Annotated in this window: 53 protein-coding genes, 5 tRNA genes and 2 pseudogenes (1 of these 60 only partly in view); 41 read left to right on the top strand and 19 right to left on the bottom strand. The window is 35.4% G+C overall.

Annotated elements, in window-relative coordinates:
* Positions 1-53: 53 nt before the first annotated feature.
* From C6H18_RS01740 to C6H18_RS01715, 6 genes are read left to right on the top strand one after another with little or no spacing between them, the layout of a single operon-like run.
* Positions 54-881, top strand: coding sequence for a substrate-binding domain-containing protein (locus tag C6H18_RS01740; RefSeq protein WP_104721386.1), 828 nt, complete (start codon positions 54-56; stop codon positions 879-881).
* Positions 878-1,720, top strand: a complete 843-nt coding sequence (gene pstC, locus C6H18_RS01735; RefSeq protein WP_199770099.1) for a phosphate ABC transporter permease subunit PstC — start codon at positions 878-880, stop codon at positions 1,718-1,720. Before C6H18_RS01740 ends, pstC begins: the two co-directional genes overlap by 4 nt.
* Positions 1,717-2,541 carry a phosphate ABC transporter permease PstA gene (pstA, locus tag C6H18_RS01730; protein WP_104721385.1) on the top strand — a complete coding sequence of 275 codons (825 nt, stop codon included), beginning with the start codon at positions 1,717-1,719 and terminating at the stop codon, positions 2,539-2,541. Before pstC ends, pstA begins: the two co-directional genes overlap by 4 nt.
* Positions 2,542-2,543: 2 nt before the next feature.
* Positions 2,544-3,299 (top strand): phosphate ABC transporter ATP-binding protein PstB, encoded by a 756-nt coding sequence (gene pstB / locus C6H18_RS01725; protein WP_104721384.1) that lies wholly within the window; start codon positions 2,544-2,546, stop codon positions 3,297-3,299.
* A gap of 33 nt (positions 3,300-3,332) precedes the next feature.
* Complete coding sequence (locus C6H18_RS01720) at positions 3,333-3,998, top strand: response regulator transcription factor (protein ID WP_104721383.1); 666 nt, start codon at positions 3,333-3,335, stop codon at positions 3,996-3,998.
* 1 nt (position 3,999) lies between these two features.
* On the top strand, positions 4,000-5,679 hold the full coding sequence (locus C6H18_RS01715) for an ATP-binding protein (protein WP_233704027.1): 1,680 nt from the start codon (positions 4,000-4,002) through the stop codon (positions 5,677-5,679).
* A gap of 253 nt (positions 5,680-5,932) precedes the next feature.
* Here C6H18_RS01715 and C6H18_RS09690 read toward each other — a convergent pair whose 3' ends face one another.
* The 12 genes from C6H18_RS09690 to C6H18_RS01665 all read right to left on the bottom strand — a co-directional run bounded on the left by C6H18_RS09690 (position 5,933) and on the right by C6H18_RS01665 (position 16,043).
* Positions 5,933-6,064, bottom strand: coding sequence for a hypothetical protein (locus C6H18_RS09690; protein ID WP_267891861.1), 132 nt, complete (start codon positions 6,062-6,064; stop codon positions 5,933-5,935).
* A gap of 70 nt (positions 6,065-6,134) precedes the next feature.
* On the bottom strand, positions 6,135-6,266 hold the full coding sequence (locus C6H18_RS09685; protein WP_267891860.1) for a hypothetical protein: 132 nt from the start codon (positions 6,264-6,266) through the stop codon (positions 6,135-6,137).
* A 194-nt stretch (positions 6,267-6,460) separates the two neighbouring features.
* The gene (locus tag C6H18_RS01710) at positions 6,461-7,162 is read right to left on the bottom strand and encodes a hypothetical protein (RefSeq protein WP_233704026.1); all 702 of its coding nucleotides are present in this window, start codon (positions 7,160-7,162) and stop codon (positions 6,461-6,463) included.
* Positions 7,159-7,584: a Panacea domain-containing protein gene (locus tag C6H18_RS01705; protein ID WP_104721381.1), complete on the bottom strand. Its 426-nt coding sequence runs from the start codon at positions 7,582-7,584 to the stop codon at positions 7,159-7,161. The genes C6H18_RS01710 and C6H18_RS01705 overlap by 4 nt, the downstream gene beginning before the upstream one ends.
* 54 nt (positions 7,585-7,638) lie before the next feature.
* Positions 7,639-7,854 (bottom strand): hypothetical protein, encoded by a 216-nt coding sequence (locus tag C6H18_RS01700; RefSeq protein WP_104721380.1) that lies wholly within the window; start codon positions 7,852-7,854, stop codon positions 7,639-7,641.
* A gap of 56 nt (positions 7,855-7,910) precedes the next feature.
* Positions 7,911-8,180, bottom strand: a complete 270-nt coding sequence (locus C6H18_RS01695) for a type II toxin-antitoxin system YafQ family toxin (protein WP_104721379.1) — start codon at positions 8,178-8,180, stop codon at positions 7,911-7,913.
* The gene (locus C6H18_RS01690) at positions 8,180-8,374 is read right to left on the bottom strand and encodes a hypothetical protein (protein ID WP_104721378.1); all 195 of its coding nucleotides are present in this window, start codon (positions 8,372-8,374) and stop codon (positions 8,180-8,182) included. Before C6H18_RS01690 ends, C6H18_RS01695 begins: the two co-directional genes overlap by 1 nt.
* A gap of 45 nt (positions 8,375-8,419) precedes the next feature.
* Positions 8,420-12,274: a type IIG restriction enzyme/methyltransferase gene (locus C6H18_RS01685; RefSeq protein WP_456152197.1), complete on the bottom strand. Its 3,855-nt coding sequence runs from the start codon at positions 12,272-12,274 to the stop codon at positions 8,420-8,422.
* A complete protein-coding gene (locus C6H18_RS01680; protein ID WP_104721376.1) occupies positions 12,244-12,561 on the bottom strand; it encodes a DUF7149 domain-containing protein in 318 nt (105 codons plus the stop codon). Before C6H18_RS01680 ends, C6H18_RS01685 begins: the two co-directional genes overlap by 31 nt.
* A 223-nt stretch (positions 12,562-12,784) precedes the next feature.
* Positions 12,785-13,924, bottom strand: a complete 1,140-nt coding sequence (locus C6H18_RS01675) for a glycosyltransferase family protein (protein WP_104721375.1) — start codon at positions 13,922-13,924, stop codon at positions 12,785-12,787.
* 2 nt (positions 13,925-13,926) lie between these two features.
* Positions 13,927-14,964 (bottom strand): glycosyltransferase, encoded by a 1,038-nt coding sequence (locus tag C6H18_RS01670; protein ID WP_104721374.1) that lies wholly within the window; start codon positions 14,962-14,964, stop codon positions 13,927-13,929.
* Between the two features lie 14 nt (positions 14,965-14,978).
* The gene (locus C6H18_RS01665; RefSeq protein ID WP_104721373.1) at positions 14,979-16,043 is read right to left on the bottom strand and encodes a glycosyltransferase; all 1,065 of its coding nucleotides are present in this window, start codon (positions 16,041-16,043) and stop codon (positions 14,979-14,981) included.
* Positions 16,044-16,155: 112 nt separating this feature from the next.
* Here C6H18_RS01665 and rfbA point away from each other — a divergent pair.
* From rfbA to C6H18_RS01610, 12 genes and pseudogenes are all read left to right on the top strand, one after another.
* Positions 16,156-17,036: pseudogene (rfbA, locus tag C6H18_RS01660) on the top strand (glucose-1-phosphate thymidylyltransferase RfbA).
* Positions 17,033-18,043 carry a dTDP-glucose 4,6-dehydratase gene (gene rfbB / locus C6H18_RS01655; RefSeq protein WP_104721372.1) on the top strand — a complete coding sequence of 337 codons (1,011 nt, stop codon included), beginning with the start codon at positions 17,033-17,035 and terminating at the stop codon, positions 18,041-18,043. The pseudogene rfbA and the gene rfbB overlap by 4 nt, the downstream one beginning before the upstream one ends.
* 155 nt (positions 18,044-18,198) lie before the next feature.
* Positions 18,199-18,615: a sugar 3,4-ketoisomerase gene (locus tag C6H18_RS01650; RefSeq protein ID WP_104721371.1), complete on the top strand. Its 417-nt coding sequence runs from the start codon at positions 18,199-18,201 to the stop codon at positions 18,613-18,615.
* Positions 18,612-19,079 (top strand): acyltransferase, encoded by a 468-nt coding sequence (locus C6H18_RS01645; RefSeq protein ID WP_104721397.1) that lies wholly within the window; start codon positions 18,612-18,614, stop codon positions 19,077-19,079. The genes C6H18_RS01650 and C6H18_RS01645 overlap by 4 nt, the downstream gene beginning before the upstream one ends.
* A 117-nt stretch (positions 19,080-19,196) precedes the next feature.
* Entirely contained in the window at positions 19,197-19,730 is a 534-nt protein-coding gene (locus C6H18_RS01640; protein ID WP_104721370.1) for a GNAT family N-acetyltransferase, read from the top strand.
* 278 nt (positions 19,731-20,008) lie between these two features.
* Entirely contained in the window at positions 20,009-20,401 is a 393-nt protein-coding gene (locus C6H18_RS01635) for a protein-export chaperone SecB (RefSeq protein ID WP_104721369.1), read from the top strand.
* A 43-nt stretch (positions 20,402-20,444) separates the two neighbouring features.
* The gene (locus tag C6H18_RS01630; RefSeq protein WP_104721368.1) at positions 20,445-21,518 is read left to right on the top strand and encodes a glycosyltransferase family 2 protein; all 1,074 of its coding nucleotides are present in this window, start codon (positions 20,445-20,447) and stop codon (positions 21,516-21,518) included.
* Positions 21,519-21,521: 3 nt separating this feature from the next.
* Positions 21,522-21,869, top strand: a complete 348-nt coding sequence (locus C6H18_RS09585; RefSeq protein WP_233704025.1) for a hypothetical protein — start codon at positions 21,522-21,524, stop codon at positions 21,867-21,869.
* Entirely contained in the window at positions 21,862-22,383 is a 522-nt protein-coding gene (locus C6H18_RS09580; protein WP_233704024.1) for an alpha-1,2-fucosyltransferase, read from the top strand. The genes C6H18_RS09585 and C6H18_RS09580 overlap by 8 nt, the downstream gene beginning before the upstream one ends.
* Before the next feature lie 12 nt (positions 22,384-22,395).
* On the top strand, positions 22,396-23,487 hold the full coding sequence (locus C6H18_RS01620; protein WP_104721367.1) for a DegT/DnrJ/EryC1/StrS family aminotransferase: 1,092 nt from the start codon (positions 22,396-22,398) through the stop codon (positions 23,485-23,487).
* A 24-nt stretch (positions 23,488-23,511) separates the two neighbouring features.
* Complete coding sequence (locus C6H18_RS01615) at positions 23,512-24,381, top strand: alpha-1,2-fucosyltransferase (protein WP_104721366.1); 870 nt, start codon at positions 23,512-23,514, stop codon at positions 24,379-24,381.
* Positions 24,378-25,268: a GT-D fold domain-containing glycosyltransferase gene (locus C6H18_RS01610; RefSeq protein ID WP_104721365.1), complete on the top strand. Its 891-nt coding sequence runs from the start codon at positions 24,378-24,380 to the stop codon at positions 25,266-25,268. Before C6H18_RS01615 ends, C6H18_RS01610 begins: the two co-directional genes overlap by 4 nt.
* A 1-nt stretch (position 25,269) precedes the next feature.
* Here C6H18_RS01610 and C6H18_RS01605 read toward each other — a convergent pair whose 3' ends face one another.
* The 5 genes from C6H18_RS01605 to C6H18_RS01585 all read right to left on the bottom strand — a co-directional run bounded on the left by C6H18_RS01605 (position 25,270) and on the right by C6H18_RS01585 (position 31,079).
* Positions 25,270-26,319 (bottom strand): glycosyltransferase family 9 protein, encoded by a 1,050-nt coding sequence (locus C6H18_RS01605; protein ID WP_104721364.1) that lies wholly within the window; start codon positions 26,317-26,319, stop codon positions 25,270-25,272.
* A complete protein-coding gene (gene rny / locus C6H18_RS01600; protein ID WP_104721363.1) occupies positions 26,319-27,893 on the bottom strand; it encodes a ribonuclease Y in 1,575 nt (524 codons plus the stop codon). The genes C6H18_RS01605 and rny overlap by 1 nt, the downstream gene beginning before the upstream one ends.
* On the bottom strand, positions 27,802-28,485 hold the full coding sequence (locus tag C6H18_RS01595) for a 5-formyltetrahydrofolate cyclo-ligase (RefSeq protein ID WP_104721362.1): 684 nt from the start codon (positions 28,483-28,485) through the stop codon (positions 27,802-27,804). The genes rny and C6H18_RS01595 overlap by 92 nt, the downstream gene beginning before the upstream one ends.
* An 84-nt stretch (positions 28,486-28,569) precedes the next feature.
* A complete protein-coding gene (locus tag C6H18_RS01590; RefSeq protein WP_104721361.1) occupies positions 28,570-29,154 on the bottom strand; it encodes a hypothetical protein in 585 nt (194 codons plus the stop codon).
* Entirely contained in the window at positions 29,154-31,079 is a 1,926-nt protein-coding gene (locus C6H18_RS01585) for a TonB-dependent receptor (RefSeq protein ID WP_104721360.1), read from the bottom strand. The genes C6H18_RS01590 and C6H18_RS01585 overlap by 1 nt, the downstream gene beginning before the upstream one ends.
* 124 nt (positions 31,080-31,203) lie before the next feature.
* Between C6H18_RS01585 and C6H18_RS01580 the strand changes: the two genes are divergently transcribed.
* From C6H18_RS01580 to fusA, 17 genes are all read left to right on the top strand, one after another.
* A tRNA-Thr gene (locus C6H18_RS01580) sits at positions 31,204-31,279 on the top strand.
* 33 nt (positions 31,280-31,312) lie between these two features.
* Positions 31,313-31,397 (top strand) — tRNA-Tyr (locus C6H18_RS01575).
* 7 nt (positions 31,398-31,404) lie between these two features.
* A tRNA-Gly gene (locus tag C6H18_RS01570) sits at positions 31,405-31,481 on the top strand.
* 73 nt (positions 31,482-31,554) lie between these two features.
* Positions 31,555-31,629 (top strand) — tRNA-Thr (locus C6H18_RS01565).
* A 114-nt stretch (positions 31,630-31,743) separates the two neighbouring features.
* Complete coding sequence (tuf, locus tag C6H18_RS01560; protein WP_104721359.1) at positions 31,744-32,943, top strand: elongation factor Tu; 1,200 nt, start codon at positions 31,744-31,746, stop codon at positions 32,941-32,943.
* 8 nt (positions 32,944-32,951) lie between these two features.
* Positions 32,952-33,122 carry a 50S ribosomal protein L33 gene (rpmG, locus tag C6H18_RS01555; RefSeq protein ID WP_104721358.1) on the top strand — a complete coding sequence of 57 codons (171 nt, stop codon included), beginning with the start codon at positions 32,952-32,954 and terminating at the stop codon, positions 33,120-33,122.
* 24 nt (positions 33,123-33,146) lie between these two features.
* Positions 33,147-33,222 (top strand) — tRNA-Trp (locus C6H18_RS01550).
* A 28-nt stretch (positions 33,223-33,250) separates the two neighbouring features.
* Positions 33,251-33,430 carry a preprotein translocase subunit SecE gene (gene secE / locus C6H18_RS01545; RefSeq protein WP_104721357.1) on the top strand — a complete coding sequence of 60 codons (180 nt, stop codon included), beginning with the start codon at positions 33,251-33,253 and terminating at the stop codon, positions 33,428-33,430.
* Between the two features lie 20 nt (positions 33,431-33,450).
* The gene (gene nusG / locus C6H18_RS01540; protein ID WP_199770102.1) at positions 33,451-33,975 is read left to right on the top strand and encodes a transcription termination/antitermination protein NusG; all 525 of its coding nucleotides are present in this window, start codon (positions 33,451-33,453) and stop codon (positions 33,973-33,975) included.
* Between the two features lie 22 nt (positions 33,976-33,997).
* Positions 33,998-34,423 carry a 50S ribosomal protein L11 gene (rplK, locus tag C6H18_RS01535; RefSeq protein WP_104721355.1) on the top strand — a complete coding sequence of 142 codons (426 nt, stop codon included), beginning with the start codon at positions 33,998-34,000 and terminating at the stop codon, positions 34,421-34,423.
* Between the two features lie 23 nt (positions 34,424-34,446).
* A complete protein-coding gene (rplA, locus tag C6H18_RS01530; RefSeq protein ID WP_104721354.1) occupies positions 34,447-35,151 on the top strand; it encodes a 50S ribosomal protein L1 in 705 nt (234 codons plus the stop codon).
* Positions 35,152-35,243: 92 nt separating this feature from the next.
* Positions 35,244-35,726 (top strand): 50S ribosomal protein L10, encoded by a 483-nt coding sequence (gene rplJ, locus C6H18_RS01525; RefSeq protein ID WP_104721353.1) that lies wholly within the window; start codon positions 35,244-35,246, stop codon positions 35,724-35,726.
* A 21-nt stretch (positions 35,727-35,747) separates the two neighbouring features.
* The gene (gene rplL, locus C6H18_RS01520) at positions 35,748-36,122 is read left to right on the top strand and encodes a 50S ribosomal protein L7/L12 (protein ID WP_104721352.1); all 375 of its coding nucleotides are present in this window, start codon (positions 35,748-35,750) and stop codon (positions 36,120-36,122) included.
* A gap of 69 nt (positions 36,123-36,191) precedes the next feature.
* A complete protein-coding gene (locus tag C6H18_RS01515; protein ID WP_199770098.1) occupies positions 36,192-44,843 on the top strand; it encodes a DNA-directed RNA polymerase subunit beta/beta' in 8,652 nt (2,883 codons plus the stop codon).
* 93 nt (positions 44,844-44,936) lie between these two features.
* Complete coding sequence (rpsL, locus tag C6H18_RS01510) at positions 44,937-45,323, top strand: 30S ribosomal protein S12 (RefSeq protein ID WP_034552244.1); 387 nt, start codon at positions 44,937-44,939, stop codon at positions 45,321-45,323.
* 12 nt (positions 45,324-45,335) lie between these two features.
* The gene (gene rpsG, locus C6H18_RS01505; protein WP_104721351.1) at positions 45,336-45,803 is read left to right on the top strand and encodes a 30S ribosomal protein S7; all 468 of its coding nucleotides are present in this window, start codon (positions 45,336-45,338) and stop codon (positions 45,801-45,803) included.
* Between the two features lie 88 nt (positions 45,804-45,891).
* A complete protein-coding gene (fusA, locus tag C6H18_RS01500) occupies positions 45,892-47,973 on the top strand; it encodes an elongation factor G (protein WP_104721350.1) in 2,082 nt (693 codons plus the stop codon).
* Positions 47,974-48,024: 51 nt separating this feature from the next.
* On the opposite strand, the pseudogene C6H18_RS01495 reads toward fusA, so the two are convergent.
* Positions 48,025-49,194 (bottom strand): annotated as a pseudogene (locus tag C6H18_RS01495) (class I SAM-dependent methyltransferase).
* A gap of 209 nt (positions 49,195-49,403) precedes the next feature.
* Between C6H18_RS01495 and rmuC the strand changes: the two are divergent.
* Positions 49,404-50,756 carry a DNA recombination protein RmuC gene (rmuC, locus tag C6H18_RS01490; protein WP_104721349.1) on the top strand — a complete coding sequence of 451 codons (1,353 nt, stop codon included), beginning with the start codon at positions 49,404-49,406 and terminating at the stop codon, positions 50,754-50,756.
* A gap of 4 nt (positions 50,757-50,760) precedes the next feature.
* On the opposite strand, the gene C6H18_RS01485 is transcribed toward rmuC, so the two are convergent.
* Entirely contained in the window at positions 50,761-51,141 is a 381-nt protein-coding gene (locus C6H18_RS01485) for a histidine triad nucleotide-binding protein (RefSeq protein WP_104721348.1), read from the bottom strand.
* A 132-nt stretch (positions 51,142-51,273) separates the two neighbouring features.
* On the opposite strand from C6H18_RS01485, the gene pheS reads away from it, so the two are divergent.
* The 5 genes in view from pheS to C6H18_RS01460 are tightly spaced (at most 60 nt apart) and all read left to right on the top strand, a layout consistent with a single transcriptional unit that may run on beyond the window.
* The gene (gene pheS, locus C6H18_RS01480; RefSeq protein WP_104721347.1) at positions 51,274-52,269 is read left to right on the top strand and encodes a phenylalanine--tRNA ligase subunit alpha; all 996 of its coding nucleotides are present in this window, start codon (positions 51,274-51,276) and stop codon (positions 52,267-52,269) included.
* Positions 52,266-54,629 (top strand): phenylalanine--tRNA ligase subunit beta, encoded by a 2,364-nt coding sequence (gene pheT, locus C6H18_RS01475; RefSeq protein ID WP_104721346.1) that lies wholly within the window; start codon positions 52,266-52,268, stop codon positions 54,627-54,629. Before pheS ends, pheT begins: the two co-directional genes overlap by 4 nt.
* The gene (gene aroA, locus C6H18_RS01470; protein WP_104721345.1) at positions 54,626-55,936 is read left to right on the top strand and encodes a 3-phosphoshikimate 1-carboxyvinyltransferase; all 1,311 of its coding nucleotides are present in this window, start codon (positions 54,626-54,628) and stop codon (positions 55,934-55,936) included. The genes pheT and aroA overlap by 4 nt, the downstream gene beginning before the upstream one ends.
* The gene (locus C6H18_RS01465; protein ID WP_104721344.1) at positions 55,926-56,753 is read left to right on the top strand and encodes a 4-hydroxy-3-methylbut-2-enyl diphosphate reductase; all 828 of its coding nucleotides are present in this window, start codon (positions 55,926-55,928) and stop codon (positions 56,751-56,753) included. Before aroA ends, C6H18_RS01465 begins: the two co-directional genes overlap by 11 nt.
* Positions 56,754-56,813: 60 nt before the next feature.
* Positions 56,814-57,671: the 5' portion of a 30S ribosomal protein S1 gene (locus tag C6H18_RS01460; RefSeq protein WP_233704023.1), read on the top strand. 813 nt of this gene lie beyond the right edge of the window; 858 of the gene's 1,671 nt are visible here — the first part of the coding sequence; the start codon lies at positions 56,814-56,816; the stop codon falls past the right edge of the window.

The raw sequence follows: 57,671 nt of genomic DNA, 5'->3' as shown, positions 1-57,671 counted from the left end.
TTTACATTCTCTTTTTATACTTTTGCTATTACTTTAAATCAAGGAGCAATCTTATGAAAAAAACAATCTTAAGTCTATGGATACTAGCTTGTCTATCCCTTAATGTCTTTGCAGAAAATATTTATCCTATTTCAAGGGAAATGGGTTCAGGAACTAGAGGGGCTTTTGTAGATATTTTTGGAATCCACAAAACTATTAATAACAAAAAAATTGATGCTATTTCCTCGAAGATAGAGATTACAAATTCCACCGGCATAATGCTAACAAGTGTTGCAAACTCTAAAAACGCTATTGGTTATATCTCTTTAGGGGCGTTAAATAATACTATCAAACCTCTCAAGATTGATGGGATAACCCCAAGTGTCAAAAATATCACCAACAAAAGCTATACTATTTCACGACCTTTTAATGTCGTTACAAAAAGCACAAATCCTTTAATCGAGGATTTTTTAGCTTATAGCTTATCTAATGAAGCAAAGCCTATTATAGAAAAAGCGGGTTATATTTCCTTAGCCAAAAGGAGCTTTAAAAGCAAAAATCCCAGTGGAAAGTTAATCATTGCCGGTTCAAGCTCGGTTACTCCCCTTATGGAGAAGCTCAAAGAAGCTTATGTCAAAATTAATCCAAAGGCAAATATAGAAATCTCCCAATCTGATTCCACCATAGGAGTAAATTCTGTGGTAGAAGGAATTGCTGATATAGGAATGGTATCAAGAGAGGTTAAAGAGAGTGAATTAAAAAGGGGTGTAAAGCCTCAAGTATTAGCCATTGATGGATTAGCCGTTATTGTCAATCAACAAAACTCTATTACTAATCTCACCAAAGAGCAGGTAAGAAAAATATTTTTAGGTGAAATTACGACTTGGGAACAAGTGCGATGATAAAAGAAAGAATCGCACAGGGAATATTTGCCATTTTTGGCTGTATTTCTATACTCTGTGTGATAATGATTTGTGTATTTTTGTTTGGAAATGCTATCCCTACACTCTTTCAGATAGGATTTTTAGAGTTTATTTTCGGCTTTGATTGGTATCCCACAGAAGATATTTTTGGAATATTCCCTATGATTATTGGGAGTATTTATGTGAGTGCTTTAGCGATTTTGCTTGGTGTTCCTATTGGGGTTTTAAGTGCGATTTATCTATCTGCTTTTGCCTCTAAGAAAATAAAGTTTTTTGCAATGCCTGCTATTGAATTATTAGGTGCTATCCCCTCTGTTGTTTATGGATTCTTTGGGCTTGTGATAATAGTGCCTTGGATAAGTGAGACTTTTAATGGGGTTTCGGGTAAAAGCGTCTTAGCTGCTGCCTTAATTTTAAGCATTATGATTTTACCCACGATTATCCTAATCTCTAAATCCGCTCTTGATAGCGTTCCAAAGTCTTATTGTGAAGGTGCTTTAGCCTTAGGGGCAACTAGAGAGAGAAGCGTATTTTTTGTCAGCCTCTTAGCGGCTAGAAGCGGTATTTTATCCTCTATTATTTTGGGGGTTGGGAGGGCTATTGGAGAGGCAATGGCGGTAATTATGGTAGCGGGTAATCAAGTGCAAATCCCGCATAGTCTTGTTGATGGAGTGCGAACCCTCACGACAAATATTGCCCTTGAAATGGGATATGCGACAGATTTACATAGAGAGGCTTTAATTGTTAATGCTGTTGTCTTATTTGTCTTTATACTTCTTATTAATACAAGTCTTAATCTCGTCAAAGAAAAACAATGAAAACAAAAATTGATACATTATCCTTTTGTCTCTCTTTGGTTACCAAGCTTGCGTTATTAACCACTTTGGGTATTTTTGGAATCTTAATAGGATTTATCTTTTATAAAGGAGTGTTGCATCTCTCTCCTAGTCTCTTTGAATGGGAGTATAACTCCCAAAATATCTCTATGCTACCTGCAATTATTAACACCTTAAATATGGTGGCATTTTCTATACTTTTAACAACGTCTATTGGGATTTTTGGTGCCATTTTTCTTAATGAATACAATAGCAAGAAAAATAAACTCCTTTATGTTATAAAAATTGCTTCGGATACCCTCTTAGGGATTCCTAGTATTGTTTATGGTTTGTTTGGTTATTTGGCTTTTGTGATTTATTTTGGCTTGAAAATAAGTTTTTTATCGGGAGCTTTAACATTAAGCCTTATGATTTTACCCCTAATCCTAAGAAGCTCCCAAGAAGCGCTAAAATCTACCCCCATAGAATTTAGAGAGGCAAGTTTTGCACTTGGTGCTGGAAAGTTACGAACCATTTTTGCGATTATTCTCCCTGCTAGTATCCCAACTATTTTAGCAGGGATTATTTTAAGCATAGGGAGGATAGTAGGAGAGAGTGCGGCTTTGCTTTATACTTCAGGGGGTGTGGCAAAGATAGCGGGATTAACAGAATCTGGACGAACGCTTAGTGTGCATATGTATATTATCTCTAGTGAGGGGCAATTTGTTAATGAAGCTTATGCTACGGCTATGGTGTTAATAGTAATGGTATTTGTTATAAACTCCCTAGCAAATTGCATCGCTAAAAGATTAACGAAAGGATAAAAATGCAAAAAATCTGTTTTAATATTAAAAAAATGAATCTTTATTATGGTTCTTTTTTAGCCCTAAAAGACATTAATATGGAGATTTATAAAGACAAGGTTACAGCCTTTATAGGTCCTAGTGGTTGTGGTAAATCTACTTTTATTAAAACCCTTAATCGTATGAATGATTTGGTGGAGGAGTTTAAGGTTAAAGGAAAAATATTTTTTGAAAATAAAGATATTTATAAAGATATTCCTATTAATACACTGCGTAAAAAAGTCGGAATGGTTTTTCAAAAGCCCAATCCCTTTCCTATGAGTATTTATGATAATATCGCCTTTGGTCCTAAAACACACGGGATTAAGAAAAAGACAAAACTTGATGAAATCATCGAATCCTCTTTAGTGGATGTGGGTTTATGGGGAGATTTAAAAGATCGCTTAAAAACCAATGCCCTAAGTCTTAGTGGTGGGCAACAACAAAGACTATGTATTGCAAGGGCAATCGCTACTAATCCCGAAGTGCTTCTAATGGATGAGCCAACAAGTGCGTTAGATCCTATTTCTACTGCAAAAATTGAAAAATTGATTTTGAGTTTAAAGAAAGAATATACGATTGTTATCGTAACCCATAATATGCAACAGGCTTTAAGAATCTCCGATAAAACAGCATTTTTCTTGCTAGGGGAGATGATAGAATATGAGGATACGGAAAAAATATTTCATAAAGCCAAAAAACAAAAAACCCGTGAGTATATTGAAGGAAGATTTGGCTGATATGCTAAAATTCTTTTAAAAACAAGGAATCCTTTGGTTTATGTTTTAGAAGATGAAAAAGCCATTTTAGAGATTGTGCTTTATGCCCTAAAGTCTCAAAATATTGAAGCAAAAGGTTTTAGTGATTTTTTGCAATTACAAGAAGCTTTAAAACAAGCACTCCCAGAGATTCTAGTTTTAGATTGTTTATTGCCCGGAATGGATGGCTTTGAAATCCTCCAAAAAATAAAAACTAATCCTAATACTAAAGAAATCTCGGTTTTAATGCTAACAGCCTTAGATGATGAAATCCATAAAGTCAAGGGCTTGGATTATGGGGCTGATGATTATATTACCAAGCCTTTTGGAGTGATGGAGTTTTTAGCAAGGATTCGTGCGATTTTGCGACGAAAAAATAGTAACCAAGAAGAGATTGTTTTTAATAATCTTAACTACTCTATCACTAAGCATCAACTAAAAATCGATAATAAGCCTATTAGCCTGACTTTAAAAGAGTTTGAACTCTTAGGGTTGTTTTTAAAAAACCAAGAAAGGGCTTTTAGCAGGGAGGAGATTTTAGAGATTTTATGGGGATATAATTATGGCACAGAGAGCAGAACATTAGATATTCATATCAAAACATTGCGTCAAAAATTAGGAGATTTGGGTAATCATATTAAAACCATACGCGGTATTGGCTATAAATTTTCTAAAGATTAATATGCAAAGAAGAATCTTTTTTTCTATTTTTATGGGGAGTTTAAGTCTTTTATTCCTTGCTAATGTCTTTTTAATCTTTAGCTTAGAATCCTTTTTTCAAAAAGAGTCCTTGCTTGATTTAAAAAACCAATCCAAACCTTTAATCGAGCAATTACCACAGGATTTAACAAAGATAGAATTACTCCTTAAATCCCTTAAAGATTCCCATTATCGTATAAGCGTTATAGATACAAGGGGAAATGTTTTGTATGATAGCTTAAAACAGGATTTAGAAAATCACATTAAGCGAGAAGAAGTCCAAAATGCCCTCCTTAATGGAGAATCTACAAGTATCCGCTATTCTGATACTTTAGGGGCTAAAACACTCTATTATGCAGTTTTTTTAAAAGAGAGGGAGCTTATCCTTAGAATCGCCAAAGAGCAAAAATATATTAAAGCCCTAGTTTTTAAGCTCTTGCCTTATTTTTTCTTAGAATTTTTCTTAGCCTTGCTCCTTTGTTTTCTTCTAGCTAGAGTCCTAACAAAGGCTATTTTAAAACCCATTTTAAAGGTTGATTTAGAGCATTTAAAAAAAGATTCTCTTTATTTTGAGCTTCATAGCTTCGTTAAAAAAATCAAATCCCAAAACAAAGTTATCAAAACCCAGTTAAAGCATCTCCGCCAAAAGCAACAAGAAATGCTTTTATTAGCAGAGAATATGAGTGATGGCTTAATTTTGCTTAACCAACACGGGGATATTCTATCCACTAATAAAAGCGTGCAAAAGTATTTTAAAAACCTGAATTCTCACACTATCATTTATGCGCTTGAGGAATCCCATTTTTTGAAAACCTTGCTAAACCTTCTTAAGGATTTTAAAAAACATAAAAAGCAGACAAGCAAAACCTTGCAAATGCAGCTTTCAAGCTTCGAATGCGAGGTAATTTTTACGCCTATTTTTGTCAAGCATAAATGTAAGGGAATGGTTATTATTATAAGGGATATTACGCAAACCAAACTCGCACAAAACTTAAGAAAAGAATTTAGTGCCAATGTAACGCACGAACTAAAAACTCCTCTAACTTCCATACTTGCCAGCTCTGAAATGCTAAAAAATAATCTTGTAAAAAAGGAGGATATACCAAATTTTATCGACAAGATACTAGCAGAATCCACGAGATTATTAGCAATGATTGATGAAATTTTAAAGCTCTCATTCTTTGATGAGGGAGGAGGAGAAACTCTACAAAAACAAAAGATTGCTTTACATAGCAGTATTTTAAAAGTTGCAGAGCGGTTAAAACTCATTGCTGCACAATATGAAGTTGAAATCATTTTGGATTTGCAGGAGTGCCATATTTTAGGGGAGAAAAGCTTAATAGAAAATCTTATTTTTAATTTGATGGATAATGCCATTAAATATAACATTAAAGGCGGGTTTGTCAAAGTTTCTTTGCAAGATTTGGGGGAGAAAATAAGACTTAGCATACAAGATAGTGGGATTGGTATCCCCCAACACTTACACCAAAGAATCTTTGAGCGGTTTTTTTGCGTGGATAAAAGTCGCAGTAAGAAATTAGGAGGCACAGGGCTTGGATTATCTATCGTCCAATCTGCTCTCTCCTATCATCAAGCAAGTTTAGAAGTAAAAAGTGAGGTGGGAAAGGGAAGCGAATTTATTATAATATTTAGCAAAACTTAAAGAAAATAAAGCGATAGAACCCCTCTTTTAAAAAGGCTTATCTAAGAATCTTTATATTGCTAGAAGGAGTATGGATTATTTTGCTATGTGCGTTTGGGGTTGCATATCTCTTTTTGGTTATTGTTCCTTAGTGTTATATTGAAGCTTTGCAAAAGCTAAAGTGTCTATTTGAATTGATATTATGAGATTCTTTAGTTTTACTTTGGTGAATGATGGATATCTTTTTACAATTAAGGAGATTTTCTATCTTGCTCTATCCACCAAATAGCTCACTATGGCTACCTATACGGATACAAAGCAAAAGCAAAACCTCTTTGTCTTTTTGGGATAATTTTTTATATTGCTTTTCAAATTTGCTAGAAGTTTCTAGCTGATATTTAGGCATTCATAGCCTTTTGAAATTCTGCAATATCCTTGTATCGCTTCGTTTTGCCCTCTTTGCCCTCTTTTTCAAATTATTCAATTGCTTGGGCAATCTCTTCGTTGCTATTTTCTTCTGCTATAGTGATTTTTGCTTTGCCAAGTCTAGCTACTTCTTGAAAAAGTGGCAAAAACTCTTTGCTTGCATTTTCAATAACCAAAGTCATATTTACTCCTTATGTAGTATCTCCAACATTATGCACAAACGAACTTCAAGATTCTACAAGTCTTATTTCCTCACTCGTGAGATTATAGAGTTGATAGATTAAAGAAATTAATTTGGGCTTCTAGGTGGGTTGTGTCTGTCGTGGAATCTTTGGCTTTAAGGGCGAGGATTTATGTGTAACAGAAAATAATTACTCTATATTTCTCCCGCAAAACCAACCGCAATTAATATTATGGTAATTATGTTAAACCAATAAATAGGTTTTTTGAGCCAAGCTTCTTGGTCATCCTTAACTAGAGCTATTTTTGATAAAAAGTTAAACAATAAATACAAAATATTTCCAAAAAATAAAGCTATAAAAGCTATGACAAAAAGCAAACGATAGATGCTTGCTTTGTCGATATTTGATAAAACCGAAGTTGAAAATACCAATCCTCCAACAAATGCCAAAACAATAGAGGCAAAAATCCCCAAAATCGTTATATATTGAATTTGTTGCTTGTTTAAATTTTGCTTTAATGCTTTATAGTTTCTATCTAGTTCATTAGAAACATCTTTAATCTCATTTATTTTATTATCAGAATCTTGCAGTCTAATGCACTCTAAATTTATATGGTCATAAAGTTTTTCTAATCCAAGTTTAATATTTGTAGATTGTTCTTCTTTGCCAAACTCCTCATTAATGAGTCTAAAGTTTTGTGTAAATGTCATAGAGGTTTGTTCTACATCTTTTGAATTTATAATAATAGTAGTGATTTCTGAATATTTATGCCTATATTCTTCTGTGTAAATTTCCTTAAGTTTCTCGATAATTTCATCTTTTATTTTATTTAAGCTTTGGTTTTCACATAGTTGCCTAACAATATTGTTTAGCTCCTTATCTTTGGCATCTATCAAGATTTTGCTTCCTCTTTTATTAATTCTTTGCTAATTATCTCTTTTTTATCCTCTTTAAAGCTTCTATCCCAAGCACCATCTTTTTTATGGCTCTTTTCAACTAGATTCCAATAAGATTCTTTGTTGCATTTTTCAATAGATTGATTAATAATTCCTAATTGCTCTTTTGTTAATTTTTTTGAGAGGGTTTCCTTTTCTGGTTTATCAATAGAATTAGCACCATAATTGCGATATTCAACATAGACTTCTCTTGCGACAGGTCCATATTTCCAAGCTTCAAAATCATCAGAAATTAAAGGTTCATCAAATTCTTTAATATAGTCAAGCTCTGTAAAATATAAAGTTTTTTGTAACTCCAAATTACTTAAATCTTTATCAGATACTTTAAGAATATATTTTGCTAACTCTAAAGCACTTACCATATTTCAATCCTTTACATAAAGCTCATGCGATTATACAATTATATTTGTTTAGTTTTATTTATTTTCAACAATTTTTATCTCCTCATTCGTGAGATTATAGAGCTGATAGACTAAAGAATCAATTTGGGATTCTAAGGTGTTTGTATCGGGTATTTTGTCATATTGAGCTTGCAAAGCAAGCGAAATATCTCTATTTGTTTTTCTTTGAGATTCTTCGGGCACAAAGCCCTCAGTTTGACAAGCCTCTTTGATTGCAAGAATCTCATTCATTCAAAGCAGTGATTCTATCTATGATTTTTTGGCTTGATTTGGTAAGTGGTAAGAAATTATCCAAACAATTCGCTATGGCTACCCACAGAAACACAAGTTAGAATCAAAAGGTTTTCTTGCTTTTGATAAACCAGCAACAAATCAGGCTTAATATGGCATTCTCTAAAGTCTTTAAATTCACCCTTAAGCTTGTGGTCTTGATATTTTTTCTCTAAAGGTTCATCATTGGCTAATTTTTGGACGATACTATCAACTAGTATCTGATTATCTATTGAAAGCTTCTTGTATTGCTTTTTATATCCCTTAAGAATCCTAATCTCATACATTAAGATTCCATTGTTTTTTTGTATTCTTCAAAGTCTTGGCAAACCTCATATTCTCCATTTTTGATTTCTTTAAGGGCTTGTTTCATCAAACATTCTTTTTCTTTTTTAACCTTAACTTTGGCATTATCAAGTTTCGCCATAGACTTGATAGCCTTTTGCAATTCCTTGCTTGCATTTTCAATCACCAAAGTCATCTTTACTCCTTGTGTAGTATCTTCAATATTATACACAAACGAACTTCAAGATTCTACAAGTCTTATCTCCTCATTCGTGAGATTATAGAGCTGATAGACTAAAGAATCAATTTGGGATTCTAAGGTGCTTGTGTTGGGTATTTTGTCATGTTGAGGCTTTGCAAAAGCCGAAACATCTCTTTTAGAGCCCCTTGATTCTTTGCCTAGAGATTCTTCACCTGCTAATGCAGGTTCAGAATGACAATCAGAATCTTGTTTGTCATGTTGAGCTTTCATAGAAAGCGAAACATCTCTTTGACAAGATTCCTTGATTGTGAGAATCTCATCAACTAAAGCAATAATTCTATCTACGATTTTTTGGTTTGATTTGGTAATTTCTATAAGGGGGATATTAAGCAAAGGCTCTTTGTCAATTTGATAATGATTGCCTTGCATTTTGCCCTTATGTCTCAACCAAAAAGCTATAAGTTTTGAATTAAACAAGCCTGTTAGAAATTTGAGATTAATCCTATCAGTTTTGATAATAAAAAATGTAGAAGTTACATAACAATCAAAATCTACATAAGTAAAAATTGGTTTATTAGGACATTTTCTTAATGATACAATACTTGGAGTTTTGTTAAAAAAATGTTCTTGTTTTGCTCTATGTAAGCCATAGGGCTTATTATCGGAAGTGATAACATCTCTAAATTTGTCCAAATGCTTTTTTAAATTGGGATATTTATCCATAGAATTGGGATTTTTAAAACTTGAATCGGTATAAATAACCCATTCACTATTGTTTGGATTAGCATAGAATCTAAAAAGTTCATTACTTGTATAAAGTGGTTTTATAAGTTTTAACTCGTCTTTAGTTAAATGTAAACTCTCGAGTTCTTTTGTCGAAATTTGAAAAATTCCTGCCCCAATTTCATAGTTTACTAGCCCCATTTTCTTTTTAACTTTATCGGTTAGTCCTATGCCAATTTGTGCTTCATTATCTTTTAAAAACATTTTTCCATTTTGCAAAATTTTATTCAGCACTTCCTCTTGTTGAGAATCTGCAAAAGTCAAAGATTTATCAAGCATTTGGCTTGGTGTAATGCTAGGCTCTAAATAGATATTATCCTTAAAAGATTCTCTTTTCAAAATTGCGTCCCTATGTTTATCTGTGGGTTTTTTAGAATCTATCCTTGCGTAGTGGATTTGATAATTTTGAGGGATAGAATCTAGCTTTTGAAATTCCATAATCATTGTTTGGATACTTGCAGAATCAAAACACATATACGAGCCAAAATCTACAAGATTTAAGATTTGTGATTCTTTTAAAATCACATTTCTAAGGTTTTTCGCCCCTGCATTGGTTGTCCAATTATTCGTAGCGATAAAAGTTACAATGCCTTGATTTTTAACAATGTCAAATCCTCGCCCTACAAAATGATACCAAATATCCATTTTGCCCTGATAGGTTCTTAAGTGTCTCGTGCCATCAAAAAGTTTCTTATTATCTGGCTCTTTAATATATGGCGGATTGCCAATCACCAAATCAAAGCCTAGAAAATCTCCATTGTTATCAAGCACTTCAGGGAATGCAAATCGCCATTCAAAGGCGTTTTTGTATTCTGCACCGCTTAGGGCAAGGGTTAGCTTTTTGCGCAAAGCTTGGATTTTGCCATAGGATTGCAATGCCCTCTCTTGCTCTTCCTCGCTCAATGTTGGAGTGCCAAAGAGATTGAATTGCAAAGAGCCTAAGCCCTCAAGCAAGGCTTTATCATCAAGCAAATAATCGTTAAATTGTTTGATATGCGATTCTATCGCTTTTTCTAGCTCTCTTTTGGTCTTTGGGTCTTTGAGGGTTAGGGTAAAAGTCTGCTTGATAGCTTCAATTTGTGCTTCAATCTCTGCTTTGGAGATTTTCATCAAGTTTTGGTCAGCATTTTTATAGTCAAAAACAAGCTTTTTGTATTGCTGTATTTGAAAATTAATATTTGGAATGGCTTTTAGCGAGTCATCAAGGCTAAAGCGAGAGATGAGGCTATTCCCACATTTGATATTAATATCAATATTAGGCAGTGTCTCTAGCCTTTTGTTTGGAATGTCTTTATAATAGCTGTATTTAAGCAGCTCAATCCAGAGGCGAAGTTTTGTAATCTCACACGAGTTTGGGTTAATATCCACACCAAAGAGGCAGGATTCGATGAGCTTGCGTTTGGCAAAGAATAATGCCCTTTGAATCTTGTGGGATTCGATGTTTTCGTGTGCGGGCAGGGTATAGGTAAAAAGTGCATTGTGAGAATCTCTAATCACGATTTCATCTCGTAAAATCTCTAGGGTGATGTCTTTAATCCTTTGATAGGTTTCATCACACAAAATGCCAAGTTTGAACTTTAGCAAAATCAGCTCATTAAGTGCCGAAACAAGGAAATGCCCACTGCCCACAGCAGGGTCGCAGATATGGATAGAATCAAAAACCTCATTTGCCTTTTTGTAGCCTTCTTGGTTGTCTGTGAGTTTGTCGATTTTGTTTTTGAGTTCCTCGAGATTGTGGCAATCCCAATTTTGCGATTCATTAAACTTTTGTAGCACAACTCTTTCTAGGCTCTGCTTACACATATAGCGCGTGATAAAGCTTGGGGTATAAAAGCTGCCCTCTTTATAGCCATTGAGCTTTTCAAAAACAAGCCCAAGAACTGCGGAGTTAATGAGTTTGTCGAAGTTTATTTTTGTATGGTTTTCTATGTCTCCTGCGGTGGTCGTGAAGTCGTAGGTATGCAAAAACGCAAAGAGATATTCTAAAAGCGGCAAGGTGGAATCTTTAGCTTTATCATTTAATTGCAAGGATTGGCAAAAGTTTTTGTCTTTATAGAGAATGGAATCAGCATAGAGCATTAGGGGCTTGGATTGAAGGAGCTTTATCTCTTTGCCCTCCCTCTCAAGGGGTGTTTTCTCAAAAAGGCTAGAGTTGAGATAGGGGATAGATTCTAGGGCTTTGGGGAGATTTTTATCTCTACTCTCCTCTATCTTTGCTAGGATATCAAAAAAGAGGGTATTTAGGGCTTGAAAGTCTTTGAGAGCTTCTAAACCTAAAAAGGGCTTTTGAATATGATTGAAGCTTAGAAGCATAGATTCTAAAAGGCGCAAAAACAATAATCGATTATTCCAAGTGGTGAGCAAAGAAAAGAGAATCTCAAAGTCTTTGTCTCTATTTAGCCCAAATGCGGAACATATAGAATCAAGAAATGTATTTTGCGTCTGGCTAGGGAGAATGAGGATTTTGCCACCCTGTGAGATTTCTTCTAGCCCCAAAATATGGAGCAATTCATTATAAAAGTCTTGGTTTAGGGTGTTTGCGTCAAGATAGGTTTTGCGTTTGAGTAATACTTGGGGGCTTAAGATTTGGTAAAGGAGAGGGAGAATGGTTTGTTTGTCGTATTGAGCATTTGTAGAAATCTCTCTTTTGTTAGGTGGTATCTTGTCATGTTGAGGCAAAGCCGAAACATCTCTTTTGGATTGTTGAGATTCTTCGCTTCGTTCAGAATGACAAGAGGGGGAGTTAGTTTGACAATCCTCAAGGCGAAAATGCGTATATTTTAGCTCCATATCAAGACTAGGCAAGAGATTCTTAACTTCCTCATAGAATCTCTTCGTGCTTGCGTCATTGCCCTCTTTGTTTTCACAATTTTTAAAGGCTTTTAAGATAAGCTTGTCTTTGGCAAAAGCTACATATTCACTTGCATCAACGCAATAGAAATCTTGTGTATTGGTAAGGATAATAAAAGAAATATTATTGTTTTTGTGGGTAAGAAATTCGCGCAAAAAATAGAGAATTGATTCATAAAAGGCTTTGGATTCTAGGCTTATATTTTCTCTTGCCTCTTTAGCGTTTTCATCTAGGGTATTTGCCCCCCCCCCCCTATAAATTCACTCTTATTGCTTAAGCTCTTGACTTCAAAAAGCACTTTTGGAGCGGAATCTTCATAGATTGCCAAATCGATTCTGTCTTTGGTATTGCAGTTGTATTCAAAAGCTTGGATTAAAAAATCTCGCAAAAGATTCTTTTGATATTCCTCTGATTCGTTCTTATAAGCACTAATATTTTTTAAATAGATTTCTAAATGTTGTTGAAACTTTTGAAGTATGTCTTGCGCGGGAGAGATAATGCTATGGCTTTGTATAAAATCCTGCAATGGTATATGGGTATAGCGCATCTCTCTCCTTTGATGAGCATATTCTATTCAGTAAAGGCTTTTAAGCCCCTTAATACAAGACATCTCTTTGGTAATTTACTTTGATTGCTAGAATCTCATTACTCAAGGTAATGATTTTATCTATAATTTTTGGCTTGATTTGGTAAGCCATAGCAAATTATCCAAACAATTCACTATGGCTACCTATACGGATACAAAGCAAATAGTAGTCATTAATGCCAAATTATTTCTCTTCTAAAAGGCTTTGTAAAAACTCATAAAGTTTTTGAGTGAGTTTGGAGTAATCCATATTCTCTAAGGCTCTTTGAAAAACTGCTTGTTTCATATTTTCTAAGGTTTCAGGTGGTGTGTTTAGGATAGTTTCTATCGTGCTTTTTATGCTTTCTTTATCAAAGTCGCTAAAAAACGCACAAGTGCTATCAAAGAGCCTTAAATATTCTGGCAAATCATTAATAAGCGGGATTAGTCCCGAACCTGCGTATTCCATTGTTTTAAAAGGGGAGCTAACACTATAAAGGGGTGTATTTGGGATAAGCCCTAAACCTATGTCATAGTGGGGGAGGGTTTTTAGCATTTCAAGCAGTGGCAAGGGGGGATGAAAGGAGATTCTTTTATCTTGTGCGACAAGCGATTGTATCTTTTGCACGGCTTCATTATTGCTTGCGGTGAAAATATCTAAAATAAAATCCCCTTTAGCCTCAAGGAATCCCAAGAGGATTTCTTGAAGTTGTCTATTTTTGTCGATCGTTCCTGTGTAGATGAATTTAAGCGGAGTGTTGCAGTGGTGTAAATTCTTATTAATTGCTTCTTGGTCGAGGTTTTCGAAGTCTATTCCGCCCGGGAGGGTAAAGATAGGGATAGAGAGATTAGGCTGAAAAAGACTTGCGAGATTAGGAGTCATTGTGATATAGGCTTTGCATTGCTTAAGGATTCTTTGGTGGAGAAAAAACTTGATTTTGTATTCTATACTTTTGCGAAAGATCGCTTTTTTTTCTAGCCTTGCTTCATAGATTCTACGATAATCGTGCGGAAAAGTCTCCCAAAAAATCACTTTATTATGGGCTTTTAAGATTTGTTTAGCCACAGGATAGAAGTTGCGTATGATGATGAAGTCATAGGCTTTAAGGTTTATGTTTAGTTGCTCTAAAGCTCTTAGGAGGTTTCTGTGCTTTGTGCTATAAGGCAAGATGTATATAGGGCAAAAAGGGGTATTTTCTTGGAAGGCATTAGAGTCTTTGTGAAAATACACCATTTCTATTTTTGCTCGCGCCATTTTCGAAAAATTTTTTTCGAAAATGGCGCGAATTTGGTTGTGACAACCAAATTCGCGCCATTGTTTATCAGTGATACATAAAATATTCATCATTACCCTTTAGAATAGGATTTTTGAAAGAGAGATTTTACAAAATATTTTAGCCTTTTGGGGAGTGTATAAAGTCTAGGGAAGTAAATACAGAGCCATCTGCGCCTCTCTAGCAAAAAGCGATATGGCTTTAGATCCCCCCTTGTAAAATCAAGATTGTTATAGCCAAGTTTTTTAAGAAGTCCTAAAGCCTCCATTAACGACCACTTGGCAAGTCTTTCTAAAAACTCCTTATACTCCCCTTGATAAGAATCCTTTAAAGAGCAAAGATACTTTGTAATAAAAAAATAGCTATTAGCGTGTTTTCTTAGATTTTGTGGGCTTTTATCTCTTGTAACAGAATTAGGAGATAGCCTATAATGGATAAGTAAGGCTGAACTAGTGTATAAGAGTTTTGCCTTTAAAAGACATTCTAGGACGAAGGGAACATCTTCAAATAGTATTTTAGGGATAAAGCGGATATTTGTTTGGAATAAAAAGTTACAAGAATAAACATTTCCCCAAGCTCTTACGGGGATATAATTGGTATTATAGAGTTTTTTGATGAAATCTTGAGAGCTAAAGAGTTGGTTTTCTAAATCCTCCCCTACAAGGCGATAAGCTACCGCTTCTTTTTTGTCTATAAGCAATCTACCATAAAGAATCATATCTAATGCCACCCCTTTAGCTTTCATATTTTGTAGGATTTTTACAGAGGATTGAAGCATATTTCTTTCCCACCAATCATCACTATCTAAAAAGCAGATGTAAGAGTGTTCTCTCTCTCTCTCTTTAATTGCTTCCCACTTTGATTTGATAATCTCTAGCCCACTATTTCTAGCTCTTGATAATCCTTGATTTTCTTGAGAGATGAGAGTAAATCTTTGGTCTTTGCTTACATATTCTTGAGCGATTTTTTCACTATTATCACTGCTACCATCATTAATTAAAATTGCTTCAAAGTTCGTGTAAGTTTGCTCTAAGATGGAATCTAGGCATTGATGCAAGTAGGATTCTACATTGTAAATAGGGATAATGATGAAAAATTTAATGGCACACATAGTATTCTACCTTGTCATTTGAGTATTTGTTTCCATAAGGGATAAATGCTTTCTTTGGTGAATTTCTTTAACACAATTTCTCTCGCCCCCCCCCCTAGAGTTTTTCGCAAAAAGTCATTCTCCATAAGTGATTGGAGCTTGTTTGCAAAACCCTCTAAATCATCATCTGCAACCAAAAATCCGCTATTTTCTTGGATAATCTCACTTGGACCATTTGGCACATCAAAGGCTACGGAGGGAAGTGCGTAAGAACCTGATTCTAAAAGCACCATAGAAAAGGATTCATAGTAGCTACTTAGGGCATAGATACTAGCTTTTAGGTATTCTTTGTCGATCTCTTTGGTGAAGGGCTTTAAGAGGATAGAATCTTCTAATCCCAAAGTATGGATTTTTTGGTAAATGGTTTCTTTTAATTCCCCATCCCCTACAATATGGAGTTTCCATTCTTTTAAAGAGGGGTTTTTAGCCAAAATCGCCCAAATGTCTATAAGACGCAAAAATCCCTTTTCCTCTGAAAGTCTCCCTACGGATAAAACGACTTTTTGTAAGGGGTTGGTTGTAGTTTTTGGGTAATCATTTAAGAAGTTGGGGATAACTTTGGTGTTTTTGTGGAGTTTTGAAAAAAGATGGATTTGTTTAGAGCTTAGAATCACTAAAACATCAAAGAGGCGGATTCTAGGTGGGAATAAAGGGGTTTTGCGGAGGTATTTTTTAAACCCTGTTTCGAAATTGCCGTGATAGAAGCGGATATAAGTGGTGTTTTTGGCTTTGAAAAAGGGGAATAAAAGCTGATGAACGATTACGAAGTTTTGGGTATCTTTAGGGAGGAGTTTATTGAAGCGATAAGAGAATTTGAGCTTGTCTAAAAAGCTTTTGGTGGAGAAATCGGGATAAAGTTTGCTAAAGTGGATGAGGGAGACTTCTTTTGGCATTTCAAATGTTGGGGATTCTTGTGTTGTGTTGCAGCTAACAATGGTGATTTTATATTCTTTAGAGAATAGATAACATAAATTTGCTACGACGCGATTAATCCCGCCGACACTTGAAATATTTTTAACCACCATAAAGATATTTTTCATCTGAAGTAAGCCTTTTTGTGTCTTGAAATTTTGGTTTTGCCATTGTATTAAATTTCTTTTTAGAATCCTTTTAAGCTATAATTCATTTTCATATAAGCTTATAGGAGTATTTATGAAAGGTATCATTCTAGCTGGTGGAAGTGGGACTAGGTTGTATCCTACTACTTTAATGGTTTCTAAACAGCTTTTGCCAATTTATGATAAGCCTATGATTTATTATCCGCTCTCTGTGCTTATGTTAGCGGGTATCAGAGAGGTTTTGCTTATCTCCACTCCTAAAGATATGCCAAGATTTCAAGAGATTTTTGATAATGGGGCATTTTTGGGTATGGATATACGCTATTGTGTGCAGCCCTCTCCTGATGGATTGGCTCAAGGGTTGATTTTGGCAGAGGATTTTGCAGAGGGTGAGAATCTTGCCTTGATTTTAGGGGATAATATTTTTTATGGGCAAGGATTTTCTCCTATGCTTTTAAAGGCAAAGCAAGAGGCACAAAAGGGTATAGCAACGATTTTTTCTTATCGTGTCAAAGACCCTAGAAGTTTCGGTGTAGCGGAGATAGATCCTAGAGGGGGGGGGTATTTAGTTTAGAAGAAAAGCCTAGCAATCCTAAGAGTAATTTTGCAGTTACAGGATTATATTTTTATGACAATAAAGCCATAGAGATAGCCAAATCACTCAAACCTAGCCCACGAGGGGAGCTAGAGATTACCGATGTCAATATTGCTTATTTGGAGGCAAAAAAGCTTAAATCCCAAATTTTAGGCAGAGGCTTTGCGTGGCTTGATACCGGCACACACGATAGCTTACTAGAGGCAGGAGAGTTTGTTAGGACGATTGAACTGCGACAAGGCTATAAGATTGCGTGTTTAGAAGAGATAGCCTATCATAATGGCTGGATAGACCAAAGGCAACTTTTAAAAAGAGCAGAAGTTTTAAGCAAAAGTGGTTATGGGCAGTATCTCCGCCAACTTTTGGAGGAGAGAGAATGAAGAATCTCCTTATCACAGGTGGAGCAGGGTTTATTGGGAGTAATTTTATCCTTTATTTTTTGCATAAATACCCGCATTATCGTCTTATTAATGTGGATTCTTTAGCCTATGCGGGTAATTTAGAGAATTTGCAAGGCACAGAAAATATCCCCAATTATGAATTTAGGCAGGGTGATATTTGCGATAAGGAGTTTATTAAAGAGATTTTTGCTCGTGAGAGGATTGATGCCCTCATTCACTTTGCCGCCCAATCCCATGTGGATAATTCTATAAAAAATCCAAATGCCTTTGTAGAGACAAATGTTAATGGCACTTTTAATTTGCTCCATAATGCGTATTTGAGTTGGTTTGATGCTCCCAATAAACCCAAAAAAGATAAAACGCATTGTATCTTTCATCACATTAGCACTGATGAGGTTTTTGGATCTTTAGAGGAGGGTGGATATTTTAGCGAAACTACCCCTTATGCACCAAACTCCCCTTATTCTGCCTCTAAGGCTTGTAGTGATATGCTAGTGCGAAGTTATTATCATACCTATGGATTAAAAACTTTTATTACAAACTGCTCTAATAACTATGGACCCAAACAACACGATGAGAAACTTATCCCCACCATTATCCGCAATGCCTTAGAGGGTAAGGAGATTCCCATTTATGGAGATGGGAAAAATATTCGTGATTGGCTTTATGTAGAAGATCATTGCAGGGCGATTGATAAGGTGTTTCATTCCTCTTATTTTGGGGAGAGCTTTAATATCGGTGGGAATAATGAACAAAGCAATATAGAACTTGCGTATCTTATTTGTGCAATGCTAGATATAAAATGTCCTAAAGACAGAAGCTACAAAGAGCAAATTACCTTTGTGCAAGATAGAGCAGGACACGATAGACGCTATGCGGTAGATTCTTCAAAAATAGAGAGGATGTTGGGCTGGAAGGGAGAGGAGAGCTTCGAATCTGGATTAGAAAAAACCATTAAATGGTATATCCAAAAATACAGAGCTTAAAGAAAATGCTATGAAAATCCCACAACTATCAAAACCAAGTCTTATCAATGCTGGGAATCCCACAAGATTGATAAGGATAATCTCTAAAAACCAAAAAGGATAATAATGAAGTATAAGTTAATAGATTTTGATTTTTTTGATGATAGAGATTCTGTATGAATTATGCTTTACTACCTTTGCGGATTTTTAGTGATGAGAGGGGAAAGTTGGGTGTATTAGAATCCTATAAGGATATGCCCTTTGCGATTAAAAGAATGTATTATATTTTTGATACTTCGCCCTCTTTAAATAGAGGAGGACACGCCCATAGGGAGTTAGAACAAATTGTTTTGTGCCTATGTGGGGATTGTGAGTTTGTGCTTGATAATGGGAGTTTAAAGGAGAGTGTTAAGCTGAATTCCCCTGAAGTTGGGCTGTATATTGGCAAGAATATGTGGAGGGAGATGAGGAATTTTTCTTATGATTGTAGGTTGGTAGTCTTAGCTAGTGATTATTATGATGAGAATGAATATATAAGGGATTATGCAGAGTTTATAGAATCCATTAAGGAGGTTCAATGCAAGAAGCAATGATACACCCTCTTTGTGATGTGCAAAGCAAAAATATAGGTAAAGGCACGAAAATATGGCAATTTTGCGTGGTATTACCCAATGCTGTGATTGGGGAGAATTGCAATATTTGTTCGCATTGTTTTATCGAAAATGAGGTGCAAATTGGCAATAATGTAACAATAAAATGCGGGGTGCAAGTGTGGGATGGAATCATAATTGAGGATAATGTCTTTATTGGTGCAAATGTAAGTTTTACTAATGATAAATACCCTCGCTCTAAAGTCTATCCAACTACTTTTGCAAAAACACTTATCAAAAAGGGTGCAAGTATCGGGGCAGGAGCGGTGATACTGCCGGGTATTACTATTGGTGAGGGCGCACTCATTGGAGCAGGGGCTGTTGTGAGTAAAGATGTTCCTGCTTTTACTCAACTTATCTCCAAAAGCAAGACTATCCTCACCCCTGTGGGGGGGGGGGGTAAATAATCCCCTTTTTGGATTAATACCTAGCCTTTATAGAAATGTTAAAATCAGCAATGCTCTAAAACCTTTAAAAGAAAAACCCCTTAATTTTAATGTTGCTACAACTAGAGGGGTGGCATAATGAATGCCTATGCCTTTCCGCTTATGGGCAAACATATTGCTTTGCGTCTAGTAACTTTAAACGATGCGGCATTTATTTGTTCTTTGCGTAAAGGTGAAAAAGCAAAATTCTTAACCCAAACTGCAGGTGGAATCTTAACCCAAGAACAATGGATAGCCACATATAAAAAGCGGGAAGCCTTAGGGGAGGAGTTTTATTTTATTATTCAATCTTTAGAGGGTGAAGCCTTTGGCACTATTAGAATCTACGATTTTACAGAAAATAGCTTTTGTTGGGGGAGCTGGATTATAAAAGATTCTGCACCAAGCTATGTGGCAATAGAATCCGCACTTTGTGTTTATGAGTTTGCTTTTAATACCTTAGGCTTTAAGCAAAGTCATTTTGATGTGCGTAAAAGCAATGTAAAAGTTGTAGCATTTCATCAACGATGTAAGGCAAAGATTGTGAGAGAGGATTGTGTGAATTATTATTTTAATTTTTCTAAAGAAGATTTTGCATTAATGCAACGACATTATGCTAAATATTGCCATTGACACCTTAGAGCAAGTACAACAAATACCCAAGTGCTTTGAAAGCATAGGCATAATAATAGTTTTAAGGTATTATGGTGTATTATTTGGTCTGGAGATTTGGGCTATGAATGGGATTGTCAAGACAGGCGCAAGGTAAGGTGTTTGAATTTAAACTCTCTAAAGCAAGGCTTAGAGAAGACAAAAGAGTTAAATAGCTTAAAAACTATCAAATGGATATTTGGATTTACAAAAATCATATGTTGATAGCTAATAAATAAAACAAAGTAATGGAGGAACAAATGCAACCTAATGGTTTTCAAATTAAAATAATTCAGTTTAAAAAGCTTGATTTTGAGTGGATAGAAGAATTAAGAGAGGGAATTGAAATTGATTGTGTTTCTAATACTGGTGCAGTTGCTAAAAAGAGCGCCCAAAACGAATATACTATCCAATTAAATGCAAAATTATCTTTTAAGCAAGAGGATGCAGAGATATTTTATATCCAATTAGTAATGGTTGGCACTGTTGAGGTAGGTAGTGCCTTTAAGGAAACTTTATTAAATAATGCAGTGGTTATAATGCAGTTTTATTTACAACCCGTAGTGGATCAAATGATAACAACAGCAAAGCTTCCACAATTAGATTTGCCTTTTATAGATTTTGGAGAGTTTGAAGTAAAAGTTGAAAAATAAAGTGCAGATTGTTATTTTGCGGGTTTAAAAGGGAATGGTTGAAATGTCTCCTAGAATCTCTATTTTATCTCCATCTTTTAACCACGAGAAGTTTGTTGGGTATTTTATAGAATCTGTTTTAAATCAAACTTTTGAAGATTTTGAGCTTATTATTGTCGATGATTGCTCTACGGATAGGAATGTAGAGGAGATAAGGAAGTTTCAAGACCCTCGAATAAAGCTCATTATACACCCCTTTAACCAAGGTATTAATGCCGCACTTAATACGGCTTTTAAAGCTAGTAGCGGAGAACTTTTGGTTTTTTGTGCGAGTGATGATATATTGTATCCTAATGCTTTAGAGGTGATATATCACCAAATCAATCGCCAAGATATTCTTGTGCTTTATACACAATTACAAGTTATTGATGAAAACAACCATTTAACCAACAAAACCATTTTTCCTAAAAAAGATTCACGGCATAGGCTTTTGCATTATTTATTTATGGAGGGAAATTGTCTTACTTCCCCGGGAATGTGTGTGAAAGCAAGAGCCTTTGAATCTCTTTATCCTCTCAATGTAGCAATGTGTAATCAGCAGGATTGCCAAATGCACATTTTGCTACTTCTTCAAGGAGAGGTAGGTTTTGTGGAGACTCCTTTGGTGCAATACCGACGAATGAGTCCTAAGGCTAAAGAGAAAAATATTAGTGTTAAAGATAAGCTAACACTTAAGAGGGTGGATTTGGAGATAGCGTTTGTAATGGATACTTTTCTAACTTGTAAAGACATAGCATTACTCCAAGAGGTTTTTAAAGGAGAGATTCAAAGGTTAGGGTTGGAGCCAAGAAAGGAGACTTTGGAGTTTTTCTTAGGGTTTATGGCATTGCAATCCCCTCATTTTGTTAGAAAAGTGTGGGGGTATCACATAATTATGCGGTTTTTAAATGATTCAGGCTTAGAGACACTAAAGAGCCATTATAATTTCACTTTTAAGGATTATTTATCCCTTGTGTTATATGTGGGAGGGGATAAAAACTTTGGCAAATACCAAAAATACAAGAAGTATTTTAATATAAGCTTGATTGTTTTGGGGTTATCTTTGGTGCTTAATGTGTTATGGATATTTAGGGGGTAGGGGTTGAGTGATAATCTCGTTATTATCCGTGTTGATGGAGGAATATCCAGTCAAATAAGCTTTGTCGCACTTGGAGAGGCGTTTGAGCTTAGGGGTTATGAAGTCCAATATGATTTGAGTTGGTTTGAAGAGCAAGGAGTAGGGTTTTATAATCCTAGCAATGGCTATGATAAAGTCTATGATGTGAGTTTTGATATACCTAAGGTTTTTCCTACACTTCCTCTTAAAATAGCGCAAAAAACAGAGGCAAGAGATTATAAGAAACTCTATTTTGTTGATAGTGAGGATATTATTACTTTTGCCCCACCTTTATATGTAGGCGGATATTTGGGGAGGCATTTTGATGTTTAAGAATCTTTTTATCCAACACTTTAAGCCAAAAGAAAGTATGCAAACCAATACCCCTTTTGCTAGAGTAAAAGAAGAAATACTCTCTTGTGTGGCTTGTGGTGTGCATGTGCGTAGAGGAGATTTATCGCAGTTTCATAATGTCTATGGCGAACCTACCACTTTAGAGTATTTTACTAGGGCAATTTCTCTTATAGAAAGTTTAGATTCTGCAAGTGTGTTTTATATCTTTAGTGATGATGTTGCGTGGGTCAAGGAGCATTTTACCCCACTTTTCAAAAACAAAAAGTATAAAATCTGTGATGTCAATACTCCAAGTGAGGGTTATTTAGATTTATATTTACTTAGTCTTTGTAAGAGTATTATTAGTTCTCAAGGCTCTTTAGGAGTATTTGCTAAACTTTTATCAAGGTATAATCCACTTTGGATTTCTCCTAAAATAAGGGAGAGATTATTTTATCAAAAACAAATTCCGATTATGGCTTTATTATCGCCTAAGAAGCAAATTGTTAGCTAAGGGAGTGATTAAGTGATAGCATTTTTGGATTTAAAAAAGATTAATCATCGCTTTAATGGAGAGTTTCAAGAGGCTATAAAAGAGGTGCTAAAAAGTGGTTGGTATATTTTAGGTGAGCAGGGTAAAGCTTTTGAGAGGGAGTTTAGTGCATATTGTGGTGTGAAATATAGTCTAGGTTGTGCGAATGGATTAGATGCTCTAAATCTTGCTATTAGGGCATTGGGTTTTGGTGTTGGGGATGAGATTATCGTCCCTGCAAATACCTATATTGCTTCTATTTTGGCAATTACTCATAATGGTTGCACGCCTGTGTTTGTAGAGCCAAACTTGCAAACTTATAATATTGATGTAGAGAGGGTAGAATCTGCTATTACTTCCTGCACAAAGGCGATTATGGTCGTGCATCTTTATGGACAGGTAGTAGAAATGCAGCCTATATGGGATTTAGCGCAAAAATATAATTTAAAGATTATTGAAGATTGCGCCCAGGCACACGGAGCAATGTATCAAGGCAGGAAAGTAGGGGCATTGGGCGATATAGGTGGATTTTCTTTTTATCCGGGTAAGAATCTAGGCGCATTAGGCGATGGTGGTTGTGTGGTGGGTAATGATGAGGCTTTAATGCAAAAAATCCGAGCATTGGGGAATTATGGCTCTTTTATCAAATATGAAAATCTTTATGTGGGATTAAATTCTAGGCTTGATGAGTTACAAGCAGCTTTTTTAAATATTAAGCTTAAAACTCTTGATGAGGATAATAACCGACGCAGAGAGATTGCAAGATATTATAGGGAGAAGATAAACAATGCGTGTATTATCCTGCCTAAATGTGTGAGTGAAGAGGGGCATGTATGGCATTTGTTTGTCGTGCGGTGTGAGAGGAGGGATAGGCTACAAAAGTATTTAAAAGACAAGGGGATAGAAACCCTTATCCATTATCCTATCCCGCCTCATAAGCAACAAGCCTACAAGCAGTATAGTGCTTTAAGTTTGCCTATTACGGAGAAGATTCATAATGAAGTCCTATCACTCCCTATAAGCCCTGTGATGAGTGATGAAGAAGTGGAAGTAGTGGTAGAAGCTATCAATGGCTTTAGAGGATGAATGTTAAGACTTAAGGAGAAGTAGATGCAATATAAAATCGTAGAATTTACCGGGGGATTGGGTAATCAGATGTTTCAATATGCCTTTGCTAAGAGTTTGGAACATCATTTGCAAATGCCTATTTTGCTTGATAAAACTTGGTTTGAAAAAGAAGGGTATTCTATACCCTTTAGCTTGGATATTTTCAACATTGATTTGCCCTATGCCACACAAGAGCAGATTCAAAAAGCTCGGGCTATTGAAGGTAAGCCAAAGTTAATCCGCAGTATTTTAAAAAGGGTTGGGTTTCCTCGGGTTACCTATGTAGAGACTTTTGCTTATAAAGAGGAATACCTTAAGCCAAATTCTTTTGCGTATTTTAGGGGATATTTTCAAAACCCAAAATACTTTCAATCCTGTGCTTCTAAGATTAAAGCTTTATTTGCCCCTCCTCCCATTAAAAGTGCAATAAATAAGCATAAACTCCAACAGATTTTACAATCGCCTAATAGTGTTTTTATCCATATTCGAAGAGGGGATTATGTCCAGCTTTCTTGGCAGTTAGATATAGAATATTTTAAAAAGGCAGTAGATGTTATTGCGCATAAAATAGAGAATCCGCAGTTTTTTCTTTTTTGTGCTGATAGAGAGTTTGCCCATAATCTTGATTTGGGCTATCCCTTTGTGGATATGACTTCAGAAAATATAACAAGGGATAATCATTTTGAAGATTTAATCCTTATGATGCATTGCCAAAATGGCATAATATCAAATAGCACTTATTCTTGGTGGGCAGCTTATCTTATCAATAATCCACAAAAGATTGTCATCGCCCCAACGCCTTGGTTGTTTGGTAATGATGAGATTGTCTGCGAGGATTGGATAAAGATAAAGGTCGCAGGAATTAAGCGATGAAATATTCTTTAAAGACTTTTATTAACAACATAAAGTATCTTGCAAGGTATAATCTAAAAGAAATGGATAAGAAGTTAAATACTCTTCCAGATTGGAGTGACTTTGCAGAACTATTACGCGATGAGATTAAAAATGATTTTGATGCCATTAAGCCACCAAATATTAAGAATAGTTTTGAGACTTTGGAGATTTTGCTACAAACCCAAAAGAGCTTTATCCGCTTTGGTGATGGCGAATATATTTTAATGAATGGAGGAAGCATAGGTTTCCAAAAATATGATGCCAATCTTGCTAGGGCGTTAGAAACAATCATTACTTCAGAGGATGAGAATCTTCTAATAGGTTTGGGTTATAATTATTTTCGTATGCCCCCAGATAATGCTCGCAGCCCGTGGTTTAAATATACTTGGGTAATGAAAAATTACCCTATTATTAAAAAATACCTTATTCCTAATAAAGAATATGGTGCAACAGAACTAAGTCAAATCTATGCAGGATATAAAGATTATGATTTCAAAGCGCATTATGCAGGATTAAAAAAGCTTTTTGCTGATAAGAAAATTCTTTTGGTGTGCGGTGATAAGGTTTTGGCAAATGTGCAATACAATCTTTTTGAAGAAGCTCAAGAGATTGCTACTATTTATGGTGCGACAAAACACGCTTATGAGAGCATTGGGGTGCTTAAAGAAGAGATTCTTAAATTCCCTAAAGATTGGGTGCTTGTTTTTGCATTAGGACCTGCGGGTAAAGTTTTGGGTTATGAGATGTTTAAACTTGGCTATCGTGTGCTTGATATTGGGCATAGTATTAAAGATTATGACGCCTATAAGCGTAAGCTAAGAATGGATAGAGAAGAAATATCCAAGTTTTTTGCTCCAGATGAATGATTTAAGGGCTATGGTTTAGACTCTTCCAAACTTCAAAGACTTGGTGGGGAGTGATTGGGGATTGTTGCTCAATCTCCTTATGGATTGCTCTATCTTGTAGGATTCCACTAAGTTTTGGTTGCGCTCCTCCTAAGAATAAAGCAATGCTTGGAATCTCCAATGCTCCACATAGGTGCATAGGTCCTGTATCTCCTGTGATGAAGCAATCAAGGCTTTTAAGGAAATAGGGTAGCTCATCAAGCGGGTATAATCCGCAAACATTATGGATTCTTAAATGGTAGTTTGGGGGAAGGAAAGCGTAGATTTTTTGGCAATATTTCTTTTCTGTTTGTGTGCCACTTAGGAATATCTCTAAATTGTCTTGAAAGTCTAGTAGCATAATTGCAAGCTTGGCAAAATTTTCTATCCCCCATTCTCTAGTAACTTTGCTTGTCCGCATTTGGAATCCTATTCTCTGCCCCCCCCCCTCTACTTTTTTGGCTACAAAGTTATGGTATTTGCAAGGGAGTTTCATTTGGATATGGTCGTATTTCTCTAAGCTAACAAAGGAGAGGGTTTCTAATCTCTTTATAATGAAATGCGCAGGAGAGTGGGTTAATTTAGTAGAGAGTAGATTCTCCATTTCATTGTTTCTTGAAGTTTTTAGAATATATTTTGCTCCGCTTAAAAGGGCTGTTGGTATATCCTGTGGTCCATTACTATGAAACATCAAAATTAAATCGGGTTTTAAAGAACGCATTTTTAAGATATTGCTAATAAAGCCTTTATAGCCTTTGTCGTAAAGTAAAAAATTATCGATATATTCATAATCTCTAAAGAGGGGATAGATTTTTTTAGCAATAAAGAGGGTGATTTTTGCTTGTGGGAATGCTTTTTTGGTTTGTATAATAGCAGGTGTGCTCATTAAGGTATCCCCCAAAGCAGTGTTAGAAAAGAGAATGATGTTTTGTATGCCTTCAAGTTTGGTGGGTTCTGATAATTTGGTAAGAGGAAATTTTTGTAAATAGAATCTCACAAAAAGATTGATAAAGAAAGTATAGAGTCCTTTCATTATTGTCCTGCTATGGCACAGGCTCTAGTTTCTCGGATAACATTGACTTTAACTTCTCCGGGGTATTGCACTTGCGTTTCTATCTCTTTGGCGATTTCTTTAGCTAGTAGATAAGATTCTTCATCATTAATGTCTTCAGACTTTACAATTACGCGCATTTCTCGCCCTGTATTGATAGCATAGGCGTGTAATACTCCCATTTTAGAAAGTGCGATTTGTTCCATTTCACTTACTCGACGCAAATAACTTTCTAATACTTCGCGTCTAGCTCCCGGACGCGCAGCAGAGATGGTATCAGCAGCACACACTGCAAACACTTCAATGCTCTTAGCTTCTTCATTCCCGTGATGTGCAAGGATGGCGTTTAAAACAACAGAGGGTTCGTTATAACGTTTAGCAATCTCTGCTCCTAATTCTACATGTGTGCCTTTGTATTCGTGGGTTCTTGCTTTGCCTATATCGTGCAAAAGTCCAGCGCGTGTGGCAAGGAGGCAATCTCCTCCAAGCTCTCCGGCGATAATTCCTGCTAGATTAGCAACTTCTAAAGAATGTGCAAGAGCATTTTGTCCATAACTTGCTCGATAGCGCAAACGACCAATGAGTTTTTTAATCTCTGTATGGATTCCGCTTAATCCCAAATCTAAAGTAACCCTTTCCCCCTCTTCTAGCACACTATCTTCAAATTCTTTAAAGCATTTTTGGTAAATTTCTTCAATCCTTGCAGGTTGAATCCTGCCATCTTCAATAAGGTTTTGTATCGCCTTTGCTGCGATACTTCTTCGGTAGAGATTATGGGAGCTAATGGTAATAATGCCCGGTGAATCATCAATAATAATATCCACTCCACAAACCATTTCTAACGCCTTAATATTGCGTCCTTCTTTGCCAATAATTTTGGCTTTGAAATCATCACTTGGTAAAGCGATGGTTTGGATAAGTCTCTCTGCAGCAAATTCTCCTGCAAAGCGAGTGGTTGCTTGGGCTAAAATATAGTTGGCTTTTGTCTTAGCTTCTTTTTTCGCCTCTTCTTCATATTTTCGTATGAGTTTGGCGGCATCTGCCTTAGCCTCTTCTTTGATTTTTTCAAAAAGTAATTCTTTGGCTTCTTCTTTAGAGATGTGAGTTATGGAGCAGAGCAATCGTGTAAGTTCTTGAAGCATAGCTTGATATTTGCTTTTTAGAATCTTTAACGCTTCTTGTTCTTCATAGAAGATATTTCTATCTTGATGGAGTAACTTTTTTTCTTGCTCTAATTTATAATATTCTCTCTCTAATTTTTGATTCTCTTTGACTTTGGTTTTTTCAAGTTCTAAAAGATTGTTTTCGTGTTCTTTGATGATTCTTACGCTCTCTCTTTCAAATCTCTGCTGGGCTTTTAATTCTATTTCTTTTGCTTTTATTTTGGATTCTGCTAAAAGCTTGTTGGCTTCATATTCTATGGCTTTTGCTTTTGCTTGGTATTGCTCTAAAAGCATTTTAGAATTAGTTTGTAAAAGTTTTCGTGAAAAGAGGTAGCTTCCGCCTCCAGCAACAAGTGCTGATACTGCGGAGCTTACAAAAACCCAAGTTATCATATCTGTCCTTAGGGCATAAAGCGACAAAGGGTGTGATGAGAGAATCTCCCTTAATGTCGTGGTATTGTGTAATATCTAAAGAGGAATAAAAAATCCCACGACAAACAAAGAGAATCTTTGGTATCTTTTTTTGTGTGCTAAAGAATCTGTCATACATACCTTTGCCAAAGCCTATGCGTTTAAATTGATTATCTATTCCAATCACAGGGATTATGGCTATGTCTATAAGGTTTATTTTTCTATACGAGTTGCTTGGCTGCAAAACCCCAAATTTTTCTCTGTGCAATGGAAGTCTGAATTTTACAATTTTAAAGCTGATATCCCCCATAAAAGGTAAAAACATTTCTATATTTTTTTGTTTTCTTAGGATTTTTAAGATTTTTGTGCAATTAAATTCTATTGCTAAGGGATAATAAAACAGAATTTTAAGGGGTCTTTTGGTTTGGCTTTTTAAGGTTTGAATCTCTTGATTTAAGATTTTTAAGAGATTATTTTGTAGTTTGGCATCTAAGAATATTTTGTTTTGAGCTTTAGAGAGTTTTTGTAAGTTTGTTTTGCAGTATTTTCGAAATTCTGATTTTTGGGATTCCATAGCTTACCTTAGATAAAGGATTTTGGGGTTTTAAGAATGCTATTATAATTTTGCCAAAAAACCAATAAAGGGAGGGATAAATCCTCAAGTTTTAATGGACTTATCCCTTAGGGCGAAACATAAAGTTATAAAAACACCTATTTGTAGTAAAAACAACAAAAAATGTATATTATAAACCTGTGCTTGTTTGTTTTCTATATCTAAAGATTCTAAGATACTATAAAAGATAAAGGCAACAATCAATCCTGATAAATAGCCTATTTGCTTATATTTATCAAAAGAAGAGAGGAGTGCCTTTTGTGAAAAAATAAGTGTTTCACTGCGCACAAGATAATCTCCAAAAATAAAGCTAATTTGGTAGATTCCATAGATAAATAAAGCTCCATAAAAGGTATGTGGGAAGAGCAGAAAGGCTAAGATATAGCAAAAGGGTAGGACTTCAATAAAAAGAAGAATCCTTTTATAAGGCTTTATGCTAATGAGCTTAACATAAAAAAATGTCAAAAGCCACGCTCCAATGCTTAAACTAATGCCACCTACTGAATAGACTTTAGGGGGAATTAACGCATAGATAGTAAAAATAGTTCCTAAAGCAGTCCCTGCAAAGAGGGAGTTTAAAAATTTGTAGGCAAGATAGGCTTTGGGTGAAAAGTTTTGTTGTGTTTGCATTAAAATTGATATTTCACTCCTGCACCAAAAGTTGTCTCAAATTCATAGGGGTAGTAACTATTCCTAACCTTAATGGCGTTTTTATGTTGCGTGAGATTTTTAGCAAAAGCATAGAGCTTAAAATCCTTTAATTCATAAGTGATACTAGTATCAAGGCTTTGATAGTTTGGCATTTTTTCTAAAGTATTACTAAAGTCATTGTAGTCATTGGCTCTTGAGGCATATTTATAAGAGATTCCAAGATTAAGGTTTGGGATCAAAAAATAATTTGCGCTTATATTAAAAATATGTTTAGAGACACCCGGAATAGTTTTGCCTTTATAGTTATAACCTTCATTATTTCGCATAGTAGCATCTACATAGGCATAGGCTAAGGTGCTAGAAAGATTTTCTCTAAAGTGGGTTGTGAATTTTAGCTCCCCGCCTATTCTTTGAGTTTTGCTAAGGCTTTTGTTTTGGAAGGTTTGGGGTTCGTAATAGGCTTCATCTTTCCCTAAGGTATAAAAAATATTTCCGCTAAATTCATAGATTTCAAAACGGGTTTTAGAACCTATTTGGAGAGTATCAAAAGTCGCTGTATGGATAAGGGTATTAAGGTTTCCATTAATGTCGAACATAAAATCTACATTTGGCACTACAAAGCTTCTGGAATAAGAGGCAAAAAGAGAGGTTTGAGGGTTTAAAGTATAGTTTAATCCAAGCTCCCCGCCTACTAAGTTATTGCTTGTCTTTGCGGTATTTTTTGAAGAGACTCTTTGTGTGTTGATTCCTGTATTTAATGTGAGATTTTGTAAATATTTTTCTCCATAAAGATATATAAGAGATTCTTCAACTTCAGCTAATGCAGAATTACTTCTGCGTTGATTGGTTTTTAAATCCGTTCCAAATTCTGTAAAATAAGAGCTATTTTTGTATTGGGTGTTAAAGTTTGCGTATAGTCCTTTGCCTTTATATATACTAGAAAAGTTAATATATTCGCTTTTATTAGAAGTCCCTCCAATATTAATATCTGTTACAAATCCATTCTTTGCAAAATAGGTTAAACCTGTATTAAAATGTGCATCCCAACGCCTTTGGTGCGTGAATCCATTCCCTGCTTGTCGGGGGTCTGTGCTAAAATTCTCTTTGCTTAAGGGATTAGCGTATTTAATGGAATACTTAGAGTAGTTACTTTGAGCTTTAAGCAATAAAGAGTTATCAGCATAATAAGCAAGTGAGAAACCACCATTTTTGTTATAACTGCCATCTTTTTCTTCAGAGTTTGACATAATATCCCTTGAACCCTTTGTGTGATAGTATTGTCCAAATGCTCCAATATTCAAAGTATTGCTTGTGTAATGTGAGGAGAATTGTGAATTTAGAGTATCATAACTTGCATAACTTAGGTGCAGAATATTTTTTGCTTTGGTTGTGATTTTTAAGATTCCGCTAACCGCACCATTTCCATATTTTGTAGTGCCTTTTCCCCGAATGATTTCTATTTTAGAGATAGAATCAAGTGGAATTGCAGAGAGGGAAACCATAGATGAATCAATATTGTTGTATCTTATCCCATCAACAATAATAGCAAGATTTTTATGTCCATTGATACCAAATCCTCTTAAATCAATACTTTGAGTATAGGAGTTACCATAACTTGTCTTAATATGTAAAAGAGAATGAGATTTTAAAAAATCATAAATATTTTGAGCATTGGATTGTCGGATAGTTTCTTCATCAAAGGTTTCTTTAAAATCTTGGTTGTCTATGAGACTATGATTATGAAGAATAGAAAGCTTTAAAGACTTTGCATCTAAAGAGGAGGCTTTATCTTCCAAAGTTGTATTTTGACTTTGTGCTAAAAGTGCGCTATTAAGTGCCAAAATTGCTGCAAGAGAAAAATATTTTCTTCGGAAACCTCTAGGTTGTAAATGACGTTTTTTCATAAGTTTGCTCCTAAAATTTAATAAATTATTTCTTTAAAATTTTCAAAGAAACCCTGTATTTTACTACATTTTAAAAAGTATTGACAAGCAAGTTTAAAAGTAGTAGAATTACAATTTTTCATTCGCTGGTGTAGCTCAGTTGGTAGAGCAGCTGCCTTGTAAGCAGCAGGCCGGGGGTTCGAGTCCCTTTACCAGCTCCATTTATTTTTCAGTGTTTGACCAGTTTAATCTGTGGTGAGATACTCAAGTGGCCAACGAGGGCAGACTGTAAATCTGCTGGTTCTACCTTCCGTGGTTCGAATCCACGTCTCACCACCATAGCCTTGCGGGAGTAGCTCAGTTGGCTAGAGCATCAGCCTTCCAAGCTGAGGGTCGCGGGTTCGAGCCCCGTTTCCCGCTCCATATCTGGGAGCTGATTCTGCTTGAAATCATTCTAATCAGCATAACACTATATATAAAAATAGATTTTGATAATGCCCATATAGCTCAGTGGCAGAGCACTTCCTTGGTAAGGAAGAGGTCGGCGGTTCAATCCCGCTTATGGGCTCCAGTTTTTCAAAAGTTGTGATAGAATTGTAGAAAATGTTACGATTCTTTAATGTTAAAATTGGTAAAAGTAGTGTAAAATGAGAACTATTTAAACTTAAAATTTTAGGAGAAACCTATGGCAAAAGAGAAATATGTCAAGAATAAACCCCATGTAAATATTGGAACCATTGGGCATGTTGATCATGGTAAAACAACTTTAAGTGCTGCAATTTCTGCTGTTCTATCCACAAAGGGTCTTGCAGAGATGAAAGACTATGATAATATCGACAATGCCCCAGAAGAGAAAGAGCGCGGTATTACTATTGCGACTTCACATATTGAGTATGAAACCGAAAAAAGACATTATGCGCATGTGGATTGTCCCGGACACGCTGATTATGTAAAAAATATGATCACAGGTGCTGCACAAATGGATGGAGCGATTTTGGTTGTTTCTGCTGCAGATGGTCCTATGCCACAAACCAGAGAGCATATTCTATTGTCTCGACAAGTTGGTGTTCCTTATATCGTTGTTTTTATGAATAAGCAAGATATGGTAGATGATCAAGAATTGCTAGAATTGGTTGAAATGGAGATTAGAGAGCTATTATCAAGCTATGAATTCCCCGGTGATGATACTCCAATTATCGCAGGTTCTGCTCTTAAAGCTTTAGAAGAGGCAAAATCAGGCACTTTAGGTGAGTGGAGCGAGAAAGTTATGAAACTTATGGATGCTGTTGATGAGTATATTCCTACTCCTGCGCGTGAAACTGACAAGACTTTCTTAATGCCCATTGAAGATGTTTTTTCAATCGCTGGTCGTGGAACTGTTGTTACAGGAAGAATCGAAAGAGGGGTTGTAAAAGTCGGTGATGAAATTGAAATTGTAGGTATTCGTCCAACCCAAAAGACTACCGTAACAGGTGTTGAAATGTTTAGAAAAGAGCTTGATGCTGGTGAAGCTGGAGATAATGTTGGAGTTCTTTTAAGAGGAACCAAAAAAGAAGAAGTAGAAAGAGGTATGGTTCTTTGTAAGCCTGCTTCCATCACTCCGCATAAAAAATTTGAAGGTGAAATTTATGTTCTTTCAAAAGATGAAGGTGGAAGACATACTCCATTCTTCAATGGATACCGCCCACAATTTTATGTCCGAACTACAGATATTACAGGTTCTATTACATTGCCAAGTGGTGTTGAGATGGTAATGCCCGGTGATAATATTAAAATCACTGTAGAGCTTATTAACCCTATTGCGTTAGAAGAGGGAACTCGCTTTGCAATCCGTGAAGGTGGTAGAACAGTTGGTGCTGGTGTTGTTACAAAGATTATTGAATAGGTTAGATAATGGCTAAAGGTAATCGTGTAAAAATTGGACTTAAGTGTTCTGAGTGTGGAGACATTAATTATAGCACCATAAAAAATGCAAAAACACAGACGGAAAAACTGGAGCTAAAGAAATTCTGCCCGAGATTGAATAAACATACAATCCATAAAGAAATAAAGCTCAAAAGTTAGAGAGGGATTCTCTAGCTTTGTTATAGGTCAGTAGCTCCAATGGTAGAGCGTCGGTCTCCAAAACCGAATGTTGGGGGTTCGAGTCCCTCCTGGCCTGCCATTTTGGAATAAAGAGAGACAGCAAGACTATGAAAAAACTAATTACTTATTATAGAGTGTCTAAAGAGGAATTATCTAAGGTAATTTTTCCTACAAAAGAGCAGGTAAGAAATGCTTTTATCTCTGTTTTAGTCGTTGTTACGATAGTTTCTTTGTTCTTAGCATTGGTAGATTTCATTCTTGGTAGTGTTGTTTCTAGTATTTTATAAATTAGGATTGATTAATGGCATTGTATTGGTATGCGATTCAAACATATTTTGGTAGCGAACAAGCTGTGAAACGTGGGATTGAAAATCTTGTGAAAGAACATCATCTTCAAGAAAGATTAACAGATATTGTTGTGCCAACAGAAGACATTATAGAAGTTAAAAATAATAAAAAAAAGATTAGTGAGCGCAGTCTTTATCCGGGATATGTTTTCATACGCGTAGATCTTGATACAGCTTTATGGCATACTATTCAATCATTACCTAAAGTCAGCCGTTTTATTGGAGAAGCAAAAAAACCAACACCATTGAGTGAGGCAGATATTAGTCATATTATTGAAAAAGTAAAAAATCGTGCAGCACCTAAACCAAAGATTATTTTCGAATCAGGTGAAGTCGTAAGGATTATTGAAGGTCCTTTTGCAAATTTTACAGGAATTGTAGAAGAATATGATATGGAGCATAGAAAATTAAAATTAAATGTTTCAATTTTTGGTCGAAGCACTCCTATTGAAATACTTTATTCGCAAGTGGAAAAAATTGTTTAATCATTAAAGACAAGGATAAGTTATGGCAAAAAAAATTATTGGTGAGCTTAAGCTTCAAATTCCTGCTGGAAAAGCTAATCCATCACCTCCTGTTGGTCCAGCATTAGGACAGAGAGGCGTTAATATTATGGAATTTTGTAAAGCATTTAATGAAAAGACAAAGGATATGGGAGATTTTAATATCCCTGTCATTATTACAGTTTATCAAGACAAAAGTTTTACATTTATTACCAAAAAACCTCCAGTTACGGATTTGATTAAAAAAGTAGCAGGTATTCAAAAAGGTTCTGATAATCCTTTGAAAAATAAGGTGGGTAAATTAACAAAAGCTCAAATTCTAGAGATTGCTAAAACAAAAATGGATGATTTAAATGCTACTTCCCAAGAGGCAGCTATTAAGATTATCGAAGGAAGTGCTAGAAGTATGGGTATTGAAGTTGTAGATTAAAAAGACGCGTTGGAGTATAAAAAATGGCGAAAAAATTAACAAAAAGAATGCAAAATTTACTTAATAAAGTAGATTGTAAAAAGATATACGATATTACAACCGCTTCTGCAAAAGTGAAAGATTTAGTATCGGCTAAGTTTGATGAAACCGTTGAGATTGCATTAAGTTTGGGTGTAGATCCTAGACACGCTGACCAAATGATTCGCGGTGCTGTTGTTTTGCCAAATGGAACAGGCAAAAGTGTTCGTGTTGCAGTATTTGCAAAAGGAGCAAAAGCAGATGAAGCAAAAAGTGCGGGTGCGGATGTCGTAGGAGATGAAGATTTAGCAGAACAAATTAAAGGTGGAGATTTAAACTTTGATATGGTGATTGCAACTCCTGATATGATGGCTCTAGTGGGAAAGGTAGGTAGGATTTTAGGACCAAAAGGTTTAATGCCAAACCCAAAAACCGGAACCGTTACTATGGATATTAGCAAAGCTGTTAGTAATGCAAAAAGTGGTCAAGTTAATTATCGAGTTGATAAAAAAGGTATTATTCACGCACCTGTTGGAAAAGCAAGTTTTGATTCTAAGAAAATAGAAGAAAATATTGTTGCATTAGTTAAAAGCATCAATAAGCAAAAACCCGCTACCGCCAAAGGTAAATATATAAAAAGTGCCGCTTTATCATTAACAATGAGTCCATCACTTATTTTGGATTCTCAAGAGTTAATGGATATGAAATAATTTATTCTTGTTTTTATCTTAGACTAATGACCATAGGGGCTTTAGCTTAAAATTTACCCTATATAAGTCTTTCGTCTGAAAGGAGGTTGAAAGTGACAAAAGCAGAAAAAACTACCCTTATTGAAAAATTAAGTGCAGATTTTAAAGCTTCCAATGCAATTGCTATTTGTGATTATAAAGGTTTGAGCGTGAAAGAGCTTGAAACTTTAAGAGCAAGTGCTAGAGAATCTCAAGCAAAAGTGCAAGTTATTAAAAATACTTTGGCAGCTATTGCGTTAAAAAATGCTGAAATTGAAGGTTTAGAGCTTAAAGAAAATAATATTTTTATTTGGAGTGAAGACCAAATTTCCCTTGCAAAAATAATTTGTAAGTTTTCTAGCTCTATTAATGGAAGACTTGTGATTAAATCTGGTTACTTTGAAGGTTCTGTTGTTGATTCAAAACATATTGAAGCAGTATCTAAATTACCTTCAAAAGAAGAACTCATTGGTATGTTGTTGTCCGTTTGGACTGCTCCTGCTCGTTATTTCGTTACAGGATTGGATAATTTACGCAAACAAAAAGAAGTAGAATAATTTAAATTTTAGGAGAATGATATGGCAATTTCAAAAGAAGAGGTTTTAGAATATATTGGAAATTTATCGGTTATGGAGCTTGCAGAGCTTGTAAAAGAATTTGAAGAGAAATTCGGTGTTTCTGCCGCTCCTACTGTTGTAGCAGGTGCTGTGGCAGCAGGTGGTGGAGCAGCCACAGAAGAAAAAACAGAATTTGATATTATCTTAACTAATAGTGGAGATAAGAAAATTAATGTTATCAAGGTGGTAAGAGAGGTTACAGGACTTGGACTAAAAGAAGCTAAAGATGCTGTGGAAAATACTCCATTCACCGTTAAAGAAGGCGTCAAAAAAGAAGATGCAGATGCCATCAAGGCAAAATTCGAAGAAGCAGGTGCAAAAGTCGATATTAAATAGTTTTTAGGGACTTTGCTCCCTTTTATAACATTTTTCTTCCAAAATTCTATATACATAGAGGTAATCATTATGCCAGTAAGTTTAAAATCCGGAAACCGATTAAGAGTTGATTTTACAAAGATTCCCCAAAACATCGCTGTTCCTAATTTATTGCAATTGCAAAGAAATAGTTATGATGCTTTTTTAAAGGCGCACGATGGGGGTGAATCTGGGATTGAAAAGGTTTTCAAGTCCATTTTTCCTATCCACGATGTCCAAAATAGAATTAGTCTGGAGTATGCAGGTTGCGAATATGGCAAACCAAGATATACCGTTAGAGAGGCTATGGAGAGAGGTTTAACTTACTCAATTCCTTTAAAGATAAAAATTCGTTTAGTGCTTTGGGAGAGAGATGAGAAAACAGGCGAGAAACTTGGTGTTAAAGATATAAAAGAACAAAGTATTTTTGTGCGAGAAATTCCTTTGATGACAGAGCGAACAAGTTTTATTATTAATGGAGTAGAGCGCGTTGTCGTTAATCAGTTGCATAGAAGTCCCGGGGTTATTTTTAAAGAAGAAGAATCTTCTAGTGCATCTAATAAGCTTGTTTATACCGGGCAGATTATTCCTGATAGAGGTTCTTGGCTTTACTTTGAATATGATGCTAAAGATACGCTTTTTGTGCGCGTTAATAAGCGTAGAAAAGTGCCTGTAACCATTCTTTTTAGAGCTTTAGGCTATTCTAAACAAGATATTTTAAAAATGTTTTATCCTCTTTTGGAAATTAAAAGCAAAAATGGGAAATATTTTATTCCTTTTAATCCAGAAGAATTTATGGGACGCGTAGAGTTTGATATTAAGGATTTAAAGGGAAAATTAATTATTGCAGCAGGGAAGCGATTAACCGCTAAAAAAGTAAAATCTCTTCAAGAAGAAAAGTTAAATATGATTGAATATCCTAACGATATTTTAATGAATCGTTATTTAGCAGAACCTATTTTTGACAAAGAGAGCGGAGAGATTCTTTTTGATGCACTTACTTTGCTTGATGAAAGCAAGTTAAAAAAACTCCAAGAGTTGAATATTAATAGTTTTGTTATCGCCAACGACTTAGCATCTGGAGTTGATGCCTCAATTATTAATTCTTTTATTGCTGATGCAGAATCCTTAAAGCTTCTTAAACAAACAGAAAAAATTGATAATGAAAATGATTTGGCGATGATTCGTATTTATAAAGTTATGCGTCCAGGAGAACCTGTTACTAAAGATGTGGCTAAACAATTCATTCAGCAGTTATTTTTTGACCCTGAACGTTATGATTTGACACCTGTTGGGCGTATGAAAATGAATCATAAGCTTGATATTAATGTGCCAGATTATGTAACAGTTTTAACCTATGAAGATATTATTAAGACAGTGCGTTATTTAATACATGTTAAAAACGGACAAGGAAGGATTGATGATAGGGATCATTTAGGAAATCGTAGAATCCGTGCTATTGGTGAGCTTTTGGCGAATGAATTGCACACAGGATTAGTGAAAATGCAAAAAGCCATTCGTGATAAGCTTTCTACTATTAGTAGTGGTTTAGAAGAGCTTATGCCCCACGACTTAGTGAATTCTAAAATGATAACAGGCACGATTTTGGAGTTTTTCACAGGCGGGCAACTTTCGCAGTTTATGGATCAAACCAATCCTCTCTCTGAAGTTACTCATAAGCGACGATTGTCTGCTTTGGGAGAGGGTGGTTTGGTAAAAGAAAGGGCAGGATTTGAGGTTCGTGATGTGCATCCAACACATTATGGAAGAATCTGCCCTATTGAGACCCCAGAGGGACAAAACATCGGTTTGATTAATACACTCTCTACTTATGCTAAGGTTAATGAGTTAGGTTTTATTGAAGCTCCTTATCGCAAGGTTGTGAATCGAAAAGTAACAAACGAAATCGTGTATTTAACCGCTACGCAAGAAGAAGGTGCTGTTATTGCTCCAGCAAGCACTATCTTAGCAAGTGATGGTAGTATTAAAGAGGATATTATAGAAGTCCGTAAAGATGGTGAAATTATCCTAATGGAATCTTCTAAGGTGGATTTGATTGATCTTAGTCCTAGAATGGTTGTTGGTGTGGCAGCAAGTTTGATTCCATTTTTAGAACACGATGATGCTAATAGAGCTTTGATGGGATCTAATATGCAACGTCAAGCCGTGCCTTTACTTGCTCCAGAAGCACCAGTAGTAGGAACAGGGATTGAAAAAATAGTATCCCGTGACTCTTGGGAAGCCATTAAAGCAAGACGCGATGGTGTTGTAGAAAAGGTTGATGCTAAGAATATCTATATCCTAGGCGAAGACGAGAGTGGGGCTTTTATTGATCATTATTCTTTACAAAAGAATTTGAGAACTAATCAAAACACTTGCTTTTCACAAAAACCAATTATCAAAGCAGGAGATGTTATCAAAGCAGGAGATGTTATCGCAGATGGTCCTAATATGGACCAAGGCGAGTTGGCATTGGGGAAAAATATCCGCGTGGCATTTATGCCTTGGAATGGGTATAACTTTGAAGATGCGATTGTTGTCAGTGAAAAATTAATTTGCAATGATGCCTTTACTTCTATTCATATTTATGAAAAAGAGATTGAAGCACGAGAGCTAAAGCACGGAGTAGAGGAAATTACAAGAGATATTCCAAATATTCGAGAAGAAGAATTATCGCATCTTGATGAGAGTGGTATCGTAAGGATTGGGACTTATGTTAGTGGAGGAATGATTCTAGTTGGTAAAGTATCCCCCAAAGGTGAGGTGAAGCCAACTCCAGAGGAGCGATTATTGCGCGCTATTTTTGGAGAAAAGGCAGGTCATGTGGTGAATAAATCTCTTTATTGTCCGCCTTCTTTAGAGGGAACGGTTATTGATGTTAAGATTTTTACCAAAAAAGGTTATGATAAAGATAAACGCGCAATTGCTGCTTATGAGGCAGAAAAAACTCGACTAGATTTAGAGCATCACGATAAACTCTTAATGCTTGATAGAGAGGAAAATCTAAGAATAAGCTCTATTTTGTCAAAAGAAAAATTAGCAAGTGATGCAAAGATTGCCGATAAAGAATACAAAAAGGGGAGTGTAATTCCCAAAAAAGAATTGGAAAATGTCAATCGTTTTGCAATGGCTACTTTGATTAAGAGTTATTCTAAAGATATTCAAGGCAAATACGAATCCCTTAAGAGTAATTTCTTAGAGCAAAAGAAAAATCTTAGTCAGGAACACGAAGAGAAGCTTTCTATCATTGAAAAAGACGATATTTTACCAAGTGGTGTGGTGAAGCTTGTTAAAATTTATGTAGCGACTAAACGCAAACTTAAAGTTGGGGATAAGATGGCAGGTAGGCACGGAAACAAAGGGATTGTTTCTAATATTGTCCCAGAAATGGATATGCCCTACACTAAAGATGGTCGCCCTGTTGAAATTGTTTTAAATCCTTTGGGTGTCCCAAGTCGTATGAATATTGGGCAGATTTTAGAGGTGCATTTAGGGCTTGTTGGGAAGCAATTAGGAGAGCAGATAGCTTCTGTTTTTGAGAGTGAAAAAAGTAAGTGGATTACCGCTTTAAGAGAGAAAATAAAGGAAATTGTAAAAAATTCCAATATGCAAAATTTTAAGACTTTCTTAGAGGATTTAAGTGATGAAGAGTTAATTGCTTATGCGAGAGATTGGAGTAAAGGAGTAAAATTCGCTACCCCAATTTTTGAAGGAGTGAATGCACAAGAATTTGAAAAACTTTTTGAACTTGCTAAGATTGATACTGATGGTAAAACAGAGCTTTATGATGGACGCACCGGTGAAAAAATGATAGAGCGCGTGAATGTGGGCTATATGTATATGTTAAAGCTTCATCACCTTGTGGATGAAAAAGTCCATGCAAGAAGCACAGGTCCTTATAGTCTTGTTACCCAACAACCCGTAGGTGGTAAAGCACTTTTTGGTGGGCAGAGATTTGGAGAGATGGAGGTTTGGGCATTAGAAGCCTATGGAGCAGCCCATACGCTTAAAGAGATGCTAACCATTAAATCTGATGATGTCGAAGGAAGGGTAAAGGCTTATAAGGCGATTACACGAGGGGAGGCTGTTAAAGAATCAGAGATTCCAGAGACTTTTTATGTCTTAACCAAAGAATTACAGAGTTTAGCACTTGATGTAAATGTTTTTGTTAAGAATAAAGAAGGGATCAATGAAAGCATTGCGATTAAAGAGGAGGATAGACCTAGAGATTTCAATGCTTTTCAATTACTCCTTGCAAGTCCAGAGAAGATTAGAAGCTGGAGTAATGGAGAGGTTAAGAAACCAGAGACTATTAATTACCGCACTTTAAAGCCAGAGAGAGATGGTTTGTTTTGTGCAAAAATCTTTGGACCTGTTCGAGATTATGAGTGTCTTTGTGGAAAATATAAAAAAATGCGTTATAAAGGTGTGGTGTGTGAGAAATGTGGAGTTGAGGTAACAAGCTCTAAAGTTCGTCGCTCTCGTATGGGGCATATTGAGCTTGTAACGCCTGTGGCACATATTTGGTATGTTAATTCCTTGCCTAGTAGAATCGGAACGCTTTTGGGTGTAAAGATGAAAGACTTAGAGAGGGTATTGTATTATGAAGCCTATATTGTTAAGCAACCCGGTGAAGCTTATTATGATAATGAAGGCACAAAACCTGTCGCGAAATATGATGTGCTAAATGAAGAGCAATACCAAAGTCTTTCGCAAAGATTCGAGCATACAGGATTTGTCGCACAAATGGGTGGTGAAGCAGTCAAGGAATTATTAGAAGGACTTGATTTAGTAGATTTAATTGGGGAATTAAAAGAAGCTATTAAAGCAACTAATTCAGAAGCTAAGAAAAAAACTATTGTGAAACGTTTGAATATTGTAGAGAGCTTTGTGATTTCTGGTGAGCAAAATCGTCCTGAATGGATGATGCTTACAGTCTTGCCTGTTCTTCCACCTGATTTGCGTCCGCTTGTTGCCTTAGATGGAGGAAAATTTGCTGTAAGTGATGTTAATGACTTGTATCGTCGTGTTATTAATCGTAACCAACGATTGAAGCGATTAATTGAGCTTGATGCGCCAGAGATTATTGTTCGAAATGAAAAAAGAATGCTCCAAGAGGCTGTTGATGCACTCTTTGATAATGGTAGAAATGCAAATGCTGTCAAAGGAGCCAATAAGCGACCATTAAAATCACTCTCTGAAATTATTAAAGGAAAACAAGGAAGATTTAGACAGAATCTCTTAGGAAAGCGGGTAGATTTCTCCGGACGTTCGGTTATTGTCGTAGGACCAAACTTGCGAATGGACGAGTGTGGATTGCCTAAAGGAATGGCTTTAGAGCTTTTTAGACCACATATTTTAGCGAAGCTAGAAGAGAAAGGGTATGCTACAACACTCAAACAGGCTAAGAAGATGATTGAGCAAAAAAGCAATGAAGTATGGGAATGTTTGCAAGAAATTGTTGCGAATTATCCTATTATGTTAAATCGTGCGCCCACTTTGCATAAGCAGTCTATCCAAGCCTTTCACCCCAAGCTTATTGATGGTAAAGCTATCCAACTTCATCCTTTGGTATGTGCGGCATTTAATGCAGATTTTGATGGAGACCAAATGGCGGTGCATGTGCCTTTATCACAAGAAGCAATTACAGAGTGTAAGCTTTTAATGCTTAGTTCTATGAATATCTTGCTTCCTGCAAGCGGTAAGGCTGTAACTGTGCCTAGTCAGGATATGGTTTTAGGACTTTATTATTTATCTTTAGAAAAAAATAATTCCAAAGGAGAGCATAAATTATTTTCTGATATTGACCAAATTCTTGTTGCACTTGAAAATGATGTGGTAGAAATTGGCTCTAAAGTGCGTGTATTAGTAGGAGATAAAATTATTAACACCACCATTGGTAGAATGATTTTAAAATCTATTTTGCCAGAATTTGTTCCTACACATTTATGGAATAAGGTTTTAAAGAAAAAAGATATTGCTACCTTGATTGATTATGTTTATAAAGAAGGTGGCGTTGGGATTACTGCAGGATTCTTAGATAATCTTAAGAATCTGGGCTTTAAATATGCCACAAAAGCAGGAATCTCTATTTCAGCTGATGATATTATTGTGCCAAGCAATAAAAATAAAGTTGTAGAGGGTGCTAAGAAAAAAGTAAAAGATATTCAAGCCCAATTTAGTGCAGGTTTATTAACAGAGCAAGAAAGATATAACAAAATTATTGATGTTTGGACCGATACGAATAATGCCTTAGGCAATGAAATGATGAAGCTCATTGAAGAGGATAAAGCAGGATTTAATTCTATTTATATGATGGCAGATTCTGGTGCTAGAGGTAGTGCTGGACAGATACGACAACTCTCGGCAATGAGGGGGTTAATGGCAAAACCTGATGGAACGATTATTGAAACACCTATTACTTCTAACTTCAAAGAAGGCTTAAATGTGTTGGAGTATTTCATCTCTACACACGGTGCGAGAAAAGGTCTAGCTGATACCGCTTTGAAAACTGCTAATGCCGGGTATCTCACAAGAAAGCTTATTGATGTTAGCCAAAATGTTAAAGTTGTGATGGATGATTGCGGAACCAATGAGGGGATTGAAATCACAGATATTACCGTTGGTAGTGAGTTAATAGAACCCTTAGAAGAAAGAATCCTTGGACGCATAATTGCCGAAAACATTATAGATCCTATTACTAATGAAGTGTTAATTAGCGAGGGTGTAATGATTGATGAGGAGAAGGCTAGAAAAGTCAAAGAAGCAGGTGTTAAATCTGTGATTATCCGCACACCTGTTACTTGCAAGGCAGAAAAGGGTGTGTGTGCGAAATGCTATGGGCTAAACTTAGGAGAGTCTAGAATCTCTAAAGTAGGTGAAGCAGTAGGGGTCGTCGCTGCTCAATCTATCGGGGAGCCTGGAACACAATTAACGCTTAGGACATTCCATATCGGGGGAACTGCTAGTAGGAGTCAAGAAGAGCGTCAAGTTATTGCTGATAAAGAGGGATTTATCCGCTATTACAATGTGAAAACCTATAAGAATAGAGAGGGTAAAATTATCGTCTCTAATAGAAGAAATGCAGCGATTTTACTCGTAGAACCAAAGATAAAAGCTCCTTTTGAAGGAGAGTTAAAAATCGATGTTGTGCATGATGAAATTATTATCTCTGTTATAGGTAAGAGTGAAACTGCTAAATTTGTTTTAAGAAAAAGTGATGTAGCAAAACCCAATGAATTAGCTGGAGTAACTGGAAAAATAGAAGGAAAATTTTATATCCCTTATGCCAATGGACATTATGTAAGAGATGAGGGAAGTATTGTGGATATTATCAAAGATAGCTGGAATATCCCTAATCGAATCTCTTATGCTAGTGAATTAAAGGTAGAAGATAATGCGCCTATTACGCAGAAGATTTACGCCAAAGAATCAGGTATTGTGAAGTATTATTATTTGCAAGGCGATCATTTAGAACGTTATAGAGCGTTGAAAAAGGGTGAGAAAATCACTGAAAAAGGTTTATTTGCAGTGATTGCTGATGAATATGATCAAGAGGCGGCAAGACATTATATCGCTAGAGATTCTATTATTGAAGTAGAAGATAACCAAAAGGTGGGTAAAGGTATGCTTATTGCCAAGCCCATTAGTGATGAGCATATTGTGATTGCTGATTGGGATCCTTATTCTAATCCAATTATTTCCGAAGAAGCTGGAGTGATTAAGTTTGAGGATATTATACCCGGACTTACGGTTTCTGAGCAAACTGATGAATTAACGGGTCAAACGAGATTAGTAGTTAATGAGTATATCTCAAGCACTTATAAGCCAACTTTAGTCTTATCTACGGATACAGGAGGATTAATTCGCTATGCCCTTGATCCTAAGACTGCTATTTTTGTTAGGGATGGAGCTAAGGTTGAAATGGCAGATATTCTAGCAAAAACGCCTAAAGCACTTGTTAAATCTAAAGACATCACAGGGGGTCTCCCAAGGGTATCTGAACTCTTTGAGGCAAGAAAACCCAAAGAACCAGCTATTTTAGCAGAGATTGATGGGGTAGTAAGCTTTGGAAAACCCATTAGAGGTAAAGAAAAAATTATTGTTACTGCTAATGATGGTAGGGCTACGGAATATCTTATTGATAAATCCAAGCAGATTCTTGTCCATGAGGGTGAGTTCGTCCATGCTGGAGAGGCTATTACCGATGGCGTGATTGCAAGTCAAGATATTTTGCGTATTGGCGGTGAGAAAGAGTTGTATAAGTATATTGTTAGTGAAGTGCAACAAGTTTATCGTCGTCAAGGAGTTAGCATTGCGGATAAGCATATTGAAATTATCGTTTCTCAAATGTTACGACAGGTGCGAATCTATGATAGTGGAAATACGAAGTTTATCGAGGGAGATTTGGTAAGTAAGCGACATTTTAAAGAAGAAAATATGAGGATTCTTAAAATGGGAGGTATTCCAGCTATTGCTGAACCTGTCTTGCTAGGAATCACAAGAGCCGCTATTGGAAGTGATTCGGTAATTTCAGCAGCATCATTCCAAGAAACAACAAAAGTCTTAACCGAAGCAAGCATTGCCGCTAAAATTGATAATTTAGAAGACTTAAAAGAAAATATTGTTTTAGGGCGTATGATCCCAGTGGGAACAGGGATTTATAAAGAGATGAAAATTAAGATAAAAGAAAACTTACAATAAGTTATTTAAACCTTAATTTAAGTAGAAATAAAGAGTGATTTGCATATAATCACTTTCATTTTCTCTATTAAAATTTTATAGGAAGGAAGACAAGTGCCAACCATTAATCAATTGATTAGAAAAGAGCGTAAAAAAGTTATTAAGAAATCGAAATCTCCAGCTTTGGTGGTTTGCCCTCAAAGGAGGGGGGTTTGTACGCGTGTTTATACAACAACACCCAAAAAGCCTAACTCTGCTTTAAGAAAAGTAGCAAAAGTGAGATTAACGAGCGGGTTTGAAGTGATTAGTTATATCCCCGGCGAAGGACACAATTTACAAGAACACTCTATTGTGCTTATTCGTGGTGGTAGGGTTAAAGACTTACCGGGTGTTAAATATCATATTATCCGCGGAGCATTGGATACAGCAGGTGTTGCAAAACGAAGTGTTTCACGTAGTAAATACGGAGCTAAAAAAGCTAAGAGTGATTCTAAAAATTAAGAGAGGTAATAAATGAGAAGGAGAAGAGCACCACAACGAGAGGTTTTAGGAGATCCTATCTATAATGATATTGTGGTAACAAAATTCATTAATAAAATGATGGTTGATGGTAAAAAGAGTGTTGCAGAAAAAATTATTTATGCGACTTTTAATAAAATAGAAGAAAAAACTAAAGAAAAAGGGATAGAAACTTTTCAAAAAGCTTTAGAGAAAGTAAAGCCCCTTGTAGAAGTGAGAAGCAGACGCGTTGGAGGGGCAACTTACCAAGTGCCTGTTGAGGTGCGTCCTGCAAGGCAGCAGTCTTTATCTATTCGTTGGTTGTTAGATTCTGCGCGCAAAAGAAATGAAAGAACAATGATTGAAAGATTGGCTAATGAATTAATTGACGCTGCCAATGAAAGAGGTGCCGCTTATAAGAAAAAAGAAGATGTGCATAAGATGGCAGAGGCTAATAAAGCATTTGCACATTATCGTTGGTAATTATGACAAAGGGGTTTATACAACCTCTTAAGATATTCCTACAAATACTTAAAGAATCTCAAACTTTATTATCCCAAAGGATTAAAAAATGGCAAGAAAAACCCCACTAAATAAAATTAGAAATATAGGGATTGCAGCACATATTGATGCGGGTAAAACAACCACTTCAGAACGAATTTTATTCTATACAGGCGTTAGCCATAAAATCGGTGAGGTGCATGATGGTGCGGCTACAATGGACTGGATGGAACAAGAGAAAGAAAGAGGGATTACTATTACTTCTGCGGCTACGACTTGTTTTTGGAAAGATTACCAAATTAACCTTATTGATACTCCCGGGCATGTGGATTTTACTATTGAAGTTGAAAGGTCTATGCGTGTCTTAGATGGAGCAGTAGCGGTGTTTTGCTCTGTTGGAGGTGTGCAACCTCAAAGTGAGACGGTTTGGAGACAAGCGAATAAATATGGCGTCCCAAGAATTGTTTTTGTCAATAAAATGGATAGAATCGGGGCAAATTTCTATAATGTCGAATCCCAAATTTCTACAAGATTGAAGGCAAAGCCCGTTCCAATTGTTATTCCAATTGGTGCAGAAGATAGTTTTAAGGGTGTTGTGGATTTGATTTTGATGAAAGCGGTTGTTTGGAATGATGAATCAATGGGTGCTAAATACGATCTTGAGGAGATTCCAGCTGATTTAGTGGAAAAAGCGAATGAATATCGCGAAAAAATGCTTGAGGCTGTTGCAGAGCAAGATGAGGCGATGATGGAGAAGTATTTGGGGGGAGAAGAGTTAAGTGTTGAAGAGATTAAAGCAGGGATTAAAAAGGGTTGTTTAAGTATGGAGATTGTTCCTATGCTCTGTGGTTCAAGCTTTAAAAATAAAGGTGTGCAAACACTGCTTGATGCGGTAATTGACTATTTACCAGCCCCTACTGAAGTAGCGGATATTCGCGGAGTAGATTCTAAAGATGAGACCAAAGAGATTAGTGTGCAATCAACCGATAATGGAGAGTTCGCAGGACTTGCTTTCAAGATTATGACAGACCCATTTGTGGGGCAGCTTACTTTTGTGCGCGTGTATCGAGGAAGCTTAGAATCAGGTAGCTATGTGGTAAATTCCACAAAGGGCAAAAAGGAGCGCGTGGGAAGATTGCTTAAAATGCACTCCAACAAAAGAGAAGATATTAAAGAGGTTTATGCTGGAGAGATTTGTGCTTTTGTAGGATTAAAGGAGACTTTAACCGGGGATACACTTTGTTCTGAAAAAGAATCGGTAATCTTAGAGAGGATGGAATTCCCAGAACCTGTTATTTCTATCGCTGTTGAGCCAAAGACAAAAGCAGACCAAGAAAAAATGGCTTTAGCTCTAGCAAAACTTGCCGAAGAAGATCCTAGCTTTAGAGTGCATACAGATGAAGAATCAGGACAGACTATTATTTCGGGTATGGGAGAGTTGCATTTAGAGATTATTGTCGATAGATTGAAGCGAGAATTTAAAGTTGAAGCAGAAGTTGGGCAACCCCAAGTTGCATTCCGTGAAACTATCCGCCAAAGTGTGGAGCAAGAGTGTAAATACGCCAAGCAATCTGGAGGGCGAGGGCAGTATGGGCATGTATTTATTAAGCTAGAGCCACAAGAGCCGGGTCAAGGGTATGAGTTTGTTAATAATATTTCAGGAGGGGTTATCCCCAAAGAATATATCCCAGCAGTTGATAAAGGGATTCAAGAGGCTATGCAAAATGGTGTTTTAGCGGGTTATCCTGTGGTGGATTTTAAAGTAACTCTTTATGATGGAAGCTATCACGATGTGGATTCTTCAGAAATGGCGTTTAAAATAGCGGGTTCTATGGCTTTTAAAGATGCTTGTCGCAAGGCTAATGCGGTTTTATTAGAGCCTATGATGAAGGTAGAAGTAGAAGTGCCAGAAGAATATATGGGAGATGTGATTGGCGACCTTAACCGAAGAAGAGGGCAAATTAACTCTATGGATGATAGAATGGGATTAAAAATTGTGAATGCTTTTGTCCCACTAGCTGAAATGTTTGGGTATTCCACAGATTTGCGATCCGCCACACAAGGGAGGGGAACTTACACTATGGAATTTGACCACTATGGAGAAGTGCCTAGTAATATCTCTAAAGAGATTATGGAAAAAAGAAGTCGATAGAGCAAGTAATACCATCTTGATAAAATGGTTAAAGCTTTACCGAAATGTAAATTATTGATAAATATATTCTTTGGTTAGTGGAAGTTCGTTATTTGTGCCTTTGCTAATAAGTAATTGGAATAAATCAATGCTTCCTACTCTAAAGGCTGAAGCACAGCTTTTAAGATATAAACTCCACATTCTAATAAATTTTTCATCATAGAGCAATCGGACTTTATCGAGATTTTGTAGGAAGTTTTTATGCCATATATCCAAAGTCTTTGCGTAATGGAATCTTAAGCTTTCTGCTAGTAAAAGATGATAGTCAAATTCGCTAAGTAGGCTAATAACCTCCCTTAGAGAGGGTAAATAGCCTCCGGGAAAGATGTATTTATCTATCCAAGGATTTGTTTCCCCTTCAAACATAGCCATAATAGAATGGAGTAGAAAAATTCCACCGGATTTTAACACTTCTTTGCTCTTAGAGCAATAAAGGGGTAGATTTTTTGCCCCAACATGTTCAAACATTCCTACGGAAACGATTTTGTCGTAATATTCTTTTTCTTGTAAATCTTGATAGTTTTGCAGCCGAATTTCAACAAGATTTTCAAGTTTGTGAGATTTTATCCTCTCCTTAGCTTCTTTGTATTGTTCCTCTGAAATAGTGATTCCTGTAACTTGCACTCCATATTTTTGTGCTGCTATAATAGAGAGCCAACCCCAGCCACAACCAATATCTAGCAATTTTTCGCCTTGTTTTAAGTTGAGCTTTTTTAAAGTATGCTCTATTTTATTGATTTGTGCTTGATAAAGAGTATCTGTGGGATTTTTAAATATGCACAGGAGTAACTTTTAGTTTCATCAAGCCAAATTTTATAGAAATCATTGCCTAAATCATAATGACTTTTGATATTTTTACTTTCTTTATTTTGGTTAATTTTGCTTGAAATGTTGGGGGTTTTGATATTTCTTTAAGTATTTTTTACTAGAGTGGAGATAAATAATTTTAGCGATTTCATCATAATCTCCTTGAATGTCTATTAATCCCTCCATATAGGCTTCTGCAAAAGTCAAGCTTAAATCTTTTGAAAGAAGTTTAAAGGGAATGGGTTGGCGAAAGGTTAAGTAGAATTTTGGTTCAGCATTTCCTATTTGTAAAATTTCTTCATCCCAAAATTTGATGGTGTAGTTACCAAAATTCCATTGTTTAATGAAATTTTTAATAATCAATTTTTGTAACATTTGAACCTACAATTAATAATTTTTTTTGTTAATATAAATTTGTATTGGAGTTTAACACAGAATTGATAATTATAATATAAAAGGGATTCATAAATTTTTTAAAATAGGGATAATAGCTAGGTGGGATTATTTGAAAATATGAGGAAAAACTTTAAGTCCTGTAAAAATTTAAGATAGAATACAGATTATAAATTTAAGGGAAAGTTATTTTGGAGTTTATTATTGTTTTATTATCCTTAATGGGAGTAGTAGTTGTTTTGGGGATACTTTTTATAAAGTTAAAGATGCAAAATGCTTTGTTGCAACAAGAAAAAGCGACACTTTATAAGGATATGCAAGATGTGGAGAATATACAGACTAAACTAAATGAGCAGATACAGCTTAATGTCGCCTTACAAATTAAATTAGAAGCCAAAGATGAACAATTATTAAAGATGGAAAAGGATATTTCTTGCTTAAAAGAAGAATATAATCAAAAGCTTCAAGCCTCGCATAATGCGTTTGAAACGGCTTTTTGCAAATTGGAGGTAAATTATAAAGATTCTTTAAAGGCACAACAAATTGAGTATAAGAAGATACAACAAGATATGCAAGAACAATTGCAAAATTATTTTCAACAACAAAGTAAAAATATTTTAGCCCAAAATCAATTAACCCTTAATGCGGATTCTAAGAAAATTTTAGAAGAAATTTTTAATCCTATCAAATATAAAGTTGAGGAGTATTCAAAGAATCTTATCCATAATGAGGCAACTTTAAAGACAAATATTGAAAATATGTTTAGGTATTCGCAAAATATCGGAGAAAAGGCTGATAATCTTGCCATTATCTTAAAGGGTGATAAGAAAATAAGGGGAAATTTTGGAGAATTACAATTGCGTAATGTGTTAGAGCAAAGCGGTTTAAGAGAAGGAGAGCAATATCAAATTCAAGAGTCTTTTAATGATGAGGGTAAAAAGTTCGTTCCTGATGCGGTGATTTATTTGAGCAAAGAAAGAAGTATTGTCATTGATTCTAAATTTAGTTTGCCCGATATTTTACAGACGGATAAAATTGAAATTTTAAGTAGTGAGATTGCTAAAAACCTTAAAAATAGAATTGATGAATTGGCAAAAAAACCTTATGCTAATGTCGCTAATGCCTATGACTTTGTTTTGTTATTTATCCCCTATCAGAATATTTTGGATTTAGCTTTAGAGTTTGACAATGCTCTTTATCAATACGCCTATCAAAGAAAGGTTTATTTAACGACGCCAAATACTCTTTTTATGGCATTAAAAACCATAGAAATAACTTGGATAAAGATTCAAAGTGATGAAAATATTATGAAAGCTTTTTTGGATATTGGGAAGTTTTATGATAAGTTTGTTGGTGTTTTAGAAGATTTTGAAAAAATAAAGAGAAATGCGACAACTTTGCATAATACCATTGATGAAATGGATAAAAAACTTTTAAGTGGAAATGGAAACTTGGCTAACAGGTTTGATGCTCTTAAGACTCTTGGCGCAAAAACACAAAAATCTATCACAAGTGCGTATAAAAAAGAGCATTTGGAAGTTTAAGCCCTTAAAGGCTTTTCTTCGTCTCCTCCAAACGTTCTTGTTCGGAAACATTTTGGGCAAGATTATCCCAACGCAATTTTGTCCCACCTAAGATATGAAAATGCAAGTAAGGAATTTCTTGTCCTCCATCAACTCCTATATTGCTGATGATTCGGTAGCCATTTTTGTCTAAGCCTAAGACTTTGGTAACTTCTTGGATAAAAGCGGTGTATTCTGCCATATCTTGAGGAAGAATTTCTTGAAAATCTTTAGCAAATTTCTTTGGAATCGCTAATACATGAATAGGGGCTTTTGGGGAGATATCGTGAAATGCTAAAAATTTATCATTTTCTAAAACCTTATTGCAAGGTAAATCTCCTTTTATGATTTTTTCAAAAACAGTCATAGTAATCCTTTAAAACCAAAATATTTACTAAATTTTACCTTATTTTATTAAAGTATTATTATAATACTACGATATTAAGTGGAGTAAATATTGCTTTTACAATAATTTTAAATTTTTAATTAGGAAAGATTCGTGGAGGAGATGTTTTTAAAAATAGAAAATGCCAAAACTACCGCAGAATTAGAAGAGATACGTATTTTGGTGCTAGGAAAGAAAGGAAGTTTAACGGCTAAATTTGCAGAGCTTAAAAATTGTGAGGCTGCTACTAAGAAAACATTAGCAAAAGAGTTAAATACCTTAAAAATAAACTTTGAGAGAGCATTAGCTAATAAAAAAGAATGGCTATCAATGCGAGAACTAGAAGAAAGGATTGAAAAAGAAAAAATTGATGTTTCTTTGTTTAATACTTCTAATTTAAGGGGGGCAAGTCATCCTATTATGTTGATGCTAGATAAAATTGTAGATTATTTTGAGAGTATGAACTTTGCGGTTAAAATGGGTCCTTTGGTTGAAGATGATTTTCATAATTTTGAAGCTTTGAATCTTTCCCCTTATCATCCTGCGCGTGATATGCAAGATACCTTTTATTTTAAGGATAATAAACTTTTGCGAACCCATACTTCTCCTGTGCAGATTCGCACAATGGAATCCCAAAAACCTCCTATTCGTATGATATGCCCCGGGAATGTTTTTCGTTGTGATTATGATTTGACACATACTCCAATGTTTCATCAAGTGGAGGGATTAGTGGTAGAAGAGGGCAAAGATTCTGTAAGTTTTGCTAATCTTAAATTTATTTTGGAAGATTTTTTGAAATATATCTTTGGTGAGGTAAAGGTAAGGTTTCGGTCAAGTTTTTTTCCTTTTACCGAACCAAGTGCGGAAGTGGATATGAGCTGTATTTTTTGCAAAGGTAAGGGGTGTAGAGTATGCTCCCATACGGGTTGGTTAGAAGTTTTGGGATGTGGAATTGTCGATGATAATGTGTTTAAAGCTGTGGGTTATGAAAATGTAAGTGGATATGCCTTTGGTTTAGGTGTTGAGAGATTTGCAATGCTTCTATTTAATGTGCCAGATTTGCGGTCATTTTTTGAGAGTGATTTAAGAATATTGGAGCAATTTAAATGAGATTTACCAGAAGTATTTTAAAAACCATTTTGCCCTTAGGCAACATTACAGGCGAGATAATTTGTATTACTTTAAATAAAATCGGACTAGAGGTTGAAAGCTTCCAGAGATTAGTTGCTCCTAAGAGAGTTGTTGTGGGTAAGATTTTAACTTGTAAAAAACATCCTGATGCACAAAAGCTTAATATTTGCGAAGTAGCCATTGGGGGCAAAGAGGGAGAATACCAGACTCACCAAATTGTTTGTGGTGCTAAAAATGCTAGAGAGGGAATCTTTGTAGCAGTAGCATTAGAAGGGGCAGTTCTGCCCCAGATAACTATTAAAAAGGCAGTTTTAAGAGGTGTTGAGAGCTGTGGAATGCTATGCTCTAGCCTTGAGATAGGTTTTCCTAAAACAAATGATGGCATTATGGAATTAGATAATAGCCTTGGGGAGTTGATTCTTGGTAAAGAGCTTTTGGAATATGATGCTTTTAATGATGAAATATTTGAAATTTCTATTACCCCCAATCGTGGCGATTGTATGAGTGTTATTGGCATTGCAAGGGAGTTAAGTGTAGGGTTAAATTTAGAAATGCAATCTTTAAAAATGCCAAAAATTTCGGAGAATTCTCCGGGAATTGGGAGGGTTTTGCAAATCACAACCAATGAAAAACACGAGTCTTCTTTAATGTATAAAGTCATTGAGTTACATTCTACGCTAACTCCTTGTTGTTTGGCTTTATTTTTAGCTTATAATGAAGTCTTAGAGGAGGATTGGTTAAGTAATGTCTTAACTTTTGCGACATTTTATAGCGGGGTTATTCTAAATGCCTATCCACAGAATTTTTGTCAGTTAGAAGATAAAAGTCAAATTAACAAAATGGTGTTAAAGTTAAAAAAAGATGAATTGGGGTTTGAGAGTATTTATTTTGAAGAAAAGAAATTATCTACTATCGGGGTAGAATCTTTTGCCTATAAAGGCTTTAAGCATAATGGGGATAAAGAGTTTATCATATTAGAAGCTAGCTATATTCCTCCAGAAATCATTGCGCAAAAGGTTTTAGAGACTAATATAGAGGTTGATAGCAAAATCTTTCAAAGAGTTTCAAGAGGGAGTAATCCTGATTTAAAAGTTGGACTTGATGTGTTTGGAAGTTTTTTAAATAATGAGGGAATAGTTTTTTATACAGACACACAAGAGTTATTACAAGTTACCAAAAAAGAATCGATTACCATTGATATTTTATTGTTATCCAAAGTGATTGGTTGTGTCTTAGATAAGATTACTATTGTAAATATTTTAAAGGCTTTAGAGTTTAAAGTAGAATTACCCGCTGATGAAAATTTAGTGATTGCTACACCACCGCTTTTTAGACACGATGTTGTTGGGTTTCAGGACATTGCAGAAGAAATTATCCGCTTTGTAGGCATTGACAATGTGCCAAGTAAGCCTCTATCTTTTGTGCAGAATAATCAAATTAATCAAGAATCAGAGTTTTACCATTTCCAAAGAAAACTAAGCAAAAAAGCTGTTAGTATCGGTTTTAATGAAGTTGTGCATTTTGTTTTTTGCAATAGAGAGATTTTAGAGAAATATGGTTTTGAGACTTTAGAGGAGAAATTAGAATTATTAAATCCAATCACACAAGATCTTAATACCTTGCGTCCCACTTTGCTTATGGGATTAATTCAAGCTGCAGCCTATAATAAAAATAATGGATTTAATGCGATCTCTTTTGTAGAGATTGGTTTTGCCTACGATAAAAAACGGCAAGAAAATATAAAAATGGCTTTTTTGCAAAGTGGTCTTGCTTGTGAGGAACATTATCCTAAAACCAAAGGCGTTAGAGCGGATTTTTTTGCTTTTGCAGATAGAATAGCTTGTGTTATTGGCGAATTTACTTTAGAGGTTTTTCAAAGCAATGTGAAAATCTTTCATCCTAATCAATGTGCAAAAATCTTTAAAGGCAAAAAAGAAATTGGTATTCTTGCGGCTCTACATCCAGCATTGAGAGAAACTTTTGGGTTAGAAGAAACTTATTTATGTGAGCTAGATTTAAAGTCTTTAAGGGATGAATTGCCTAAGGTTGAAAGGTATTCGAAGTTCCAAAAGGTTGTACGTGATTTAAGCATTCTTGTGCCTAAAGAGATTCCTTATTACAAGCTAAAAGAGAAAATATTGCAATTGCCAATTGACTATATTTTGAAGTTTTATCCCCTTGATGTTTATAGTGATGAGAGTTTGGAAGATAAGATAAGTTTAACTATCCGTTTTGAAATTCAATCTTATGAAAAAACCCTAGAAGAGAAAGATATTGTTGAGGTTATGGATAAGGTTTTAGAGGCACTTAAAGCAGGGCATAAGGTGGAATTACGATGAGGATAAAAGTATCTCCAAGCATTGGATTTGAAATAGACATTTCAAAAATTGCTACTGATAAATCCATTTCTCATCGCAGTGTTATCTTTTCGTTACTTAGCAATAAACCTTCATTTGTGAGGAATTATTTGAAAGGTGAGGATACTTTACATACTTTGGGGATTGCTAAGAAGTTAGGTTTAGTTGTAAAAGAAGAAAAAGATGGATTAGTATTTATCCCTCCAGAGCATCTTAAAGAGCCTAGCGAAATCTTAGATTGTGGGAATGCAGGGACGGCTATGCGCTTGTATTTAGGTTTGTTAAGTGCTAGAGAGGGAATGTTTATTTTAAGCGGGGATTGCTATTTGAATGTGCGTCCTATGAAGCGGGTTGTAGAGCCTTTAAGGCAAATAGGAGCGACAATTTTTGGGAGAAATGAGGGGAATCTTGCGCCTTTGGTTGTTATGGGAAAATCTCCTTTAAATGCTTTTGATTATGTTAGCAAAATAGCAAGTGCGCAGGTAAAATCTGCTTTGATTTTAAGCGGACTTTTTTCTAATGGAGAATGTAAATATACAGAACCGCAACTAAGTAGAGATCATACAGAGAGAATGCTTATTGGTATGGGTGCAAGATTGGAAAGTAAAGTAAATCTCAATGGTGCTTTAGAACTTAAGATTTTTCCTCAAAAAACTCCTTTAAATCCCCTTGAAATCAATATTCCAGCTGACCCTTCTAGCGCATTTTTCTTTGCTTTGGCTATTGCTATTACCCCAAATTCGCGTGGGATTTTACGCAATGTCTTGCTTAATGTTACAAGGATTGAAGCTTTTAAGGTTTTAGAGCAAATGGGCGTATGTATTACTTATAAAGAGCATTCTTCTACTTATGAAAGCATTGGCGATATAGAGATAATCTCTCCAAGTTCTTTAAAGGCTGTAGAGGTGTCTGAAAGAATTGCGTGGCTTATTGATGAGATTCCTGCTTTAGCCATTGCTATGGCTTGTGCTAAAGGCGTGAGTAGGGTCAGTAATGCTAAAGAGCTAAGGGTGAAAGAAACAGATAGAATTACAGCAGTAGTGAAGAATTTAAAGCTTTGTGGCATAGAGGCAAAAGAATTAGAAGATGGTTTTGAAATTTGTGGTGGGGATTTTAAGATGTGTGAAGTTCCTAGTTATGGGGATCATCGTATTGCTATGAGTTTTGCCATTGCTGGATTAAGAGATGGAATTATTATTACTCAAGCAGAGTATATTAATATTTCTTTTCCTAATTTTTTAGAAATTTTAAATGCTATAACGCAAGTTGAGGTTGATAATGAAAGTTAAATTGGCAAAAAATTATGGATTTTGCTTTGGTGTTAGGCGAGCAATAAAGCTTGCTGAATCAAAGCCCAATGGCATCACGCTTGGTCCGCTTATCCATAATGCAAAAGAAATTGAACGTTTAAAAGAGCATTTTAATGTTGTAGTGAATGAAAATATTCAAGAAATTCCCCAAGATTCAGAGGTTATTATCCGAACTCACGGGATTCCTAAGCAAGATTTAGAGCTACTTAAGCAAAAAACAAAAAATATTACTGATGCTACTTGTCCTTTTGTAACCAAACCTCAAGAAATTTGTGAAAAGATGAGTGCAGAGGGGTATCAGATTATTATCTTTGGAGATGAGAAGCACCCAGAAGTGAAAGGGGTTATGAGCTATTGTAAAAATACACCCTTAGTTATTGAAGATTTAATGTCTTTAAAACAGGGTAAAATCCAAGAAAAAGTGGCACTTATTTCACAAACTACAAAAAATATCGAATCTTTCCTGCAAATTGTGGATTTTTTAGTGCGGAATTGTGCAGAATGTCGTGTTTTTAATACTATTTGTAATGCGACTTTTGATAATCAAGAATCCGCAAGAAATCTTGCTAAAGAAGTTGATATAATGATAATTGTTGGGGGTAAGAATTCTTCTAATACTAAGCAGCTTTATAATATCTCTAAAGAATATTGCAAGGATTGCTATTTAATTGAAGATTATTTAGAGTTACAGCAAAATTGGTTTGATGGTAAAAAACTTTGTGGCATTAGTGCTGGTGCTTCAACCCCTAATTGGATTATTGACAGAGTTGTGCAAGATATAGAAAAGTATAATTAATACTTTTAAAAGACTATTTTGGTTAGAATAGCTAAATTTTATTTAAAAAGGGCGTAAGGTATGGCTGGCGTAAATATGCAGGAATTAGACAAAATTGAAATTGAAGAAGATTTTGCTTCAATGTTTGAACAATATGAAAAAAAAGAGAATGAAAAGGTTTCCCAAGGTGAGATTGTAGCGATTGAAGGGGATTGTGTGATTATCGCAGTTCCAGGAGAGAAAAAAGAGGGAAATATCTCTATTGAAGAGATTAAGGATTTAGAGGGAAATTTGATTTTTAAAAAAGGGGATTCTCTACCAATTGTTATTACAGGTAAAAAAAATGAGCAACCTATTGTTTCTCATAAAAAAGCAATGCGTAAAGAAAAAATTACACAATATATCAAAGACTTAGGTGAGAATTACAAAGATAAGATTATTGAGGGTGTTGTCGTAAGAAAGAATAAGGGAGGGTATATTGTCGAAAGTGATGGTATAGAGTTTTTTATGCCAAAATTTGGATCGGCTTTTAAAGAGGGTAGCAAAGTAGATGGTAAGTATATTAAAGCGTGTATTGTCAATGTAAAACCTGAAGAAGATAGCATTATTATTTCAAGAAAGCGATTATTTGAGATTGAAAATTCTACTAAAAAGGATGCTATTGATAACCTCTTAAAGCAGGAGGGAACTTTAGAAGGAAAAGTTAAAAAAATTACTAGTTTTGGTATGTTTGTAGATGTGAATGGTGTTGAGGGATTGGTTCATTACACAGAGATTAGCTATAAGGGACCTGTCAATCCTTCAAAGTTATACAAAGAAGAGGACATTGTCCCTATTAAAGTGCTTTCTTATGATAAAGAAAAACGTCGTTTAGCACTTTCTATTAAAGAAACCACAGAAGATCCTTGGAAAGAAATTGAAAAAGAACTTGAAGTAGGT

The sequence above is a fragment of the Helicobacter mesocricetorum genome, from assembly GCF_900198605.1.
GTDB classification, from domain to species: domain Bacteria; phylum Campylobacterota; class Campylobacteria; order Campylobacterales; family Helicobacteraceae; genus Helicobacter_D; species Helicobacter_D mesocricetorum.
Note: the sequence above shows the minus strand (reverse complement) of the source record. Positions and strands in the feature narration are given on the sequence as shown.

Coding starts and splice junctions, on each gene's coding strand:
- C6H18_RS01740 (WP_104721386.1), top strand. CDS start 54: ATGAAAAAAACAATCTTAAGTCTATGGATACTAGCTTGTCTATCCCTT.
- pstC (WP_199770099.1), top strand. CDS start 878: ATGATAAAAGAAAGAATCGCACAGGGAATATTTGCCATTTTTGGCTGT.
- pstA (WP_104721385.1), top strand. CDS start 1,717: ATGAAAACAAAAATTGATACATTATCCTTTTGTCTCTCTTTGGTTACC.
- pstB (WP_104721384.1), top strand. CDS start 2,544: ATGCAAAAAATCTGTTTTAATATTAAAAAAATGAATCTTTATTATGGT.
- C6H18_RS01715 (WP_233704027.1), top strand. CDS start 4,000: ATGCAAAGAAGAATCTTTTTTTCTATTTTTATGGGGAGTTTAAGTCTT.
- C6H18_RS09690 (WP_267891861.1), bottom strand. CDS start 6,064: ATGCCTAAATATCAGCTAGAAACTTCTAGCAAATTTGAAAAGCAATAT.
- C6H18_RS09685 (WP_267891860.1), bottom strand. CDS start 6,266: ATGACTTTGGTTATTGAAAATGCAAGCAAAGAGTTTTTGCCACTTTTT.
- C6H18_RS01705 (WP_104721381.1), bottom strand. CDS start 7,584: ATGGTAAGTGCTTTAGAGTTAGCAAAATATATTCTTAAAGTATCTGAT.
- C6H18_RS01700 (WP_104721380.1), bottom strand. CDS start 7,854: ATGAATGAGATTCTTGCAATCAAAGAGGCTTGTCAAACTGAGGGCTTT.
- C6H18_RS01695 (WP_104721379.1), bottom strand. CDS start 8,180: ATGTATGAGATTAGGATTCTTAAGGGATATAAAAAGCAATACAAGAAG.
- C6H18_RS01690 (WP_104721378.1), bottom strand. CDS start 8,374: ATGACTTTGGTGATTGAAAATGCAAGCAAGGAATTGCAAAAGGCTATC.
- C6H18_RS01680 (WP_104721376.1), bottom strand. CDS start 12,561: ATGCGCTATACCCATATACCATTGCAGGATTTTATACAAAGCCATAGC.
- C6H18_RS01675 (WP_104721375.1), bottom strand. CDS start 13,924: ATGAATATTTTATGTATCACTGATAAACAATGGCGCGAATTTGGTTGT.
- C6H18_RS01670 (WP_104721374.1), bottom strand. CDS start 14,964: ATGTGTGCCATTAAATTTTTCATCATTATCCCTATTTACAATGTAGAA.
- C6H18_RS01665 (WP_104721373.1), bottom strand. CDS start 16,043: ATGAAAAATATCTTTATGGTGGTTAAAAATATTTCAAGTGTCGGCGGG.
- rfbB (WP_104721372.1), top strand. CDS start 17,033: ATGAAGAATCTCCTTATCACAGGTGGAGCAGGGTTTATTGGGAGTAAT.
- C6H18_RS01650 (WP_104721371.1), top strand. CDS start 18,199: ATGAATTATGCTTTACTACCTTTGCGGATTTTTAGTGATGAGAGGGGA.
- C6H18_RS01645 (WP_104721397.1), top strand. CDS start 18,612: ATGATACACCCTCTTTGTGATGTGCAAAGCAAAAATATAGGTAAAGGC.
- C6H18_RS01640 (WP_104721370.1), top strand. CDS start 19,197: ATGAATGCCTATGCCTTTCCGCTTATGGGCAAACATATTGCTTTGCGT.
- C6H18_RS01635 (WP_104721369.1), top strand. CDS start 20,009: ATGCAACCTAATGGTTTTCAAATTAAAATAATTCAGTTTAAAAAGCTT.
- C6H18_RS01630 (WP_104721368.1), top strand. CDS start 20,445: ATGTCTCCTAGAATCTCTATTTTATCTCCATCTTTTAACCACGAGAAG.
- C6H18_RS09580 (WP_233704024.1), top strand. CDS start 21,862: ATGTTTAAGAATCTTTTTATCCAACACTTTAAGCCAAAAGAAAGTATG.
- C6H18_RS01615 (WP_104721366.1), top strand. CDS start 23,512: ATGCAATATAAAATCGTAGAATTTACCGGGGGATTGGGTAATCAGATG.
- C6H18_RS01610 (WP_104721365.1), top strand. CDS start 24,378: ATGAAATATTCTTTAAAGACTTTTATTAACAACATAAAGTATCTTGCA.
- C6H18_RS01605 (WP_104721364.1), bottom strand. CDS start 26,319: ATGAAAGGACTCTATACTTTCTTTATCAATCTTTTTGTGAGATTCTAT.
- rny (WP_104721363.1), bottom strand. CDS start 27,893: ATGATAACTTGGGTTTTTGTAAGCTCCGCAGTATCAGCACTTGTTGCT.
- C6H18_RS01595 (WP_104721362.1), bottom strand. CDS start 28,485: ATGGAATCCCAAAAATCAGAATTTCGAAAATACTGCAAAACAAACTTA.
- C6H18_RS01590 (WP_104721361.1), bottom strand. CDS start 29,154: ATGCAAACACAACAAAACTTTTCACCCAAAGCCTATCTTGCCTACAAA.
- C6H18_RS01585 (WP_104721360.1), bottom strand. CDS start 31,079: ATGAAAAAACGTCATTTACAACCTAGAGGTTTCCGAAGAAAATATTTT.
- tuf (WP_104721359.1), top strand. CDS start 31,744: ATGGCAAAAGAGAAATATGTCAAGAATAAACCCCATGTAAATATTGGA.
- rpmG (WP_104721358.1), top strand. CDS start 32,952: ATGGCTAAAGGTAATCGTGTAAAAATTGGACTTAAGTGTTCTGAGTGT.
- secE (WP_104721357.1), top strand. CDS start 33,251: ATGAAAAAACTAATTACTTATTATAGAGTGTCTAAAGAGGAATTATCT.
- rplK (WP_104721355.1), top strand. CDS start 33,998: ATGGCAAAAAAAATTATTGGTGAGCTTAAGCTTCAAATTCCTGCTGGA.
- rplA (WP_104721354.1), top strand. CDS start 34,447: ATGGCGAAAAAATTAACAAAAAGAATGCAAAATTTACTTAATAAAGTA.
- rplL (WP_104721352.1), top strand. CDS start 35,748: ATGGCAATTTCAAAAGAAGAGGTTTTAGAATATATTGGAAATTTATCG.
- C6H18_RS01515 (WP_199770098.1), top strand. CDS start 36,192: ATGCCAGTAAGTTTAAAATCCGGAAACCGATTAAGAGTTGATTTTACA.
- rpsG (WP_104721351.1), top strand. CDS start 45,336: ATGAGAAGGAGAAGAGCACCACAACGAGAGGTTTTAGGAGATCCTATC.
- fusA (WP_104721350.1), top strand. CDS start 45,892: ATGGCAAGAAAAACCCCACTAAATAAAATTAGAAATATAGGGATTGCA.
- C6H18_RS01485 (WP_104721348.1), bottom strand. CDS start 51,141: ATGACTGTTTTTGAAAAAATCATAAAAGGAGATTTACCTTGCAATAAG.
- pheT (WP_104721346.1), top strand. CDS start 52,266: ATGAGATTTACCAGAAGTATTTTAAAAACCATTTTGCCCTTAGGCAAC.
- aroA (WP_104721345.1), top strand. CDS start 54,626: ATGAGGATAAAAGTATCTCCAAGCATTGGATTTGAAATAGACATTTCA.
- C6H18_RS01465 (WP_104721344.1), top strand. CDS start 55,926: ATGAAAGTTAAATTGGCAAAAAATTATGGATTTTGCTTTGGTGTTAGG.